The sequence below is a fragment of the Pseudomonas rossensis genome (assembly GCF_039888995.1).
Classification (GTDB): Bacteria; Pseudomonadota; Gammaproteobacteria; order Pseudomonadales; family Pseudomonadaceae; genus Aquipseudomonas; species Aquipseudomonas rossensis.
Window position 1 is genome coordinate 113382 of sequence record NZ_JBBWCB010000002.1, and the last position, 44111, is coordinate 157492.

The window sequence follows — 44111 nt, forward strand, 5'->3', positions numbered from 1 at the left end:
GGCCGTGGTCAACTGTTCGCGGTTGCTGAACGGTCCGACCAATACCCGATACCAGGTTTCATCCTTCACGGTACCGGATTCAACCGCCACAGCCTGTCCCAGCAAAATGATCTGCGCCCGAACCTTGTCCGCATCAGCCTCCTTGCGGAACGAGCCGGCCTGCAGGAAGAACGTGGTCACTGGCGCCGCTTTGGACACCGGTGGCGCTGGCGGCGGGGTAATCCCGGCCAGTGCGGCCTGAGCCCGCGCAGTATCGATCTTCGCCGCTTGCTCTGGCGTGACCGGCGTCGTCGGAATGGCTGGCACTTGCGGCGTCGGCAGGGTTTTCTCCGGCACGGCATCCGGCGGCACGATGACTTCCGATTCCGGCAGCAACGTGTAGAAGTCGTACTTCGGCTTCACCGGTTGCGTCGGGCTCGGCGGGGTCTTGTTGGCCTCGGCGATCTTGGCTTTTTGCTGCTCGATCTTCTCGCGCTTGACGCTCTCGCTGCCCTTGCCCGGTTCCAGTTTCATCAGGAACACAATAAACGCGCCGACCGTCAGGCCGATGGCCATCCACAGCCAGCCCGGGATCGGTTGCTTTGCAGGAGCTTGGTAACGGCTGGCGCCACGCTTGGGTGCAGGTTTTTTCTTGGCAGCCAACTTACATACGCTCCAGAGTTTCCAGACCCAACAGTTCCAGGCCTTGCTTGAGAGTGCGGCCGGTCAGCGCAGCGAGGCGCAGACGGCTTTGCATTTGCGCCGGAGTGTCGGCACTGAGGATCGGGCAGTTCTCGTAGAAGCTGGAGAACAGGCCGGCGACATCGTACAGGTACGTGCAGAGGATGTGCGGCGTGCCCTTGTCGCAAACGCTGTTCAGCACTTCGCCGAACTGCGCGAGCTTCGCCGCCAGTTCGTGTTCGTGCGGCGCTTCGAGGGCGATCTGGCCTTCGACTTCGCTGAAGTCTTTGCCGAGTTTGCGGAACACGCCGGCCACGCGGGTATAGGCGTACAGCAAGTAAGGCGCGGTGTTGCCTTCGAAGTTCAGCATAAGGTCGAAGTTGAAGCTGTAGTCGCTGGTGCGGTGCTTGGACAGGTCGGCGTATTTCACCGCGCCAATGCCCACGACCTTGGCGATGTTGCGCAACTCGTCATCGGCCAGCTCCGGGTTCTTGTCCTTCACCAGGGTGTAGGCACGTTCCTGGGCTTCGGTCAGCAGGTCGATCAGCTTCACGGTGCCGCCATCACGGGTTTTGAATGGGCGGCCATCTTTACCGTTCATGGTGCCGAAGCCCATGTGTTCCATTTCCATCGGGTGCGTCACGAAGCCGGCCAGGCGCGCGACCTGGAATACTTGCTGGAAGTGCAAGGCCTGACGCTGGTCGACGAAGTACAGCGCGCGATCAGCCTTCAACTTGCCGCTACGGTAACGCACGGCCGCCAGGTCGGTGGTGGCGTAGAGGTAACCGCCGTCAGCCTTGACGATGATCACCGGCAGCGGGTCGCCGTCGGCGTTCTTGAACTCGTCGAGGAACACGCACTGGGCGCCGTTGCTCTCGACCAGCAGGCCAGCGGCCTTGAGGTCGTTGACTACGTTGATCAGGTCGTCGTTGTAGGCGCTTTCGCCCATCACGTCGTCCATGGTCAGTTTGACGTTGAGCAGCTCGTAGATTTTCTGGCAGTGGGACAGCGAGATGTCCTTGAACTTGGTCCACAGCGCCAGGCAGTCCGGGTCGCCGGCTTGCAGCTTGACCACCAGGCCACGGGCGCGATCTGCGAACTCTTCGGATTCGTCGAAGCGTTGCTTGGCGGCGCGGTAGAAGTTTTCCAGGTCCGACAGCTCGTCGCTGGTGATCGGGTTTTCTTGCAGATACGCCATCAGCATGCCGAACTGGGTGCCCCAGTCGCCGACGTGGTTCTGCCGGATCACTTCGTCGCCGAGGAACTCCAGCACCCGGGCCACGCCGTCGCCGATGATGGTCGAGCGCAAGTGGCCGACGTGCATCTCTTTGGCCAGGTTAGGTGCCGACAGATCAACCACGGTGCGTTGCACCGGGCCGGCCTTGCGCACGCCGACGTGGGCGTCGGCCAGGGCGGCGTCCAGGCGAGTGGCCAGGGCTTGGGTGTTCTGGAAGAAGTTCAGGAAGCCGGGGCCGGCGATTTCGGTCTTGGTGACGTTTTCGTCAGCCGGCAGCGCGGCGATGATTTTCTCTGCCAGGTCACGTGGCTTCATGCCGGCCGGCTTGGCCAGCATCATCGCAATGTTGCTGGCGAAGTCCCCGTGAGTCTTGTCACGGGAGTTTTCCACCTGGATCGCCGGCGACAGGCCTTCAGGCAACACACCTTCGTTGACGAGTTGGGTGATGGCTTGTTGGATCAGCTGGCGAATGGTGTCTTTCATGGTGTTCTCTTTCGACCGCAAGCGCGGCGGCGCTTGGATGCGCTAGTGGAAAAACTGGGCATTATCCGTTGCGAAGACGGGCTTGCCAACTATAGCGGGCAGGTTATGGATATGTGGTGACAAATCGGGCCCCATCGCGAGCAAGCTCGCTCCCACAGGGGATATGCGTCGATCACAAAACCAATGAACACCACAGACCCAATGTGGGAGCGAGCTTGCTCGCGATGGCGAACTCTAAATCAATACAAATCGACCGGATCCACATCCAAAGACCAGCGCACCGCCCGCCCACTCGGCATCTGCTCCAACACCAGCAGCCAGCTGCTTAAGAGTCGATGCAGCGGCGCCCGGGCCGTCGCTTGCAGCAACAACTGCGCACGATAACGCCCGGCCCGGCGTTCCATCGGCGCCGGCACCGGTCCTAGCAGTTCAATCCCGGTCAGGTTCTGTTCGGCCAGCAAGCGCTCGGCCTCGCTGCACGCCTCATCAAGAAAACCTTCAGCTTGCCCCGGTTTGTGCGCTTCGGCCCGCAGCAGCGCCAAGTGCGCAAACGGCGGTAGACCCGCCGAGCGACGTTCGCTCAAAGCCTGTTCGGCAAAGGCGAAATAGCCCTGTTCAGTCAATTGCACCAGCAGCGGATGGTCGGCCAGGTGCGTCTGGATGATCACTTTGCCCGGCTCTTCCGCCCGGCCCGCGCGCCCGGCAACCTGAACGATCAACTGCGCCATGCGCTCGCTGGCGCGGAAGTCGCCGGAGAACAGCCCGCCGTCGGCATCGAGAATCGACACCAGGGTCACCCGTGGAAAGTGGTGCCCTTTGGCAAGCATTTGCGTGCCGACCAGAATGCATGGCTGGCCCTTCTGAATGGTCGCGAACAGCTGATTCATGGCGTCTTTACGCGAAGTGCTATCGCGGTCGACCCGCAGCACCGGGACGTCCGGAAACAAAATCCCCAATCGTTCTTCGGCGCGCTCGGTGCCGGCGCCGACTGGCCGCAAATCGACCTTGCCGCACTTCGGGCAATGCCGAGGGACGCGCTCGACGTAGCCGCAATGATGGCAGCGCAGTTCGCCGGAGCGCTGGTGCACAGTCATTCGCGCATCGCAGCGCTGGCACTCGGACATCCAGCCGCAGTCGTGACACAGCAAGGTCGGCGCAAAACCGCGGCGATTGAGGAACACCAAAACTTGTTGCCCAGCGGCCAGCGTCTGGCCGATGGCCTGCTGCATCGGCCCGGAAATGCCGCTGTCCAGTGGACGGCTTTTCACGTCCAGGCGCAGGAACCGCGGCTGTTTGGCGCCACCGGCACGCTCGTTCAAGCGTAAGAGTCCGTATCGACCGGTGTAGGCGTTGTGCAGGCTTTCCAGCGAAGGCGTGGCGGAGCCGAGGACAATCGGGATGTTTTCCTGGCGTGCGCGCACCAATGCCAGGTCGCGGGCGTGATAGCGCAGGCCTTCCTGCTGTTTATAGGAACCGTCGTGCTCTTCATCAATGATGATCAGACCGGGGTTCTTCATCGGCGTGAACAGCGCCGAGCGGGTGCCGATAATGATGTCGGCGTCACCGTCCCGGGCGGCGAGCCAGGCTTCGAGGCGCTCGCGGTCGTTGACCGCCGAGTGGATCAGCGCGATGCGTGCATTGAAGCGCTGCTCGAAGCGCGCCAGGGTCTGCGGGCCGAGGTTGATCTCCGGGATCAGCACCAGCGCCTGCTTGCCTGCCTCAAGGGTTTCTCGGATCAGTTGCAAATAGACTTCGGTCTTGCCGCTGCCGGTGACACCTGCCAGCAGGAACGCGTGATAACTGTCGAATCCGGCGCGAATCGCCTCATAGGCTGCACGCTGCTCCGGGTTGAGTGGCAATTCCGGCTGCGCCAACCAGTGTTCGTGGCGGGCGCCGGGGGCGTGCTTGCGGATTTCGACTTGCACCAGATCCTTGGCCAGCAGCAAGTCCAGGCTGTCCTTGCTCAGCATCAGTTTGCTCAACAACTGATGGGCGACGCCGTGGGGATGCTGGGCCAGGGTCGCCAGGGCCTCCCGTTGACGCGGGGCGCGAGCGATGCGCGGGTCATCAAGGCTGGCGCCCGGCGCGGCGGACCAGAAGCGCTCCTGCCGTGCTTCGGCCAGTTCACCCTGACGCAGCAACACCGGCAGGGCCCAGCTCAAGGTGTCGCCAAGGCTGTGCTGGTAATACTGGGAGGTCCACAGGCACAGTTTGAACAGCGCTGGCGGCAGGGGCGGCGTGGCATCGAGCAGGGCCAGGGCCGGCTTGAGCTTTTCTACCGGCACTTCGCTGTGATCGGTCACCTCCACCAGAATCCCGATCATCTCCCGTCGGCCGAACGGCACCCGCAGGCGCATGCCCGGCTGCAACTGGGCACGCAGGATCCCGGCCGGGGCACGGTAATCGAACAGGCGTCGCAGAGGCGAAGGCAGGGCGAGGCGCAAAATGGCGTCGGGCACGCGATGGTTTTCTCGATGATGGGGCGGTGAAGAAGGCCGGGAGCCTAGCAGACGGTCGGTGTAAGGGACAGCTTGCGTGATTGCAAAGGTCTGGTAGAATCCGCGGCCTAATTATGTGCGGTATTCAACAATAGTGTTGAGTGGCGGCACACTAGCCTGAGGAATACACCATGAAAGCCGATATCCATCCAGCGTACGAAACCATCGCAGTAACTTGCAGCTGCGGCAACAAGTTCGAAACTCGTTCGAACCTGTGCAAGCCACTGGGTACTGACGTATGCAACGAGTGCCACCCGTTCTACACCGGTAAGCAGAAGACTCTGGATACTGGCGGCCGTGTACAGCGCTTCGCAGACCGTTTCGGTGCTTTCGGCAAGAAAGCTCCTGCTGCTGCAGAGTAAGGTTGCAAGGCCCCATGGGCTTTACCTTGCTGATGAAAAAGGCGTCCCTCGTGGGCGCCTTTTTTGTGTCTGCGATTTGGCTTCCCGGTGCCCAGGCCTTCTGCCCGGCGCCGAGCGGGCTGACACCCGTTGTGGTGCAACGGGTGGTGGATGGTGACACGCTGCGCCTGAGCGATGGCCGCAGCGTGCGCATGATCGGTTTGAATACGCCGGAGCTGGGCAAGAAAGGTCGCTCCGATGAGCCGTTCGCGGTGACGGCGCGCCAACGTCTGGAGGCTTTGGTGGTCGCCAGCGACGGGCGGGTCGGTTTATTGCCCGGTAAAGAAAGCAAAGACCATTACGGCCGCACCTTGGCCCATGTCTACAGCGCCGATGGCGCCAACCTTGAAGCGCAGATGCTCGCTGAAGGACTCGGTTTCCAGGTAGCGGTCGCGCCGAATGTCGATCTGGTCGAGTGCCAGCAAGCGGCGGAACACAGCGCTCGTCAGGCCGGACTCGGGTTGTGGCGTCAATCCCCTGTACTGAAAGCGGAGGAGATCAACACCTCCGGTTTCGCTGTGCTCAGCGGTCGTGTGAGCAAGGTTCAGCGCAATCGCGGCGGGGTTTGGATCGAGTTGCAGGATTCGGTTGTACTGCGCGTTGCACCCAATTTGCTGGGGCAGTTCGATGTGGCGAATCTCGAGCGGCTGAAGGGCAGGCAGGTCGAGGCCCGTGGCTGGGTGCTGGACCGTTCGCGGCGCGGCGGACTGAAAGAAGGACAGGCACGCTGGCTTCTGCCAATGACCGACCCGGCGATGCTTCAGATGGCGCAGTGATTAAAAACTGTAGACATTTATTATGCTGATTGTGAACAGTCTATCCCTTATGTTCCGCGGCTCTTGGTCCAAAGTCGTAGGGCCGGGCGCTTGACAGGGGTGACTGGTCAGTCTTGTGGGGACTTTGCGACACGCGTATCCTCGGCGGTCCGTCTGTCCAACAGTAAAAGCGGAATGCCCACATGTCTGATTTGAAAACTGCCGCTCTCGAATATCACGCCCATCCTCGTCCAGGGAAGCTGAGTGTCGAGCTCACCAAGGCCACCGCTACGGCCCGCGACTTGTCGCTGGCCTACAGCCCCGGCGTAGCCGAACCAGTACGCGAAATCGCCCGCGATCCTGAACTGGCCTACAAATACACCGGCAAAGGCAACCTGGTTGCAGTCATTTCCGATGGCACCGCAATTCTCGGCCTGGGTAATCTCGGCCCATTGGCTTCCAAGCCAGTAATGGAAGGTAAAGGCGTGCTGTTCAAGCGCTTCGCCGGCATCGACGTTTTCGACATCGAAGTCGACTCCGAAAGCCCGCAAGCCTTCATCGACACCGTCAAGCGCATCTCCATCACCTTTGGTGGCATCAATCTGGAGGACATCAAGGCACCTGAGTGCTTTGAGATCGAACGCGCTCTGATCGAGCAGTGCGACATTCCGGTATTCCACGATGACCAGCACGGCACCGCGATCGTTACGGCGGCCGGCATGATCAACGCCCTGGAAATCGCTGGCAAAACCCTCGCTGACGCCAAGATCGTCTGCCTGGGCGCCGGTGCGGCCGCCATCTCCTGCATGAAATTGCTGGTGAGCATGGGCGCCAACATCGAAAACATCTACATGGTTGACCGTACCGGCGTGATCCACTCCGGCCGTGACGACCTGAACCAGTACAAGGCTGTCTTCGCTCACGCGACCGACAAGCGCACCCTGGCCGATGCCCTGAAAGGCGCTGACGTGTTCGTTGGCCTGTCCGGCCCGAACCTGCTGAGCGCTGAAGGCCTGAAATCCATGGCGGCCAACCCGATCGTGTTCGCGTGCTCCAACCCTGATCCGGAAATTTCCCCGGAACTGGCTCACGCCACCCGTGACGACGTGATCATGGCGACCGGCCGTTCGGACTACCCGAACCAGGTCAACAACGTGCTGGGCTTCCCGTTCATCTTCCGTGGTGCCCTGGACGTTCGCGCTAAGCGCATCAACGAAGAAATGAAAGTGGCTGCCGCCAACGCCCTGCGTGAACTGGCCAAGCTGCCGGTTCCTCAGGAAGTGTGCGACGCCTACGGCGGCATCAAACTGGAATTCGGTCGTGAGTACATCATTCCGAAACCAATGGATGCCCGACTGATCACCGTGATCTCCGATGCCGTGGCCAAGGCTGCGATCGAGACCGGTGTGGCAACCCTGCCGTATCCGAAGAATTACCCGCTGAAAAGCGTGGATGACGTGTTCAACGGCTAAGTAGCCGCTCCATAGAAAACCCGGCTATTGGCCGGGTTTTTTTATGGGGGCAGAAGATCAAAAGATCGCAGCCTTCGGCAGCTCCTACGTTGGATTGCGTTCCCCTGTAGGAGCTGCCGAAGGCTGCGATCTTTTGATCTTGCCCTGCAAATAAAGCCCCGCACTTCTTTCGAAGGGGGGCTTTTTGCAGCTTCAGGCGATCAGAACAAATCGATCGGCGCCGCTTCATCCGCAGGCAGTGGGCTACCCGGTGCAGTGCCGTTGCCCAGCTCGTTAGCCGACGGTGGCGTGTCTTCGGCCTTGAACAGCTCGAAGTAGGCGCCTGGCGTGCCTGGGGTGGCTGCACGGCCGCTGATTGGGTCGACTCGCAGGCTGAGGATGCCTTCCGGCTCTGGCTGCGTATGGGGCGGCAGGCCTTTGAGTGCGGCGCCCATGTAGTTCATCCAGATCGGCAGGGCGACGGTACCGCCGAACTCCTTGCGACCCAGGCTTTCAGGCTGGTCGAAACCGGTCCAGACAGTGGTGACGTAATCGGCGTTGTACCCAGAGAACCAGGCGTCCTTGGACTCGTTGGTGGTACCGGTCTTGCCCGCAATGTCGCTGCGGCCCAAGGCCAGGGCGCGGCGGCCGGTGCCGAGTTTGATGACGTCCTCGAGCATGCTGTTGAGGATGAACGTGGTGCGGCCGTCGACGATGCGCTCGGCCACGGCCGGTGTTTGTGGCGCTGGCTGGGCAGTCAGCGCTTCGCCCGGGGTTGCGTTGACGGTGAAGGCGTTGGCCGCGACAGGGGCGGCGATGCCGTCGGTGGCGACGTTGCCTTTCGGGACGCTCGGCGGGTTGGCGACGAACAGCGTGTCGCCATTGCGGCTTTCGATCTTGTCGATGATGTAGGGGCTGATCTTGTAGCCGCCGTTGGCGAAGGTGCTCCAGCCGGTGGCGATTTCCATAGGTGTCAGCGTCGCGGTGCCCAGGGCCAGGGACAGGTTGCGTGGCAGGTCCTGCTTGTTGAAGCCGAACTTGCTGATGTAGTCGATGGTGCGGTCGACGCCCAGCGCCTGCAGCAAGCGGATCGACACCAAGTTGCGCGACTTGTAGAGCGCCTCACGCATACGGATGGGGCCGAGGAACGTGTTGGTGTCGTTCTTTGGACGCCAGACCTTGTCCAGGTACTCGTCGACGAACACGATCGGTGCGTCGTTCACCAGGCTGGCGGCGGTGTAGCCGTTATCCAGTGCGGCACTGTAGACGAACGGCTTGAAGCTCGAACCCGGCTGGCGCTTGGCCTGCATGGCGCGGTTGTAGTTGCTCTGTTCGAAGGCGAAGCCGCCGACCAGGGAGCGAATGGCACCGTTCTGCGGATCGAGGGAAACCAGCGCGCCCTGAGCCTGCGGGATCTGGCTGAATTTCAGCGAGTTGTCCGGCTGGCGCTGCACTCGAATCAGGTCGCCGACCTGGGCGACGTCCGAAGGCTGCTTCGGATTGGCGCCCATGCTGTTGGTGTTCAGGAATGGGCGCGCCCATTTCATGCTGTCCCAGCCGACGTGTTCGTCACCGGTACGGGTCATCACTTGCAGGCCGGTCTTGTCGACCTGGGTGACGATGGCAGGTTCAAGGCTGCTGATGGTGCGCTGTTTGGTCAGCTCGGTTGCCCAGGCCTCGCGAGTCTTGCCCGGCAGGCGCGACTCCGGGCCGCGATAACCATGACGCTGGTCGTAGGTCATCAACCCTTCGTGGACCGCGGTGTTGGCCATTTCCTGCAGGTTGCTCGGCACCGTGGTGGTGACGCGGAAACCCTCGGTATAGGCGTCGCTGCCATAGCGGCCGACCATTTCGGCGCGGGCCATTTCAGCGATGTACGGCGCATTCACTTCCGGGGTCGGCACGTGATAACTGGCATTCAGCGGCTCGTTGATCGCAGTGGTGTAGTCGGCTTCGGTGATTTTGCCGAGCTTGTACATGCGCCCAAGGATCCAGTCGCGACGTTCCTTGCTGCGGGCCGGGTTGGCCAGCGGGTTAAAACGCGAAGGGGCTTTTGGCAGGCCGGCGATCATCGCCATCTGCGCGAGGCTGACATCACGAATCGATTTGCCGTAATAAACCTGCGCCGCCGCCTCGATGCCATAAGCGCGGTTACCCAGATAGATTTTATTGACGTATAACTCAAGAATCTCGTCTTTGGTCAACTGCCGTTCGATCTGCAGGGCCAGGAGAATTTCGGTGGTTTTTCGCGAGAAGCTGCGTTCGCTGGTCAGGAAGAAGTTCTTCGCCACCTGCATGGTGATGGTGCTGCCGCCGGACTGGATGTGTCCGCTTTTTACCAACTGGGTGGCCGCGCGCATCAGGCTGCCAGGGTCCACGCCGTAGTGGTTGGCGAAGTTGTCGTCTTCAGCACTTAGTAACGCATTAATGAAATTGGGGGGAATGTCGGCGAAACGGATCGGTGTACGGCGCATTTCGCCAAATTCTGCGATCAACTTGTTGTCGCTGCTGTAGACCCGCAAAGGAATCTGCAACTGGATGCTTCTCAGCGCCTCCACGGACGGCAAGCCCGGACTAAGGTAGAGAAACGCGCCGCTGAGACCGAGGAGCAGTCCGCAGAAAACGGCGACGATGGACCAACCGAAAAATTTCAGCAGACGAATCAAGGCTTTTGGACATCCAGGGCAAAGAATGAATTAGGCATCAGGGCTCAGATAAACAGGGAACGACCCGCGCTTGAAGTAAAAACCGGAAAAAAACGCTGGGCATTATAAGCATTTTTCCGTCGAGGGCGTCATTTGCGCTGCTGTCAAGACGGGTGGTTTGAACGCAACGGATATTACAGAGTCCGTAAGACACGGATAGTCATAGGGAATTGGTAGTGCTAGGACTCTTCAATAAAAAGGCCAATACGCTTCTGGGGATCGACATCAGCTCCACGTCGGTCAAGCTTCTGGAGCTAAGCCGCCAAGGCGACCGTTATCGGGTCGAGGCCTATGCGGTGGAACCTTTACCCACCAACGCGGTGGTCGAGAAAAATATCGCCGAGCTAGAAGGCGTAGGGCAGGCACTCGCGCGCGTGCTGCTCAAGGCCAGAACCAACCTCAAGAACGTCGCCGTGGCCGTGGCCGGTTCGGCGGTGATCACCAAGACCATCGAGATGGATGCCGGTCTTTCCGACGACGAGATGGAAAACCAGCTGAAGATCGAGGCCGATCAATACATTCCTTATCCATTGGACGAAGTGGCCATCGACTTTGAGGTCCAGGGCGTTTCTGCGCGCAACCCCGGGCGAGTCAATGTGCTGCTGGCGGCCTGTCGCAAGGAAAACGTCGAGGTGCGGGAAGCGGTCCTGGCTCTGGCCGGTCTGACGGCGCGCGTGGTCGACGTCGAGGCCTATGCGCTGGAGCGTTCTTACGGATTGCTGGCGGGTCAACTGGCGGCTTCTCAGGAGCGTCGAACGGCAGCGGTGGTCGATATCGGCGCCACCATGACCACCCTGAGCGTGCTGCACCAGGGGCGGATCATCTACACCCGCGAGCAATTGTTCGGCGGTCGTCAACTGACGGAGGAAATCCAGCGACGTTATGGCCTGACCATTGAGCAGGCGGGGCTGGCGAAGAAGCAGGGTGGTTTGCCGGACGATTACGTCAGTGAGGTGTTGCAGCCGTTTCGCGATGCGCTGGTGCAGCAGGTCTCGCGTTCGTTGCAGTTTTTCTTCGCCTCCGGTCAGTACAACTCGGTTGATCACATTCTGTTGGCCGGCGGTACCGCATCGGTCCCGGGGCTGGACCGGTTGATCGAGCAACGATTGGGTACGCCGACGCAAGTGGCCAACCCATTCTCCAACATGGCCCTGAGCAGCAAGGTCAACGCCGGTGCCCTGGCCAGCGATGCGCCGGCACTGATGATCGCCTGCGGGCTGGCCCTCAGGAGTTTCGACTGATGGCGCGGATCAATCTTTTACCCTGGCGCGAAGAGCAGCGTGAAGCGCGCCGCAAACGCTTTTTGCTGGCGCTGGTCGGTGTGATGGTGGGGGCCGTGGGCGTGGTGCTGATCGCGAACCAGGCCATCAGTGGTGCTATCGATTGGCAAGTGGCTCGTAACGATTACATCGGCAAACAGATTGCCGTGGTCGACGAGCGGATTAAACAGATCAGCGATTTGAAGGCTCGTCGCCAGCAACTGGTCGAGCGCATGCGCATCATTCAGGACCTGCAAGGCAACCGGCCGATCAGCGGGCGTATTTTCGATCAACTGGCGCGGACGCTGCCTGACGGCGTGTATTTCACTGAGGTGAAAATGGCCGGAAAGTCCTTGTCCATCACTGGAGTGGCGGAGTCCAACAATCGTGTGTCAGACCTGATGCGCAATCTGGATGCGTCCGATTGGTTTGATGCGCCCAGCCTCACGGAAGTCAAAGCGACGACCGCCGGTCAACTGGATCAGGCCAACGTCTTTCAGCTGACCGTTCGTCAGACTCGGCCCGCCGCTGCGGAGGGCGGCAAATGAGGCTGTCTGACTGGTTCGAAGGCCTGCGCAAGATCGACATCAATGACCTGGACACCAATAACATGGGTTCCTGGCCGCCAGCCATCAAGGCACTGGCGGGTATCCTGCTCATGATTCTGGTGCTTTCACTGGGCTACAGTTTTTCCATCAGCGACGTTCAGAGCCATCTCGAACTCAAGCGCGAGGAAGAGTCGACCCTCAAGGAGCAATTCGCCAACAAAGCCCATATGGCGGCGAATCTGGAGCTGTATACGCAGCAGATGAAGGAAATGGAGAACTCCTTTGGCGTGCTGTTGCGGCAATTGCCCAGTGACACCGAAGTGCCCGGTCTGCTGGAGGACATCACTCGCACCGGCCTGGGCAGTGGCCTGGAGTTCGAAGAGATCAAACTGCTGCCGGAGAACACGCAGCAGTTCTACATCGAACTGCCGATCCAGATCACCGTCACCGGTGCCTATCATGACCTGGCCACCTTCGTCAGCGGCGTCGCCGGGCTGCCACGGATTGTCACCCTGCATGACTTCGACCTTGCGCCGGCCAACCCGGAAGGTGGTCCGAAGTTGCGCATGAGCATCCTCGCCAAGACCTACCGCTACAACGACAAGGGGCTGCAAAAATGAGCCCGATTCGTTGTTTTTCGATGGTTGTGTTGGTCGCCGGCCTGGCCGGTTGCGGCAGCGACAATGACTTCAGCGACCTGGATGCATACATGAACGAAATGCGTTTGCGTGCGCCCGGCAAGATTGAACCAACGCCGACATTTCGGTCTTACCCAACATTCACCTACAGCGCCGCCAACCTGCGAAGCCCGTTTTCCCGACAGGTCAGAGTCGATCTGGCCGGCCAGAAACACGGTTCACGCAACGTCAAACCTAACCCGAATCGGGTCAAGCAGTACCTCGAAGGTTTCAACATCGAGCAGTTTGAAATGGTCGGAACGATCGCCAATGCGACCGGCTCCTTTGCGCTGTTGCGCGGGGCGGGCGGGGTGCATCGGTTGAAAGTCGGCGATTACCTGGGGCGTAACGATGGGCGGATCGTCGCCATCAGCGGCTCGCAGGTCGATGTGGTCGAAATCGTTCCCGACGGCGAAGGCGCCTGGCTGGAGCGGCCGCGGACCATCCCTTTGAAAGAGAACTCATAGTGGAACTCGAATAATGAACAGGATTTTCTCAACCTTCGGTATTTCGCTATGGATAGCGTTGCTGTCGCCGATGGTACTAGCGGCCAACCTCAAAGCGCTGGATGTCGCCGCGCTGCCGGGGGACCGCGTCGAGTTGAAGTTGTCGTTCGATGGGCCGCCACCGCCGCCTCACGGTTACACCACGGAATCGCCTGCACGGATTGCGTTGGATCTGCCTGGCGTCGTCAGTCAGCTAAAAAGCAAAAATCGTGACCTGGGCGGCGGAAATGCCCGCAGCGCCACGGTGGTGCAAGCCAAGGACCGTACGCGGCTGATCATCAGTCTGACCCAGTTGACTCCGTACAACGCACGGGTCGAAGGCAATACTCTGTTCGTGGTGGTCGGGCAAGGCGCCAACAAAACGGCCTCCAGCCCGGCGTCCAAAACGCCGCGCGCAGCGACTGCAACGCCAGCCCCGGCGAAAGCCTATGCGCCGGTAGGCAAGGCCATTCGGGGTGTGGATTTCCAGCGCGGCACTCAGGGCGAAGGCAATGTGGTCATCGATCTGTCGGATCCTTCCATCGCCCCGGACATTCAGGAGCGCGACGGCAAGATCATCCTCGGTTTCGCCAGGACTCAATTGCCTGAACCGTTGCGTGTACGTCTGGACGTCAAGGATTTCGCCACGCCGGTGCAGTTCGTCAATGCCAGCGCCACGGGCGATCGGGCCACGATCAGCATTGAGCCCAGCGGCGCCTTCGATTATTCGACTTACCAGACCGACAACAAGCTGACCGTCAGCATCCGGCCGATGACCGTCGATGACTTGCAGAAACGCAACACCGAACGCTTCGCCTACACCGGTGAAAAGCTCTCGCTGAATTTCCAGGACATCGATGTGCGTTCGGTGCTGCAACTGATCGCCGATTTCACCAATCTCAATCTGGTGGCCAGCGACACGGTGCAGGGCGGCATCACGCTGCGTTTGCAGAACGTACCGTGGGATCAGGCGCTGGATCTGGTGTTGAAAACCAAAGGTCTGGATAAACGCAAGATCGGTAACGTTTTGCTGGTGGCACCGGCCGATGAAATCGCCGCTCGCGAGCGCCAGGAGCTTGAGTCGCAGAAGCAGATTGCCGACCTGGCGCCTCTGCGTCGGGAACTGTTGCAGGTCAACTACGCCAAAGCGGCCGATATCGCAAAGCTGTTCCAGTCGGTGACCAGTGCCGAGGCAAAAGCCGACGAGCGGGGCTCGATCACGGTGGATGAGCGGACCAACAACATCATTGCCTACCAGGCCCAGGATCGCCTCGACGAACTGCGCCGTATCGTCGCGCAACTGGATATCCCGGTGCGTCAGGTGATGATCGAGGCGCGAATCGTCGAAGCCAACGTCGACTACGACAAAAGCCTCGGCGTGCGCTGGGGCGGTTCGTTGCAGAACAAGGGCAACTGGAACACCTCAGGTGTCAGCAACGGGGCGAATGCTTCATCGACCATCGGTACGCCTGGCAGCACCAGCACCAACGCGCCGTTCGTCGACCTGGGCACCGCCGCCAACACCTCGGGGCTCGGCATCGCGTTCATCACCGACAATGTGCTGCTGGATCTCGAGCTGACGGCCATGGAGAAAACCGGCAACGGCGAAATCGTCTCGCAGCCCAAGGTGGTCACCTCGGACAAGGAAACCGCGAAAATCCTCAAGGGCACGGAAATTCCCTATCAGGAAGCCAGCTCCAGCGGTGCTACCTCGGTGTCGTTCAAGGAGGCCTCGCTGTCTCTGGAGGTGACGCCGCAGATCACCCCGGACAACCGGATCATCATGGAGGTCAAGGTCACCAAGGACGAACCGGACTACCTGAACAAGGTGCAGGATGTGCCGCCGATCAAGAAAAACGAGGTCAATGCCAAGGTCCTGGTCAACGACGGCGAGACCATCGTGATTGGCGGGGTTTTCTCAAATACTCAGAGCAAGGTTGTAGATAAGGTGCCATTTCTCGGTGATGTGCCGTATCTTGGCCGCCTTTTCCGGCGTGACGTGGTTTCGGAGAAAAAATCCGAGCTGCTGGTATTTCTCACTCCGCGTATCATGAACAACCAGGCGATTGCTGTGAGTCATTGATTCTGTGCGAAATTTGATTCTTGTTGGACCGATGGGGGCTGGAAAAAGCACCATCGGCCGGTTGCTGGCCAAAGAGCTGCGCCTGCCGTTCAAAGATTCCGATAAGGAAATTGAATTGCGCACGGGCGCCAATATCCCGTGGATTTTCGATAAGGAAGGCGAACCGGGCTTTCGTGACCGCGAGCAGGCAATGATTGCCGAGCTGTGCGGGTGCGACGGCGTGGTGCTGGCGACCGGTGGCGGCGCGGTGATGCGCGAGGCCAATCGCCGGGCGCTGCACGCCGGGGGGCGGGTGGTCTATCTGCATGCGTCTGTCGAGCAGCAGGTGGGCCGCACTTCCCGCGATCGCAATCGACCCCTGTTGCGTACTGCCGATCCGGCCAAGACCCTTCGAGATCTGCTGGCGATCCGCGATCCGCTTTATCGGGAAATCGCCGATCTGGTGGTGGAAACCGATGAGCGGCCGCCGCGAATGGTGGTGCTCGATATTCTCGAACGCTTGCAGCAGCTGCCTCCCCGTTAAAGCGCAGCGCGAAATGCGCTATCCTCGGCGTCCTGTCATGGCCGCTCAAGGTTGTGGCGGATGGCTACCGAACGGCGTCACACCAGCAGACGCCGTAGACATTCGTTAACTCAAGGCAGGACGCCTGATTCCATCTTCACTGTGGGGACACATGCAGACACTCAAGGTCGATCTAGGCGAGCGCAGCTACCCGATTCATATTGGCGAAGGTTTGTTGGATCAGCCTGAGCTGCTGGCCCCGCATATCCGCGGACGGCAAGTGGCGATCATCTCCAACGAGACCGTTGCGCCGCTCTATCTCGAGCGTCTGGCCCGCAGCCTTGCACAGTTCTCGGTGGTTTCCGTGGTGCTGCCCGACGGCGAAGCGTTCAAGACCTGGGAAACCCTGCAACTGATTTTCGACGGTCTGCTGACCGCGCGGCACGACCGCCGTACCACGGTCATCGCCCTCGGTGGCGGCGTGATTGGTGACATGGCCGGTTTTGCTGCCGCCTGCTATCAGCGTGGTGTCGATTTCATCCAGATCCCGACCACGCTGCTGTCGCAAGTCGACTCTTCAGTGGGCGGCAAGACCGGGATCAACCATCCGCTGGGCAAGAACATGGTCGGCGCTTTCTATCAGCCGAACGTGGTGCTGATTGATACCGCTACCCTCAATACCCTGCCGGCCCGCGAACTGTCCGCGGGGCTTGCTGAAGTCATCAAATATGGGCTGATCTGCGACGAACCGTTTTTGACCTGGCTTGAAGACAACGTCGATCGCTTGCGCGCCCTGGACCAGGTCGCCCTGACTTACGCCATCGAGCGCTCTTGCGCGGCCAAGGCTGCGGTGGTTGGTGCCGACGAACGGGAGACCGGTGTTCGTGCCACGCTCAACCTGGGTCATACCTTCGGCCACGCCATCGAAACCCACATGGGCTATGGTGTCTGGCTACATGGTGAGGCGGTCGCTGCTGGCACCGTAATGGCCTTGGAAATGTCCGCGCGCCTGGGCTGGATCAGCGAGCAAGAGCGCTATCGCGGCATTCGTCTGTTCCAGCGTGCCGGCCTGCCGGTCATCCCGCCTGAAGAGATGACTGAAGCCGATTTTCTCGAACACATGGCAATTGACAAGAAAGTGATCGACGGTCGTTTGCGCCTGGTGCTGCTGCGCCACATGGGCGAAGCGGTGGTGACCGACGATTATCCGAAAGAGGTTTTACAGGCCACGCTGGGAGCGGATTACCGCGCTCTGGCTCAGCTTAAAGGTTAATAAGATCCCGATGACTAGTTTGCACGCCGACGAGGCTTTCCTCGGCCATTACCAGTTGAGTCATGACCCTTTTTCTCCACGGGTGCCTGGCTTCAAATTCTTCCCGGCCCAGCGCAAACCGGTGCTGGGGCAACTGCATCACCTGGCACGCTACAGTCAGTTGCTGCTGGTAGTCACCGGCCCGCAAGGCAGTGGCAAGACGCTGTTGCGTCAGGCCCTGGTGGCCAGCACCAACAAACAGTCGGTGCAGAGCGTGGTGGTTTCCGCCCGTGGCGCCGGTGATGCGGCCGGCGTGCTGCGTCAGGTGGCTCAGGCGCTGAACGTCGCCCACGCCGAGATCGGTGCGATTCTGGCTCAAGTGGTGCAACTTGCGTTGACGGGGCAGGAAGTCTATTTGCTGGTGGATGACGCCGAGCAGCTCGACGAGTCCGCGCTGGAAGCCTTGCTGGCCCTGGCCGCCGGTGCACCGGAAGGTCGCCCGCATGTGTTCCTGTTCGGCGAGTCGTCGTTGATTGCTCAACTGGACGCGCTGAGTCTCGAAGAAGAGCGTTTCCACGTCATCGAGTTGCAGCCTTACACCGAAGAAGAAACGCGCGAATATCTGGACCAGCGGCTCGAGGGCGCCGGCCGGGGTATCGAACTTTTCACCGCAGATCAGATCTCTGATATTCACGAAAGCTCCGACGGTTGGCCTGGCACCATCAACCAGGTTGCCCGCGATGCAATGATCGAAGCCATGATTGCCAGCCGCTCAGCGGTGAAGCGTCCAAGTATGGGGTTCAACATGCCGAAGAAACACGTATTGGCGATTTCCGCCGTGGTCGTGGTCGCGGTAGCCGCCGCCTGGCTGATGCCGGGTCGCAGCAAAGCACCGACCACTGGCGCACCTGCCAACGAACAGGCGCAACTGCCGCTCGGCCAGGGCGCGCCACAACCTGACAGCGGCGGCGCACCTGCCGTCGAATTCGCCGGTAACTCGCAACCGATGCCATTGCCGCTGGTCGGCAACTCGCAGCCGGTCATGCGTGGTCCGTTGGCCGAAGCCGCCGGTGGCATCACCGAAGACGACGACGGCGTGCCGGTCGAAGGTTCGAGCGCTACGCCGCCGACCGTGACCACCACCGCGCCTCCAGCAGGTCTGTCGGCAGGTCCTGCACCGACGCCAGCCACCAAGCCTGTGCCTGCTCCGACTCAGGTCGCGACTGCCAAGCCAGTTCCGGTAGCGCCTGCCGTGAAGCCAGCTCCAGTGCCAGCCAAACCAGCCGCCGCTGCCGCCAAGCCTGCCGAGAAACCAACCACCGTGGCCAAGGCCGCCGGCGGCACCTGGTATGCAGGGCAAGCGCCGGGTAACTACGTGGTGCAGATCCTCGGCACCAGCTCTGAAGCGGCCGCGCAATCCTTCGTCAAGGAGCAGGGCGGCGAGTACCGTTATTTCAAGAAAGTCCTCAACGGCAAACCGCTTTACGTCATCACCTACGGTAGCTTCGCCAACCGCGATGCAGCCCTTAGCGCCATCAAGGCCTTGCCAGCGAAGGTTCAGGCTGGTAAACCTTGGCCTCGCACTGTCGCCAGCGTCCAACAGGAACTGGCAACAACTCGCTGAAGATTCGGCGGCCTTACCCAGGCCGCCTCTCCCGGCACCTCAAAATTTCTGCAAGCGCATGCCGTCTCTACAGACCGCGTGCCTTGTGGTGTCTGCGTCACAGTAGTCTTTGAGTCGTTGCGGTCAAAATTAAAAAAGTTTTGACTAGCACAGCATATCGCTTTAAACCTTTCACAAATGCGACATAGATTTGCGACATTTCGTCGTCAAATTTGTGAGCCTCTGTGTCGGTGTGTACAATGACCTCCCTTTTGCCCCCGCAAAGCTGGCGTACGTTCGGCGCGGATGGTAAGTGGTTGAATTGAAAAGAAATTTGCCTCGACAAGAGGCAGCCTGGTGAGAAAGTGTCTATGAAAGCAGGTCTGTACCAACCAGATGAATTCAAGGATAACTGCGGTTTCGGCCTGATAGCCCATATGCAGGGCGAGCCCAGTCATACCCTTTTGCAAACGGCCATCGAGGCCCTGACCTGCATGACCCACCGCGGTGGGATCAACGCCGACGGCAAGACCGGTGACGGTTGTGGCTTGCTGATTCAAAAGCCGGATATGTTCCTGCGAGCCATTGCCCAGGAAACCTTCGGCGTCGAACTGCCCAAGCAATATGCGGTGGGCATGGTCTTCTTCAACCAGGACCCGGTCAAAGCCGAAGCCGCTCGCGAGAACATGAACCGCGAGATCCTCGCTGCTGGCCTGACCCTCGTGGGCTGGCGCAAAGTGCCGATCGACACCAGCGTCCTTGGCCGCCTGGCCCTTGAGCGCCTGCCGCAGATCGAGCAAGTGTTCATCGCCGGTGATGGCCTGAGCGATCAGGACATGGCCGTCAAGCTGTTCACCTCCCGTCGTCGCTCGTCCGTGGCCAACGCCGCCGACGCCGATCACTACGTCTGCAGCTTTTCGCACAAGACCATCATTTATAAAGGCCTGATGATGCCGGCGGATTTGACCGCCTTCTATCCAGACCTCAGCGATCAGCGCCTGCAAACCTCGATTTGCGTGTTCCACCAGCGCTTCTCCACCAACACCCTGCCGAAATGGCCGCTGGCTCAGCCGTTCCGCTTCCTCGCCCACAACGGCGAGATCAACACCATCACCGGTAACCGCAACTGGGCCGTGGCCCGTCGCACCAAGTTCACCAATGATCTGATGGACCTGGAAGAACTCGGCCCGCTGGTCAACCGTGTCGGTTCCGACTCCTCCAGCATGGACAACATGCTCGAGTTGATGGTCACCGGTGGTATCGACCTGTTCCGTGGCGTGCGGATGATCATTCCGCCTGCGTGGCAGAACGTCGAAACCATGGACCCGGACCTGCGTGCGTTCTACGAATACAACTCGATGCACATGGAACCGTGGGACGGCCCGGCCGGCGTGGTAATGACCGACGGTCGCTACGCGGTGTGCCTGCTCGACCGTAACGGCCTGCGTCCAGCGCGTTGGGTCACCACCAAAAACGGTTTCATCACCCTGGCCTCCGAAATCGGTGTCTGGAACTACCAGCCTGAAGACGTGATCGCCAAGGGCCGCGTTGGCCCGGGTCAGATCTTTGCCGTGGACACCGAAACCGGTCAGATCCTCGACACCGACGCCATCGACAACCGCTTGAAGTCCCGTCATCCGTACAAGCAATGGCTGCGCAAGAATGCCCTGCGCATCCAGGCCACCATGGAAGACAACGACCACGGTTCGGCGTTCTACGATGTCGATCAACTCAAGCAGTACATGAAGATGTACCAGGTCACTTTCGAAGAACGTGATCAGGTGCTGCGTCCGCTCGGCGAGCAAGGCTACGAAGCCGTTGGCTCGATGGGCGACGATACGCCGATGGCCGTGCTGTCCCAGCGCGTGCGCACGCCGTACGACTATTTCCGCCAGCAATTCGCGCAGGTCACCAACCCGCCGATCGACCCGCTGCGTGAAGCCATCGTCATGTCGCTGGAGATCTGCCTCGGTGCCGAGCGCAACATCTTCCAGGAGTCGCCGGAACACGCCTCGCGCGTGATCCTCAGCTCGCCGGTCATTTCCCCGGCCAAGTGGCGCTCGCTGATGAACCTCGATCGTCCGGGCTTCGAGCGCGCGATCATCGACCTCAACTACGACGAAAGCGTCGGCCTCGAAGCGGCGATCCGCAACGTTGCCGATCAGGCTGAAGAAGCGGTGCGCTCCGGTCGTACCCAGGTCGTGCTGAGTGACCGTCACATTGCCCCGGGCAAGTTGCCGATCCACGCTTCCCTGGCCACCGGCGCGGTGCACCACCGCTTGACCGAAAAAGGCCTGCGTTGCGACTCCAACATCCTCGTGGAAACCGCGACGGCTCGCGATCCGCACCACTTCGCCGTGTTGATCGGTTTCGGCGCCTCGGCGGTCTATCCGTTCCTGGCTTACGAAGTGCTGGGCGACCTGATCCGTACCGGTGAAGTCCTGGGCGACCTCTATGAGGTGTTCAAGAATTACCGCAAAGGCATCACCAAAGGTCTGCTGAAGATCCTGTCGAAGATGGGCATCTCGACCATCACGTCGTACCGCGGTGCGCAGTTGTTCGAAGCCATCGGCCTGTCCGAAGAAGTCTGCGATCTGAGTTTCCGTGGTGTGCCGAGCCGCATCAAAGGTGCGCGTTTCGTCGACATCGAAGCCGAGCAGAAAGCCCTGGCGGCCGAAGCCTGGAGCCCGCGCAAGCCAATCCAGCAGGGCGGTTTGCTGAAATTCGTCCACGGTGGCGAGTATCACGCGTACAACCCGGACGTGGTCAACACCCTGCAAGCCGCTGTGCAGCAGGGCGACTACAGCAAGTTCAAGGAATACACGGCGCTGGTGGACAACCGTCCGGTGTCGATGATCCGTGACATGTTCAAGGTCAAAACCCTGGACACGCCGCTGGACATCAGCGAGATCGAACCGCTGGAGTCGTTGCTCAAGCGCTTTGACTCCGCGGGCATCTCCCTCGGCGCCTTGTCGCCGGAAGCTCACGAAGCCCTGGCCGAAGCCATGAACCGCCTCGGTGCGCGTTCCAACTCCGGCGAAGGCGGCGAAGACCCTGCGCGTTACGGCACCATCAAGAGCTCGAAAATCAAACAGGTTGCGACTGGCCGTTTCGGTGTGACCCCGGAATACCTGGTCAACGCTGAAGTGCTGCAGATCAAAGTCGCTCAGGGCGCCAAGCCCGGCGAAGGTGGTCAGCTGCCAGGCGGCAAGGTCAACGGTCTGATCGCCAAACTGCGTTACGCAGTGCCGGGCGTGACCCTGATCTCACCTCCACCGCACCACGACATCTATTCGATCGAAGATTTGTCGCAGTTGATTTTCGACCTGAAACAAGTCAACCCGAAGGCTTTGGTCTCGGTGAAGCTGGTAGCAGAAGCGGGCGTCGGCACTATCGCTGCCGGTGTGGCCAAGGCCTACGCGGACTTGATCACCATCTCCGGCTACGACGGCGGCACGGGTGCATCGCCGCTGACCTCGATCAAATACGCGGGCGCTCCGTGGGAACTCGGCCTGGCCGAAACCCACCAGACCCTGCGCGGCAACGACCTGCGCGGCAAAGTCCGGGTACAAACCGACGGCGGCCTGAAAACCGGCCTCGACGTGATCAAGGCTGCCATCCTCGGCGCTGAAAGCTTCGGCTTCGGCACCGCGCCAATGATCGCGCTGGGCTGCAAATACCTGCGCATCTGCCACCTGAACAACTGCGCCACTGGCGTCGCGACTCAGAACGAGAAGCTGCGCAAGGATCACTACATCGGGACCGTCGACATGGTGGTGAATTTCTTCACCTACGTCGCCGAAGAAACCCGTGAGTGGCTGGCCAAGCTGGGCGTGCGCTCCCTCGAAGAGCTGATCGGTCGTACCGATCTGCTGGACATCCTCGAAGGCCAGACCGCCAAGCAGCAACACCTGGACCTGACGCCATTGCTGGGCAGCGATCACATCCCGGCAGACAAGCCTCAGTTCTGCCAGGTCGACCGCAACCCACCGTTCGACAAAGGCCTGCTGGCCGAGAAAATGGTCGACATGGCCACCTCGGCCATCAACGACATGAGCGGCGCCGATTTCGCCCTGGATATCTGCAACTGCGACCGTTCGATCGGCGCGCGGATCTCCGGTGAAATCGCTCGCAAACACGGCAACCAGGGCATGGCGAACGCGCCGATCACCTTCCGCTTCAACGGGACGGCCGGTCAGAGCTTCGGTGTGTGGAACGCTGGCGGCCTGCACATGTACCTGGAAGGCGACGCCAACGACTACGTCGGCAAAGGCATGACCGGCGGCAAACTGGTCATCGTTCCGCCAAAGGGCAGCGTCTACAAGACTCAGGACAGTGCCATCATCGGCAACACCTGCCTGTACGGCGCCACTGGCGGCAAGCTGTTCGCCGCCGGTACCGCGGGCGAGCGTTTTGCGGTGCGTAACTCCGGTGCTCACACCGTGGTGGAAGGCACGGGCGATCACTGCTGCGAGTACATGACCGGTGGTTTCGTCTGCGTATTGGGCAAGACCGGTTACAACTTCGGCTCAGGCATGACCGGCGGTTTCGCCTACGTGCTCGACCAGGACAACAGCTTCGTTGACCGGGTCAACCACGAACTGGTGGAAATCCAGCGGATCAGCGGTGAGGCGATGGAAGCCTATCGCAGCCACCTGCAACGCGTGCTGAACGAATACGTCGAGGAAACCGACAGCGAGTGGGGTCGTAACCTCGCTGAAAATCTCGATGACTATCTGCGTCGTTTCTGGCTGGTCAAGCCCAAGGCTGCCAACCTGAAATCGTTGCTTTCCAGCACCCGTGCCAACCCGCAGTGATATGCGCCTGAAGAGTTTGATGAGGTTTTAACAATGGCTGAACGTCTGAATAACGACTTCCAGTTCATCGATGTCGGGCGCAAAGATCCGAAGAAGAAACTGTTGCGTCAACGCAAGAAAGAGTTCGTGGAAATCTACGAACCCTTCAAACCCCAGCATTCGGCCGATCAGGCTCACCGCTGCCTGGGTTGCGGTAACCCGTATTGCGAATGGAAGTGCCCGGTGCACAACTTCATTCCGAACTGGCTGAAGCTGGTGGCCGAGGGCAACATCCTCCAGGCTGCCGAGCTGTCGCACCAGACCAACACCCTGCCGGAAGTCTGTGGCCGGGTATGCCCGCAGGATCGTCTGTGCGAGGGTGCCTGCACCCTCAATGACGGCTTCGGCGCGGTGACCATCGGTTCGGTCGAGAAGTACATCACCGACACCGCGTTCGCCATGGGCTGGCGCCCGGACATGTCCAAGGTCATACCGACCGGCAAGCGTGTTGCCGTGATCGGCGCAGGCCCGGCAGGTTTGGGTTGTGCCGACGTGCTGGTACGCGGTGGAGTGACCCCGGTGGTGTTCGACAAGAACCCGGAAATCGGCGGTCTGCTGACCTTCGGCATCCCCGAGTTCAAGCTGGAAAAGACCGTGCTGAGCAATCGTCGCGAAGTCTTCACCGGCATGGGCATCGAGTTCCGTCTGAACACCGAAGTGGGCAAGGACGTGACCGTCGAGCAACTGCTCGAAGAGTACGATGCCGTGTTCATGGGCATGGGCACCTACACCTACATGAAGGGCGGCTTTGCCGGTGAAGATTTGCCGGGCGTGCATGACGCGCTGGACTTCCTGATCGCCAACGTCAATCGCAACCTGGGTTTTGAAAAGTCGCCGGAAGATTTCGTCGACATGAAAGGCAAAAAGGTGGTGGTGCTGGGTGGCGGCGACACGGCGATGGACTGCAACCGTACCTCGATTCGCCAGGGCGCCAAATCGGTGACCTGTGCGTATCGTCGTGACGAAGCGAACATGCCGGGCTCGCGCAAAGAGGTGAAGAACGCCAAGGAAGAAGGCGTGAAATTCCTCTACAACCGCCAGCCAATCGCGATCGTCGGTGAAGACCGCGTCGAAGGCGTGAAGGTGGTCGAGACCCGTCTCGGCGAACCGGACGCCCGTGGCCGTCGCAGCCCCGAGCCGATTCCGGGTTCCGAAGAGATCATCCCGGCTGATGCCGTGGTCATCGCGTTCGGTTTCCGTCCGAGCCCGGCGGCGTGGTTCGAACAGCACAGCATCCAGACCGATAGCCAGGGCCGCGTTGTGGCCCCGGAACAAGGTCAGTACAAGCACCAGACCAGCAACCCGAAAATCTTCGCCGGTGGCGACATGGTTCGCGGTTCTGACCTGGTGGTGACGGCGATCTTCGAAGGCCGCAATGCCGCCGAAGGGATCCTGGGTTACCTGGGCGTCTGATCACCTTCCAATAGATTGGAATGCAATACCTGTGGGAGCTGGCTTGCCTGCGATAGCATCACCTCGGTCTATCTGACACACCGAGGTGCCCGCATCGCAGGCAATCGAGCGTCGACCGGCGCTCCCACATTGGTTTTGTGGTGTTGCGAAGACTGTGTTCCCCCGCGACAAATTGACCCGATAGACAAAAGGCACGGCTCTTGCCGTGCCTTTTGCGTCGCGCTCTGAGAAAATGCCCGCACTTTTTTTCCGGATGCCGACATGACTGCCCTGAAGAACGACCGTTTCCTTCGCGCCCTGCTCAAGCAACCCGTAGACGTCACGCCTGTCTGGATGATGCGTCAGGCCGGTCGCTATCTGCCGGAATACCGCGCCAGCCGTGCCAAGGCCGGCGACTTCATGAGCCTGTGCATGAACCCGGAGTTCGCTTGCGAAGTCACGATGCAGCCGCTCGACCGCTACCCACAACTGGACGCGGCGATCCTGTTCTCCGACATCCTGACCATCCCCGATGCCATGGGCCAGGGCCTGTACTTCGAAACCGGTGAAGGTCCGCGCTTCAAGAAAGTCATCAGCACCCTGGCTGACATCGAAGCGCTGCCGATTCCTGATCCGCACAAAGACCTCGGCTACGTCATGGACGCGGTCAGCACCATCCGCCGCGAACTGAACGGCCGCGTGCCGCTGATCGGCTTCGCCGGCAGCCCATGGACCCTGGCCACCTACATGGTCGAAGGCGGCTCGTCGAAAGACTACCGCAAGACCAAAACCATGCTCTACGACAACCCGCAAGCCTTGCACCTGCTGCTGGACAAGCTCGCGCAGACGGTCACCAGCTACCTCAACGGCCAGATCATGGCCGGGGCGCAAGCGGTGCAGATCTTCGATAGTTGGGGCGGCAGCCTTTCGGCGGCGGCATATCAGGAATTCTCCCTGGCCTACATGCGCAAAATCGTCAGCGGCCTGATCCGTGAACACGAAGGCCGCAAGGTGCCGGTCATTCTGTTCACCAAGAATGGCGGCCTGTGGCTCGAAAGCATCGCCGACGCTGGCGCCGATGCATTGGGCCTGGACTGGACCTGCGACATCGGCAACGCCCGTGATCGCGTCGGCGACAAAGTCGCGCTGCAAGGCAACATGGACCCGACTGTGCTGTACGCGAAACCAGAAGCCATTCGCACCGAAGTCGGCCGCATCCTCGCCAGCTATGGCAAAGGCAGCGGCCACGTGTTCAACCTCGGCCATGGCATCACGCCTGAAGTCGACCCGGAACACGCCGGCGCCTTCTTGCGCGCGGTGCATGAACTGTCGGCGCAGTATCACGAGTGATCGTTGCCCGATAAAAAACGCCCGGCTTTTCTGTGGGAGCGAGCTTGCTCGCGATAGCGGTGTATCAGTCAACAGAGATGTTGAATGTGAAGCCCTCATCGCGAGCAAGCTCGCTCCCACAGTTGTTTGTGGTGACCGAACCTAAGCTTTCACATTCTCCAATGGCGGTAACTTCGCCAGTTTCAACGCCACCAGCAACGCAATCACCAGCAACCCGCCAATGAACAGCCCGATCCCGTTCCACCCGCCCATGTGCCAGAACACGCCCCCGGCAGTACCCGCAATGCTCGACCCGGCGTAATAGCTGAACAGGTACAGCGACGACGCTTGCCCCTTGGCCTTGATCGCCCGACGCCCAATCCAGCTACTCGCCACCGAATGAGCGCCGAAGAAACCGAAGGTGAAGATCAGCATCCCGATGATCACCACCGGCAGTGGCGTCAACATGGTCAGTGCAAGGCCTGCGAGCATCAGGACGATCGTCGCCCAAAGCACTTTGCGCCGGCCTAGTTTGTCGGCCAACGAGCCGATTTTCGCTGAGCTGTAGATACCCGACAGATACACCACCGAGAGCAGCCCGACGAAGGCCTGATCCATGTGGTACGGCTCGGCCAGCAGGCGATAACCGATGTAGTTGAAGAGAGTGACGAACGCGCCCATCAGCACAAAAGCTTCGAGGAACAATAGCGGCAGGCCGGCATCGCGAAAGTGCATGGTGAAGCCGTCAATCAAGCTGCGCGGGTGCAATGAGCGGGCGCGGAAGTTGCGCGACTCGGGGAGGATTTTCCAGAACACCGCCGCCGCGACCAGTGCCAGACCTCCGATCACCAGCATCGCCGTGTGCCAGCTGACGAAGTCGATCAACACGCCGGTAATCAAGCGTCCGCACATCCCGCCAATCGCGTTGCCGCCGATGTACAAACCCATGGCCAGACCGATGTGCTGTGGATGGATCTCTTCGCTCAAGTAAGTCATGGCGACTGCTGCCAGACCGCTCAACGACAACCCTATCAGCGCCCGCATCACCAACACGCCGTGCCAGCTCGGCATCATTGAGCTGGCGATTGTGCAGAGCGCGGCGGCGAACAGCGCGGCGACCATCACCGGTTTACGTCCGACACGGTCGGAGATCGGGCCGGTGATCAGCAGACCAATGGCGAGCATGCCGGTGGCGACCGACAGGATCAGGCTGCTCTGGGCGGCGTTGATGGAGTACTCATGGGACAGCAGCGGCATCATCGGCTGCACGCAATAGAGCAGAGCGAAGGTCGCGAAGCCGCCGGAGAACAGCGCCAACACCGTGCGCATGAACATCGGCGTGCCTTTTTCGATGTAGATCTCCTTTAGTTCGGCGACAACATCGTCCACCGCTGCGGGCGAAACTTCATGGGCAAGTGGAGCGACAGCAGTTTTCACTTCGGACCTCAAAGGACGCAGCCGGTCAGGCAATGAAAAAAGCATATAGCTGCCTAATGATTCAATCCAATATATTGTTCGACCTGTTTGATAGGTTTAACGACCTAATGGAGTTTTCATGGAATTGCGTCACCTGCGCTACTTCATTGCTGTTGCCGAAGAACTGCACTTCGGCCGCGCCGCCCAGGTGCTGGGCATCTCACAACCGCCGCTGAGTCAGCAGATTCAGGCGCTGGAGCAGGAGGTGGGCGCGCGGTTGTTCGAGCGCACCAATCGTCGGGTCGAGCTCAGTGAAGCCGGCCGGCTGTTTCTGGAAGAGGCGCGGCTGGTGCTGGCGCAGGTCGACAAGGCGGCGGATGTTGCACGGCGGGCGCAGCTGGGTGAGTTGGGCGAACTGAAGATTGGCTTCACCTCATCGGCGCCATTTAACTCGACCATCCCTCAGGCGATTTTTTCGTTTCGCCAGCGATTTCCGGCAGTGCACCTGAACCTGCGGGAGATGAGCAGCACTCAGGTAGCGGATGCGCTGGTGGATGAGTCGATTGAAGTCGGGATCATGCGGCCGCTTGGGTTACCGGACTCGCTCAGCGTGGTGGAGCTGATGCGCGAACCACTGGTGGCGGTGCTCAGCTCCAAGCATCCGTTGGTGAACGACAGCGAAGAGGGCTTGTTTCTGTCAGCCCTGGCCCTCGAACCCTTCGTATTTTTCCCACGCAGCTATGGCAGTGGTCTGTACGCACAATTGCTCAGCCTGGCCCGGGATGCCGGTTTCAGTCCGCACTTCGCTCAGGAGGCGGGCGAGGCGATGACGATCATCGGGTTGGTGGCGGCGGGGCTGGGTGTCTCCGTGCTGCCGGCGTCCTATCAGCGGATGCGCATCGAAGGGGTGGTCTATCGGCCGTTGCTTGATCCAGAGGCGGTGTCGGCAGTGTGGCTGGTGCAGCGCAAGGATCAGAAGTCGCCGATGGCCAAGGCGTTTGTGGAGTTGTTGACGCGTAAGGTTGAGCCGTTGAAGGCGTGACTGCTTCGCAGTCAATCGCGGGCAAGCCCGCTCCCACAGGGTTCAGCGGTGTGAACACCCGTTTTGACACACTGCCGGACTTTGTGGGAGCGGGCTTGCCCGCGAAAGCGTCCGCAAATCCACCAAAAAAGGTGCAGTTGCCTACGCCAAAACGGACGCTTCGCTGATGAGCGTGGGACATTTCCGAAATACCTTAGCAAGGCTACAGCGCCTTGCGGCATTGCCTACAACTAATCCAGAATCCGCCGGCTTGTGCGCTTTGGGGGCCATCGGTAACTTGATTCGCGTCACTGATTGTCAGTGATCGGGTTTAGTAGCCCGTGTTTACACGATTCGCATTTGCATGCCGGACAGTCAGGTAATTTCATGCCTGCACTTTGATGGTAGCTGTGCGTAGGGCGCTCTCGGGCGCGCCGGTTCGTGTTTCCCGGTCTACTAACCTGCGTACGGCTGCCACCCTTTTGATTAGTAGCGACTCGGTGGCTCCACTTTGTAGGTAGCCGAAACATGACGAATACAACAACAAACCTACCGGACACCGATCCGGATGCTCCACGCCAACCAAGCAAAATCTTCCTAATCGCCCCCAATATCGACAACCACACCCTGCTGGAATACGCCTGTGAATCCCTGGCATCAGCCAACGTCATGGCGAGCGATTTCGCGAGGTATCTGGAAGGATCGCAAAGCAACACACTGCTGGGGATTCAGCAGTCGATCATGTTGGGGGAACTGGCAGTAAACCGTGTGTTGGATAACCTCGATTCACCCTAGTGGATACCTTGAACATCAAAAGATCGTCCGAACGCGGCCCGAACCTTCGGCAGCTCCTACAGATGTACACGCTCTCCTGTAGGAGCTGCCGAAGGTTCGGGCCGCGTTCGGACGATCTTTTGATTTTGCTTACGACCAGCGCTTAAAAATCAGCGAAGTATTAACCCCACCAAACGCAAAGTTGTTGTTCATCACGTACTGGTTGCTCATCTGCCGGAACTCGCCGCGCAGGTAATCGAGTTTGCCGCAGTGCGGGTCGACGTCGTCGAGGTTGAGGGTGTGGACGTACAGGTCGCGGTTCATCATTTCGATGCTGAACCAGGATTCCAGCGCGCCGCAGGCTCCGAGGGTGTGACCGAGGAAACTCTTCTGCGAGCTGATCGGCATGTGCTCGCCGAACAACGCGCTCGTTGCCAGTGTTTCGGCAATGTCGCCCTGTTCAGTCGCGGTGCCGTGACCATTCACGTAGCCGATGTCAGAAGGCTGTAACCCGGCGTCTTCCAGCGCCAGTTCCATGGCCCGGCGCATGGTGACCTGCTCTGGGCGGGTGGCGTGCTGGCCGTCGGCGTTGCTGCCGAAACCGACGAGTTCGGCGTGGATGTGCGCACCGCGAGCCAATGCGTGTTCGAGTTCTTCGAGCACCAGCATGCCGCTGCCTTCACCGATCACCAGGCCATCGCGGCCGCTGTCGTATGGGCGTGGGGAAGTTTGCGGCGCATCGTTTTTCAGGCTGGTGGCGTAGAGCGCATCGAATACCATCGCTTCGGTGGGGCACAGTTCTTCGGCACCGCCGGCGAGCATCAATGGCAGGCGACCGAACTTGACCGATTCGTAGGCATAACCGATGCCCTGACTGCCGCTGGTGCAAGCGCTGGAGGTCGGGATCAGCCGGCCGGTGAGGCCGAAGAAGATACTGATATTCGCGGCCGTGGTGTGCGGCATCATGCGCACATAGGAGTTGGCGTTCAGGCCCTCGGCCACCGAGTTGAGCAGCATGTTGCCGAACGCCTTGATCTCGTCGGTGCTGCCGGTGGATGAGCCGCAGGAAACGCCCATGCGCCCGTCCTTGATCGACGGGTCACCCAACAGACCGGCATCGGCCAATGCCTGTTCTGCCGCGCCGACCGCCAGGCGCGAGACCCGGCCCATGCTGCGCAATTGTTTGCGGGTCCAGTGGCTCGGCACTTTGAAGTCATCGATCGGCCCAGCGAGGCGCGTGTTGAGTTCGGTGAAGCGATCCCACTCGTCCATCCGGCGGATACCGCTGCGGTTGGCTGCGAAGTTGCCGGCGATGGTGTCCCAATCGCTGCCCAGTGAGGTGATGCCGGCCATGCCGGTGACGACGACGCGCTTCATCAGCACAGGCCTCCGTTGACGGCCAGAACCTGCCGGGTGATGTACGACGCTTCCGCCGACATCAGGAAATTCACTGCGCTGGCCACCTCTTCCGGGGTGCCCATGCGTTGTGCGGGGATCATTTTCATCAGGTCTTCCACCGGCACGTTTTCATCGAGCATTGCAGTGTCGATCAAGCCGGGTGCGACACAGTTAACGGTAATTTTGCGCTTGCCCAACTCGATCGCCAACGCCTTCGCCGCGCCGATCAAACCGGCCTTGGAAGCGCTGTAGTTGACTTGGCCACGGTTGCCGATCAACCCGGAAACCGAGGTGATGCAAACAATCCGCCCGGCCGCGCGACGACGAATCATCGGCATCATCACCGGGTGCAGCACGTTGTAGAAACCGTCGAGGTTGGTGCGCATCACCACATCCCAATCATCCTCGCTCAAGGCCGGAAAAGCACCGTCGCGCGTCAGGCCGGCGTTCAGCACCACGCCGTAATAGGCGCCGTGGGTTTCCACGTCGGCTTCGAGAATGGCTTTGCAGTTGGCGCGATCGGACACATCGAATTGCAGAATGCGCACGTTGCGCCCCAAGGCTTCGATTTCAGCCTTCACGGCTTCAGCGTCCGCCAGGCCACTGCGGCAATGCAGCACGATGTCATGCCCGGCCTGAGCCAGACGCAAAGCGATAGCACGGCCGATGCCACGGCTGGAACCGGTGATCAGTACGGATTCAGTCATGGCTGGGTTCCTTGGGTTTCATGAAGGTATTGAGCAGCCTGAGGCGGACGGAACACGTTCAGACGAGCGGTGGCGTGAATGCCGGGCGCGGTGATGTGGCATTCGAACACGCCCATGCCGTTGTCGTCTTCCAGCGAGCGGATTCCGTGGATGGTCAGCTCCGTGCCGGCGGGGAAGTGCTCGACGTTGCATTCGAATTTGCGGGTGCCAAGCAGAAACCCCAGCTCCACCGCATCGCCACGCTGACGGGCATGGCAACCGGCGTAGGCGGCGACGCTCTGGGCCATCAGTTCAATGCCGACCCAGGCCGGCAGGCTGCCATCCGGGCGGTTGAACAGGCCGTCGGGTTTGACCGTGAGGCGGGTGTAAATCTGCTCGTCATCGAACGACAGGATCTGCTCGATGAAGATCATGTCGCCAGCGTGCGGCAGCAGCTCGGCGATCGGCCAGTCAATCATGGGGCGTCTCCGATAATCAGGCTGACGTTGTTACCACCGAAGGCAAAGGAATTGCTCATCAGATAGCGAGGTGCAATGGACGTCAGGCGATCGGCCGGGGTCACCCAATTCAGGGCTGGCAATTGGGGGTCCGGTTGGCCGTCCCAGACGTGGGGCGGCAGGGCGTGGTCGCGGTTGCCTGCACTCAGGCTCAACCAGCAGAACGCCGCTTCCAGAGCGCCGGCCGCCCCGAGGGTGTGGCCGGTCATGGGTTTGGTCGACGAACACGGCACACCCGCCGGGAACAACGTCGCCACCGCCAGGCTTTCCATGGCGTCGTTGTGTTGGGTGGCGGTGCCGTGCAAGTTCAGGTAATCGATCTGTTGCGGTTGCAGTTGTGCTCGGCTCAAGGCTTTGCGCATCGCTTGCAGGGCGCCACGGCCGGTCGGTTCCGGTGCGGAAATGTGATGTGCATCGGAGCTGGCGCCACTGCCGAGCAGGGCAATCGGCTGACTGTCGCCGACACTTTTGCTCATCAAAAACAGCACCGCCGCTTCGCCTATGTTGATGCCGTTACGGTTCACCGAAAACGGGTTGCAGCGTTGCCCGGACACCGCTTCCAGCGCCGAGAACCCATTGAGGGTCAACTTGCACAAGCTGTCGACACCGCCACACAGCACCGCGTCGCACACGCCCAGGTCCAGCAGTCGCTGAGCACTCATCAGCGCCCGGGCGCTGGAAGTGCAGGCCGTGGAGATCACATAGGCCGGGCCGCTCAGTTGCAGCCAGTCGGCGAGGAAGTTCGCCGGAGCGCCGAGCTCCTGTTGCTGGTAGTCGTAATCGGCCGGGAACTGATGCTCGCGGATGTAATGGGCCAGGCCACTGCTGGCTTCGTCGATGCCCGAGGTGCTGGTGCCCAGAACGATACCAATGCGGTCGCGGCCGTAGGTCTGGATCGCCTGGTCGATGTCTTCGCGAATTTGCAGCGCGACTTCCAGCAGCAATTGATTATTACGGCTGCCTTGCGGCGCAAGCTCCGCCGGGATCGCCGCCAGTTCGCCGCGAACTGCGGCCACGGGCAACGACCGTTCTGCCACCCAACCAGCCTCATTGCGCATGCCCGAACAGTCACCGGCAAACAGGTTGCTGGCGACTTCGTGCTTGTCACGGCCCAGGGCGCAGATCACCCCAAGGGCATTCAGGTAAGCCGTCATGGCGTGTCCCCGCTGAGCGGCGTGACTTGATATTTCGGGCCTTTGGGCAGGTTCAATTCAAAGCTCATGGGTTGTGAGTAGCGGACTTCCCAGTGCGCTGGCAAGGACCGTTGCGAGCCATGCTGCCACGCGGCGGGATAGTTGCCCGACAGTTCATCTTTGGGGGTCAGCGCAAACAGCAGCGCGGCGAACAGCTCTCGCGCTTCCGGATTGGGCGGCAGCAGACCGTCAGCCTGCCACTCGCCATCGACCAGTTTCTGGCGTGCCTGTGGAATGCCCAGCAAGTCCATCATCGACCAGCGAATGCCAGGGCCTTCACGCTGGATCACCAGCACCCAGTCCTGCCGTTGGTCGGCCACCAGACGCTGGATGTGCAATTGCAGCGGCAACGACAGGTTCGGGGTTAGCTCGGGCAGCGGCGCCCGGCTGGCACAGGCGCTCAGCAACAGGACGCAACCCAACAGCAGAAAACGGATCATCAGGCACACCTATCAAGGGGTTTGCGCGCGACCACATTGACCAGGGTTTCTTCCCGTTGGCCGAAGGGCTTTGGCCGGCGCAGACCCAAGCGTTCAAACAGGCCGAAATCCTTTGCACGGCTCCACCACAAGTACGGATAAGACACGTTTTTCGGGCCGAATTCGAAACCCTGCTGGCGAATCATGTCCAGATACCCGGCGGCGCTCTTCTGCACGTGCATCGGATGGCGGAACAACCAGCGGATCACCCAGGTATCAATGTAAGCCTCGGTGGATTCGGCGAACAGCAGATAGCCACCGGGCTTGAGCACGCGGTAGAACTCGGCCAGTGCCTGTTCCTGCTGCACCAGATGATGGAAGGTCTGGTGACAGAACAGCAGGTCGACGCTGGCGTCCGGGACGTTGATGCTCGCGCAGTCGCTGCCGGTCAACTCCACCGCCATGCCCTGACGGACGGCCTCTTCGCCGGCCAGCTTCAGGCTGTAAGGGTCGGCGTCCAGACCGATCAGGCGCTGGGGGGCAAAGGTCTGGCGCAAGTACTGAAACGACTTGCCCTGACCGCAACCGGCATCCAGCAATACCGGGTTGCTCGGCGGTGTTTCGCTGAACAGGCTGCGCAAATCGGTGATTGCCACTCGCAGTACATGGTGCTGCCAGGTGTGGCTGCGCAGAAACCAGAAACCGAAGCGGGTCTCTTCGACGTAGGTGTCGCTCAAGTAGCTCATGTGGCATCCCTTGCACAGAGCTCCGAGAGCATCCGCAGCCGGCGCTTGGGTTCGGCGACGAACGGATTACGCTCATCCCAGGCATAACCGGCGAGGATCGAGCTGATCATGCGGCGAATATCGGGCGAGCCGCCCTCATGGTAAATCACATCCTGGAACGTCCCGGCGTACCAGCCTTCGACGTAGCAACGGAACGTGTCGACGCCGCGCTTGAGCGGGATGGCGAACTCAGTCTGCCAATCGATATTTTCGCCTTGCAGTTGGCGATGCAGAACCCCGACGGCCATGCTCGCCGAGCGCATGGCGATGGTCACGCCAGAGGAAAACACCGGGTCGAGAAATTCCGCCGCGTTGCCGAGCAGGGCAAAGCCTGGCCCGTGGAGGGTTTTGACGTTGGCCGAGTAGCCGCCGATGGTTCGAGCAGGCGTATCCCACACGGCGTTGTTCAGCACACCGGCCAGGCTTGGGGTTTCAGCGATAAACCCACGCAGGCACTCGTCCAGATTTTCCATGCGACCGTCGAAGTGTTCGGCTGCCGCGACCACGCCCACCGAGCAACGGCCGTTGCTGAACGGGATGGTCCAGAACCAGATATCCCGGTGGATCGGATGGGTGGTGATGAGGATTTTTTCCCGCTCGAAGGTCGGGTTGTCGATGTGGTCTTCGACGTGGGTGAACACGGCCTGGCGCACCGGGAAATTCGACGGTGCTTCAAGGTCGAGCAAGCGCGGCAACACACGGCCGTAGCCGCTGGCATCCAGCACGAAATCGGCTTCGACGCGGTACTGGCTGCCGTCTTCGCGAAGCACGTCGAGCTGCGGTTTCGGCAGGGTGAAATCGACGCTGACAATGGCTTCGCCGTAGCGAACCTCCACGCCTTGCAGCGCGGCTTGATCAGCCAGCAGCTTGTCGAAATCGGCACGCTGGACCTGGAAGGTGGTCGGCTTGCCGTTGCTGAAAGTCTCGCCGAAATCAAAGGCGCTGTATTGCTCGCCCCAAGCGAATGCCGCACCGTTTTTCAACTGGAATCCGGCGGCGTTCACCGCTTCGAGCATGCCGGCTTCTTCGACAAAATCCAGGCAGTGGGACAACAGGCTTTCACCGATGGAAAACCTTGGGAAATGCTGGCGTTCGATCATCAATACGTCATGACCCTTGCGCTTGAGCAGCGCGGCGGCGATGGCGCCCGATGGACCTGCACCGATAACCACGACCTGGCGATGTTCCATTTCAACTGTTGGCACGGGGGCTCCTTGCCGGGACGGCGATGTTCAGAGGGGGTCGGTGCATGCCGGCGAGTGCCGGCAGCAATGTCGCAATCAGGCCCATCACCATCAGCGCGAAGTACAGCGCCGGGCTGATGAGTTGTTGTTGCAGCAGCAGGTTGAGAAAGACGATCTCGCTCAAGCCGCGAATATTCAGCAAGACGCTTTCCCGCCAGCGACTGGCGCCTTCGAACGAGGCGCCGGCCCAACCGAGGCCCAGCCAGTTGCCCAGCAGTTTACTGGCAATCGGGAACAGCAGCAGTGCCGTCAGTTGCACCCAGTCGAGGCTGGCCATGGCCGCGTGGACGTTGATTTGCACGATGCCGAACGTGAGGATCAGCGGGATCGCGATATACGTCTGCAAGTGACTCATCCAGATCACCGGCAACGGCAGCACCAGCGGCACTTTGAGCGCGGCCATCCACAGCAGGTAACCGATGCCGAAAATCAGCGCATTGAGCTTGAAGTGTTCCGCCACCACCAGCAGTGCGAAGAAGCAACCGCTGTGCAGCAACGGTTGGCGCAATCGGAGCAGACGCAGCAGCAACGGCAGGCAGGCGCCGGCCAGCGGCAGCAGGAGGCTGCTCAGGTGCAGGCTGCCTTGGGCGATGGCGAACAGGGTCCAGCAAGTGAGGTCGATGAGGATCGCGGTCTGCACCAGTCGCCGGGTAGCGGCAGGCGGGTATTTGATGTGCCGCAGGTACAAATACAACACCGGAATCGCCGTGATGGCGAACAGCAGGCCGACCGCCAGTGAACTGATCCAGGGTTGCGGCGGTAACAGCCAGACCGCTGTCGCGAGGCCGCAGGCAAACGGAATGGAGAAACTCGGCAGGGCGATTTTCAGGCTCTGACGGTCGAGTCGCAGGTCAATCACGTCACTGAGAATGTGCCCCAGCAACAACGCAAAGCTCAGGCTGTAGACGTTTTTCAGCCAGGCCGGCGCGACCAGCGCGGCGCCACTCAATTGCCACTGGGGTTCGATCCAGAAGTACATCAGCAGCGGCAGGCCGAAGGTGGCCAGCAGCAACTGGCTGACGATCGGGATCACGCCGAAGTGACGACCGACACGGGTGGCCACGGCGAACAGCGCCAGGGCCATGACCCAGAACACGGCGATCATCATGTGGCTGACTCCGTGACCGGGGCGGCGTGAACCTGGCGTCCGGCCCACGGCGCAAGAATGAAGCTGAACGCCAGGCCCAGGCTCACCGACAGACCGAAATTGCTCACCGCCGGCGTGCTGGACACCGCCAGCAAACCGAACGACAGCCAGGTGGTCAGCGCCGCCAGCAAGGTGCCCAGCAGGCTCACGGCAGCGCCGCCGACCTGTTCACGCATGAGGATTGCGTAATCGACGCTGATGGCCGTCACCAGCAGCAGGCCGAACAGACTGAACAGCGTCAGCGGTTGTCCCAGCCAGCCGAGACTGGCCAGGCTGCACAGCGCGGCCAGCAGCGGCAGGGCGACGATTCGCAGGGCGCCGCCGAAGCCGAACGGCAGGATTAGCACCAGCACGATCAGCACGCAGGACGCGAGTTTCAACTCTGCGGCACTGATCTGGGTGTCGGCGAACACCTTGTTCAACTCACCGAGACGATCCACCAGTTCCACGCCCGGTAAATCCAGCGCCTGGACGCGCAACAAGGAAGGGTTGTTCAAGCCTTGCAGACTGACCATCGCCGCTACGCCGTCATCGGTCGCGCCCAGCCACAGCGCGCGATAGGGCTCGGCCAACGGACCGACCAGCGCCGCGTCGATGTCTTCGGTGGGCAGTGCCTGCAATTTCGTGAGCTCTGCTTGCAGCGCCTCCACCGGCACGCCGACATCGAGTAGCGGTTGCCAGAACTGCGGCAACTTGTTCAGCGCTTCACGCACTTGCCGCTGTTCGGTGGGTTGGCTGACCAATTGATTGAGCGACAGATAACCCTGGAGTTTTTCCAGGTTGACCAACTGATCCAGCCGCTCGCTCAGCGCGGTTTGGCGTTCCAGCAGTTGCTGCTGATTGGCCGCGCGCACCAGGAAGAACTGGCTGGTGGGTTGATAGCCTGTGATGCGTGCAATGGTTTGTGCTTCGTCAGTCAGTTGCTGCGGTGCACCGACCCACTGGCGAATGTCGTTTTTGGTGTCGAGCTGCAACAGACCGCCCACACAAAAGGCAATCAGCAGCGCCAGCAGCACCGGCGTGCTCGCGAGCTTGAGCAGCGCTTCACGGCGCCCCAGCAAATACTCGGACACCCGCAGCGGCCACTGCGCTGGACGCAAATCTGTGCCCTTGAGCAGTGCCGGCAGCAGGCACACCGCGGACAAATAAGCGCCGAGCAGACCGGCGGCAGAGAACACGGCGATCTGGGTCAGCGCCGGGAACGGTGTCCAGGCCAGGGCTAGGTAACCGATGCAACTGGTGATCAGGCTCAGCGTCAGGCCCGGCAACGTCAGGCGCAGGGCCGGCCAACTGTGCCAGGGTTTCAGGCTCCAGCTCTTGGACAGATAGTGCAGCGGGTAATCGACCGCCACGCCGATCAGGCTCGAGCCGAGCACCAGCGTCATCACATGCATATGGCCGAACAGCGCCACACAGGCCACCGCGCCGAAGAGCATGCCGACCAGCACCGGGACGAAGGCCAGCAAGACCCTCCAGCGCCGGAAGGCCAGCAGCAACAGCAATAGAATGCCCGCCGTGGCGCCGCCACCGACCCAGGTCATTTCCCGGGTGGCTTGCTTTTGCCCACTGGCCGCATAGAGCAAGCCGCTGGCGGCAAGCAATTGAACGTTTGCCTGGGTGGCTTGTTCACGGCTGTGCTGGAGCAGGTCGGCCACTTGCAACGGCAAGTTCATGTCGAAGGCGTTGCCCGTGGTGCGCGAGCGCAGCAGCACCCAACTCTTGCCGTCGGCATCGGCGACCAGCGCACCGCTGCCGATGTCCAGTTGCACCGAACCGTGCTGCGGCTGGCTGTTCTGGATGCGTCCGGTCAGGCCCAGCCAGTCATCCTGGCTCGGCACCAGACTGAAACCGGTGAAGGGGTCGAACAGTGCTTGTACTCGCTGCTGGATAAAGGCGTCGGGATGCTCGATCAGTTGCTGTCGGTCAGCCGCTGAGAGCATTGCCAGTCGGCCGTTGAGCAATTGCGTGCGCAGCGCCGGCAAGTCGGCTTGCAGGTTCCACTGGACCTTTTCGAACAAACCGCTGGCCTGCCACTGTTCACCCAGTTTCTGCGCCATCGCGACGGCTTGCTGGCGATCGGTGTGGCCGACCAGCACCAGCATTTCGCGGTTCAGCGGTTCTTGCATGCGTTGTTCGGCGCGCAGTTCCAGAGCGTCCGGCGCCGTGCCTGGCACCAGTTCCATCAGGTTGGCCGACAGTGGTGCGCCGTCACGCCATTGCCAACCGGCGAGCGCGAGCACCGCCAGCAGCAGGATCAGAAACAGCCGTGGAAGACTCCGTTCACTCGGCAAAGTCATGTTGCTCCGCATCGCTCAACGGTTGGGCGCTGGTGCTGTCCTGCATGCGCAAGAGGGTGCTGTCACCCTGGGTTTCGAGCAGCTCGATGCTGTGCACCAGTTCGCCGCCGGTAATGTTGATCTGAGTGAACACTTGCTTGAGCAGCAGGGAGCGCGGACTCAGCGTCAGCTTCCAGTTCTGTGCATCGCCGCTCAGTGAAAGCTCGAAATCCCGTTGCAGTCCGCTGCTGTCGCCTTGCAGTACCGCAAGGAACAAACGGTTCTGCTCGGCGCCGGCACTCTTGCTCGGCAGCATTTGCCAACCGTTGGCGTCACGCCGGGCAATGCCTTTGGCGCTGATGCGGTAATCCTGTTGCAGCGGGGTTTTCAGCAGCCAGAGCAAACCGTGGTTTTTAGCGAGGACGAAAGTGCCCTTGCTGGTCAGCGGCTGAGGCAGGGCACGTAGGTGTTTTTCCTGGATGAAATTGCCGTGGATCACGTCTGGCTTGGCCAATTGATCGCTCAACTGCTGCAAATCAAAAGCCTGCGCCAGCGAAGAGAACCCCTGCATCAATACCAGCCCCGCCACGAACCCGTAGCAGCTGCCGAGCCCGCGAGGCTGCGTTCGGCGGCGAAGCCGTCGTAAAACCTGAACATGCGGTGCATCAGGAGAAATGCAGGGCGACTGCTGCGCCCGAGCGCGGACCGGCCGACGCAGGCTTCGCCAGCTGCTACAGAGGGTTTTCAGCAGAGTCATGCGAGCATCCTTTCAACAGCGTCGGTGAAGACCTTGGGTGAGGCCAACTGCATTTCGCGGCTGCTCATGTCGATGGCGACCTGCACGGAACTGGCGCGGGTCAAGCGTTCGCCGGTTTCCAGATCGCTGATCAGGTAACTGATCTTCAGACGGTTCTCCCATTCCACCAGATTGGCGCGCACGTTGAGCTTTTGGCCGAACACCGCGCCGCGCACATAGCGCAATTGCAGATCGATCACCGGCCACGCGTAACCCGACTCGACCATGGCCGTGTAGTTGTGGCCGATCTTGTCCAGCAGCGCGCAGCGGGCGACTTCCAGGTATTTGATGTAATGGCCGTGCCAGACGACGTTCATGGTGTCGACATCAAAGAACGGCACGAGGATTTCCGTATCGGTGTGAAGCACTCCCTTGCTACGCATGCAGCCTCCAGTGTTGCTCGGCAATACGCTTCAGGCACAGGCGCAGTTCGCCTTCCAGCGCGCGGTCTTCGATGACCGGCGGGAAGTCCTTGGCCAACGCTTCGTGCATGGCGGCCAGGGCTGGCGGCAATGGACGTGCATCCTCGGCTTTACTGCGCAGCCAGACGCCTTGGTTGGCGGCCAGCAGGGTGGCGGCGGCGACCTGTTCGGTCAGCTCCAGCACACGGATCGCATCGCGGGCGGCGATGGTGCCCATGCTCACTTTGTCCTGGTTGTGGCATTCGGTGGAGCGCGAGAAGACGCTGGCCGGCATGGTGTTTTTCAGCGCTTCGGCGGTCCAGGCACTGGTGCCGATCTGCACGGCTTTGAAGCCGTGATTGAGCATCGCCCGGTCAGCGGTGGCGCCGGACAGGTTGCTCGGCAAGCCGTGGTTGTAACGCTCGTCCACCAGCAAGGCGAGTTGACGATCGAGCAGGTCGGCGACGTTGGCCACCAGGTTTTTCAGGCTGTCCATGGCGAACGCAATGTGGCCGCCGTAGAAGTGCCCGCCGTGCAACACGCGCTCGGCTTCGGCGTCGATAATCGGGTTGTCGTTGGCGCTGTTGAGCTCGATCTCGATGAACGAGCGCAGCCAGTTCAGGCTGTCGGCCAATACGCCGAGGACGTGGGGTGCACAACGCAGGGAATAACGGTCTTGCAGGCGATGCAGCGGCGCGGTCGGCGCGTCGATCGCCAGATCCTTGCGCAACCACGCGGCGACTTGCATTTGCCCAGGATGCGGTTTGGTGGCGAACAGGCGCTCGTCGAAGTGCTCGGGGTTGCCTTGCAGGGCGACCACGTTCAGCGCGGTGATGCGCGTGGCCAGTTGCAGCAGGTAATCGGCGCGGGCATAGGCCAGGCACGCGAGACCGGTCATGACGGCGGTGCCGTTCATCAGCGCCAACGCTTCTTTCGGACGCAGTACCAGCGGCTCCCAACCCAGTTCGCGGTGCACGTCGGCCGCTTGTCGGCGTTCGCCACGGAACATCACTTCGCGTTCACCGGACAACGTCGCGGCGACATAGGACAACGGCGTCAGATCACCGCTGGCGCCCACCGAGCCCTCTTCCGGAATCAGCGGCAGAATGTCGTGTTCGAGGAAGGCTTGCAGGCGTTCCAGCAGCTCCACGCGCACCCCGGACACGCCGTGGCACAGCGACTGCAAACGCGCCGCCAGTACCGCGCGAGTGGCCTGTGCATCAAGCAGTTTGCCCAACCCGCAGCCGTGGAAGGTGTACAGATGACGGGGCAACGCCTCGACGTGATGCAGCGGCACCGCGACCACGCAAGAATCGCCGTAACCGGTGGTCACGCCGTAGATCACGCCTTCCTTGTCCAGCAGGGAGTCCAGGAATCGCGCACCCTTGGCGATACGCTCGCGGTACGCAGGGTCGCCTTGCAACTGCGTCGGCACCTGACGGTTGGCCAGGGCCAGCACGTCTTCGATGCGCAAAGGGAGTTCGCCGAAGGTTACCGGCTCAAGCGTTGGCGTCGTCATCGGTCTTCCAGAAAGGGTAAAAGTTGAACCATTGTTGGGGCGCTTCAAGGCAATAGTGACCCAAGCGTTCGGCATAGCGGGAGGCCCACTGATGAATGACCTGCTCGCGGTCGCTGCGTTTCCACACCACGGCCTCGGCGAACGGTTCGAGGGTCAGTCGATAGTCACCCGTCGGCTTCTTCAGGCACAGCATCAGGTTGATCGGGCATTTCAGCAGACCGGCCAGCAACCATGGGCCCTGAGGGAATGCGGCCTGATGACCGAGGAAGTCCACCGTCACGCTGCGTCCGCCATGCAGCGGCACGCGGTCGCCGGCAATCGCCAGCCATTCGCCGCGCTCAAGGCGTTCATGGAGTTGCAGCATGATCAGCGGGTCGAGCTCGCTGACCTGAATCAGCCGCAGATTGGTCGCGCCGGCTTCGCCGAGCAAACGGTTGAATTGCTCGGCATGCTTGGTGTGCACCAGCACGTTCATCGTGACTTTTTCGCCGATCTCGGCCAGCGCACGGCAGACCTCGAGATTGCCCAAATGCGCGCCCACCAGCATCTGCCCTCGGCTGCCGCGCAATTGATTGCGCAGCAATGCCGGGTCGATGATTTCAATCTGCTCGATGCTCAACTTGCCGTTCCATACGTCGAGCTTGTCGAGCATGGAATCGGCGAAGGCCATGAACTGGCCGAACACCCGCCAATGGGTCGGGCGCAATTCGTTGCGACCACTCCAGTCGGCGAGCCTCTGCTGGTATTGCCAGGCGCTGCGACGGGCGCTGCGCCCGAACAGGAAAAAGTACAGAACGATGCCGTACAGCAGCGGGCTCAACAGCCGACGGCCGAGTACCTTGGCGCCGAACGCAGTGAGCTTCATCAGCCAGAAACTGCCGCGCTCCTGACGGTCAGCCCAGTGTTCCTTGTCTGCACTCATGCTCGCCACCGTCGCCAGAGGATCACTGGCGCCCGTAGCAACATGCCGAAGAACAGTCGGGTGTGCATGCTCGTAATCAGCACGTTGTCGTGGAACAGGCGGAAATGCGAGACGCCATCCAGCGGGTAATGGACTTTGGTTTGCAGCCATTGCATGGGGAGATTGCGCCAGGCCAGTCGTACGAGAATGTCCGAGTCGAAGTCCATGCGCTTGCCGATCTTCGCCGAATCGATCAGCGCCAGGGTCGGTGGTAACGGATAGACACGGAAGCCGCACATGGAATCGCGAATCTGCAACGACAGGGTGTTGATCCAGACCATGACGTGAGTCAGGTAGCGGGCGTACAAGCGACCTTTCGGCACGCTGGCGTCGTATTGCGGATAGCCGCAGATCACCGCCTCGGGATGGGCGCGTGACAGTTCGATGAAGGTCTGGACGTCTTGCAGATCGTGCTGACCGTCGGCGTCCACCTGCAAGGCATGGCTGAAGCCCAGGCGCGAGGCTTCGCGCATGCCAGTCATGACCGCGCCACCCTTGCCCTGGTTGGCGCCGAGTCGGATCAGGAACACTTTGTCGCGCTGGGCCAGTTGATCGAGGATCTTTGCACAGGCCGGGCTACTGGCGTCGTCCACGAGAATGCATGGCAGGCTGCTGGCGAGTACCGCATCAACCACCGTGGTGATGGCGGTTTCGTGGTTGTAGACCGGGATGATTGCGCAGGGGTTATGCATGTTGGTGTTCACCTGAAGGACCGAGGTGCCTGCATCGCGAGCAAGCTCGCTCCCACATTGGATCTCTGTTAACCACGAATCCCCTGTGGGAGCGAGCTTGCTCGCGATTGAGTGCGCAGCACTCACCAAAGTTATGCATCGCTTGAGGCCTCCAGCAAGATCCGCCCACTGGAGCAGGTCGCGGTCTCGTTGCGATAGGTGAAATACAACTTGCTGCGCGTCGTATCGAAGCGCAGGTGCAGTTGGATTTCATCGCCGGGGCGTACCAGTTGCTGGAATTTCAGCACTTCCATGCCAGCGAATTTTGCCGGCAGGTCCATCAGTTGCTGGCCCAGCATTAACGCCCACTCCACTTGCACCACGCCGGGCAATACCGGCGCCTGAGGGAAGTGGCCGCTGAAGTAGGCGAGGTCGGGTGGTACCGCCAGTTGCAGGCTCCACTCGCCATCGACTTCGACCTGCTCCAGCACTTCCGGTGCCTTTGGGCGCGGCGCCAGCAGCAGGGCTTCAACGGTGGCCTGGGGCAGTTTGCCCTGGGCGTTCAGCGGCAGTTGCCGCAGCAGGCGCCAGCGTCGTGGCAGGGCCAGGGCTTCGCAATGCTGGCTCAGATGCTGACGCAGTTCTTGCGTGAGGGTGCGTCGACCCTGATTGCGCAAGGCATGCAGGCCTGACTCGGTCAGCACCAGCAG

At 60.9% G+C, this 44111-nt stretch carries 36 protein-coding genes (1 of these 36 only partly in view); 16 read left to right on the plus strand and 20 right to left on the minus strand.

The window, feature by feature from the left end; all coding sequences use genetic code 11:
• From WLY71_RS01355 to WLY71_RS01365, 3 genes are all read right to left on the minus strand, one after another.
• Positions 1–642, minus strand: partial view of an SPOR domain-containing protein gene (locus tag WLY71_RS01355; protein WP_347802200.1) — the 5' portion only. 63 nt of this gene lie to the left of the window's left edge; only the first 642 of its 705 coding nucleotides appear in the window; its start codon is at positions 640–642; its stop codon lies off the left edge, out of view.
• A gap of 1 nt (position 643) precedes the next feature.
• A complete protein-coding gene (gene argS, locus WLY71_RS01360) occupies positions 644–2380 on the minus strand; it encodes an arginine--tRNA ligase (protein ID WP_347802201.1) in 1737 nt (578 codons plus the stop codon).
• Between the two features lie 239 nt (positions 2381–2619).
• Entirely contained in the window at positions 2620–4839 is a 2220-nt protein-coding gene (locus WLY71_RS01365; RefSeq protein ID WP_283182618.1) for a primosomal protein N', read from the minus strand.
• Between the two features lie 170 nt (positions 4840–5009).
• Here WLY71_RS01365 and rpmE point away from each other — a divergent pair, with 170 nt between their 5' ends.
• The 3 genes from rpmE (at position 5010) to WLY71_RS01380 (ending at position 7506) form a co-directional block, all read left to right on the plus strand.
• Positions 5010–5240 carry a 50S ribosomal protein L31 gene (gene rpmE / locus WLY71_RS01370; protein ID WP_048723245.1) on the plus strand — a complete coding sequence of 77 codons (231 nt, stop codon included), beginning with the start codon at positions 5010–5012 and terminating at the stop codon, positions 5238–5240.
• Between the two features lie 14 nt (positions 5241–5254).
• Complete coding sequence (locus WLY71_RS01375) at positions 5255–6055, plus strand: thermonuclease family protein (protein WP_347802202.1); 801 nt, start codon at positions 5255–5257, stop codon at positions 6053–6055.
• 182 nt (positions 6056–6237) lie between these two features.
• Positions 6238–7506 (plus strand): malic enzyme-like NAD(P)-binding protein, encoded by a 1269-nt coding sequence (locus WLY71_RS01380; protein ID WP_347802203.1) that lies wholly within the window; start codon positions 6238–6240, stop codon positions 7504–7506.
• 200 nt (positions 7507–7706) lie between these two features.
• Here the strand turns inward: WLY71_RS01380 and WLY71_RS01385 are convergent, their stop codons facing one another.
• Positions 7707–10148: a penicillin-binding protein 1A gene (locus WLY71_RS01385; RefSeq protein ID WP_425589904.1), complete on the minus strand. Its 2442-nt coding sequence runs from the start codon at positions 10146–10148 to the stop codon at positions 7707–7709.
• 218 nt (positions 10149–10366) lie between these two features.
• Between WLY71_RS01385 and WLY71_RS01390 the strand changes: the two genes are divergently transcribed.
• The 11 genes from WLY71_RS01390 (at position 10367) to hemE (ending at position 26197) form a co-directional block, all read left to right on the plus strand.
• Positions 10367–11431: a pilus assembly protein PilM gene (locus WLY71_RS01390; RefSeq protein ID WP_347802205.1), complete on the plus strand. Its 1065-nt coding sequence runs from the start codon at positions 10367–10369 to the stop codon at positions 11429–11431.
• Positions 11431–11997: a PilN domain-containing protein gene (locus tag WLY71_RS01395; RefSeq protein ID WP_347802206.1), complete on the plus strand. Its 567-nt coding sequence runs from the start codon at positions 11431–11433 to the stop codon at positions 11995–11997. The genes WLY71_RS01390 and WLY71_RS01395 overlap by 1 nt, the downstream gene beginning before the upstream one ends.
• Positions 11994–12617 (plus strand): type 4a pilus biogenesis protein PilO, encoded by a 624-nt coding sequence (gene pilO, locus WLY71_RS01400; RefSeq protein ID WP_347802207.1) that lies wholly within the window; start codon positions 11994–11996, stop codon positions 12615–12617. The genes WLY71_RS01395 and pilO overlap by 4 nt, the downstream gene beginning before the upstream one ends.
• A complete protein-coding gene (locus WLY71_RS01405) occupies positions 12614–13141 on the plus strand; it encodes a pilus assembly protein PilP (RefSeq protein ID WP_347802208.1) in 528 nt (175 codons plus the stop codon). The genes pilO and WLY71_RS01405 overlap by 4 nt, the downstream gene beginning before the upstream one ends.
• A 13-nt stretch (positions 13142–13154) precedes the next feature.
• Positions 13155–15242: a type IV pilus secretin PilQ gene (locus WLY71_RS01410; protein ID WP_347802209.1), complete on the plus strand. Its 2088-nt coding sequence runs from the start codon at positions 13155–13157 to the stop codon at positions 15240–15242.
• Positions 15243–15246: 4 nt separating this feature from the next.
• Positions 15247–15765, plus strand: a complete 519-nt coding sequence (gene aroK, locus WLY71_RS01415) for a shikimate kinase AroK (protein WP_010464421.1) — start codon at positions 15247–15249, stop codon at positions 15763–15765.
• 151 nt (positions 15766–15916) lie between these two features.
• A complete protein-coding gene (aroB, locus tag WLY71_RS01420; RefSeq protein WP_347802210.1) occupies positions 15917–17017 on the plus strand; it encodes a 3-dehydroquinate synthase in 1101 nt (366 codons plus the stop codon).
• A gap of 10 nt (positions 17018–17027) precedes the next feature.
• Positions 17028–18620, plus strand: coding sequence for an SPOR domain-containing protein (locus WLY71_RS01425; protein ID WP_347802211.1), 1593 nt, complete (start codon positions 17028–17030; stop codon positions 18618–18620).
• Positions 18621–18970: 350 nt separating this feature from the next.
• Positions 18971–23416 carry a glutamate synthase large subunit gene (gene gltB, locus WLY71_RS01430; RefSeq protein WP_347802212.1) on the plus strand — a complete coding sequence of 1482 codons (4446 nt, stop codon included), beginning with the start codon at positions 18971–18973 and terminating at the stop codon, positions 23414–23416.
• A 33-nt stretch (positions 23417–23449) separates the two neighbouring features.
• A complete protein-coding gene (locus tag WLY71_RS01435) occupies positions 23450–24868 on the plus strand; it encodes an FAD-dependent oxidoreductase (protein WP_347802213.1) in 1419 nt (472 codons plus the stop codon).
• 261 nt (positions 24869–25129) lie between these two features.
• Positions 25130–26197, plus strand: coding sequence for a uroporphyrinogen decarboxylase (hemE, locus tag WLY71_RS01440; protein ID WP_347802214.1), 1068 nt, complete (start codon positions 25130–25132; stop codon positions 26195–26197).
• 141 nt (positions 26198–26338) lie between these two features.
• On the opposite strand, the gene WLY71_RS01445 is transcribed toward hemE, so the two are convergent.
• A complete protein-coding gene (locus WLY71_RS01445; protein ID WP_425589905.1) occupies positions 26339–27565 on the minus strand; it encodes an MFS transporter in 1227 nt (408 codons plus the stop codon).
• 166 nt (positions 27566–27731) lie between these two features.
• Here WLY71_RS01445 and WLY71_RS01450 point away from each other — a divergent pair, with 166 nt between their 5' ends.
• Together WLY71_RS01450 and WLY71_RS01455 are read left to right on the plus strand one after the other, a co-directional pair.
• Positions 27732–28634: a LysR family transcriptional regulator gene (locus WLY71_RS01450; RefSeq protein ID WP_347802216.1), complete on the plus strand. Its 903-nt coding sequence runs from the start codon at positions 27732–27734 to the stop codon at positions 28632–28634.
• Positions 28635–29141: 507 nt separating this feature from the next.
• Positions 29142–29408, plus strand: coding sequence for a DUF6124 family protein (locus tag WLY71_RS01455; RefSeq protein ID WP_134419682.1), 267 nt, complete (start codon positions 29142–29144; stop codon positions 29406–29408).
• A gap of 129 nt (positions 29409–29537) precedes the next feature.
• Here the strand turns inward: WLY71_RS01455 and WLY71_RS01460 are convergent, their stop codons facing one another.
• From WLY71_RS01460 to WLY71_RS01530, 15 genes are all read right to left on the minus strand, one after another.
• Positions 29538–30764: a beta-ketoacyl-ACP synthase gene (locus tag WLY71_RS01460; protein WP_283182633.1), complete on the minus strand. Its 1227-nt coding sequence runs from the start codon at positions 30762–30764 to the stop codon at positions 29538–29540.
• Positions 30764–31492, minus strand: a complete 729-nt coding sequence (gene fabG, locus WLY71_RS01465) for a 3-oxoacyl-ACP reductase FabG (RefSeq protein ID WP_347802217.1) — start codon at positions 31490–31492, stop codon at positions 30764–30766. The genes WLY71_RS01460 and fabG overlap by 1 nt, the downstream gene beginning before the upstream one ends.
• Positions 31489–31950, minus strand: coding sequence for a hotdog family protein (locus WLY71_RS01470; protein ID WP_008149597.1), 462 nt, complete (start codon positions 31948–31950; stop codon positions 31489–31491). The genes fabG and WLY71_RS01470 overlap by 4 nt, the downstream gene beginning before the upstream one ends.
• On the minus strand, positions 31947–33143 hold the full coding sequence (locus tag WLY71_RS01475) for a beta-ketoacyl-[acyl-carrier-protein] synthase family protein (RefSeq protein ID WP_347802218.1): 1197 nt from the start codon (positions 33141–33143) through the stop codon (positions 31947–31949). The genes WLY71_RS01470 and WLY71_RS01475 overlap by 4 nt, the downstream gene beginning before the upstream one ends.
• On the minus strand, positions 33140–33622 hold the full coding sequence (locus WLY71_RS01480) for a hypothetical protein (RefSeq protein ID WP_347802219.1): 483 nt from the start codon (positions 33620–33622) through the stop codon (positions 33140–33142). Before WLY71_RS01480 ends, WLY71_RS01475 begins: the two co-directional genes overlap by 4 nt.
• Positions 33622–34347 (minus strand): class I SAM-dependent methyltransferase, encoded by a 726-nt coding sequence (locus tag WLY71_RS01485; RefSeq protein ID WP_347802220.1) that lies wholly within the window; start codon positions 34345–34347, stop codon positions 33622–33624. Before WLY71_RS01485 ends, WLY71_RS01480 begins: the two co-directional genes overlap by 1 nt.
• A complete protein-coding gene (locus WLY71_RS01490; RefSeq protein ID WP_347802221.1) occupies positions 34344–35591 on the minus strand; it encodes an NAD(P)/FAD-dependent oxidoreductase in 1248 nt (415 codons plus the stop codon). Before WLY71_RS01490 ends, WLY71_RS01485 begins: the two co-directional genes overlap by 4 nt.
• Positions 35578–36738: a cation:proton antiporter gene (locus WLY71_RS01495; protein WP_347802222.1), complete on the minus strand. Its 1161-nt coding sequence runs from the start codon at positions 36736–36738 to the stop codon at positions 35578–35580. Before WLY71_RS01495 ends, WLY71_RS01490 begins: the two co-directional genes overlap by 14 nt.
• The gene (locus tag WLY71_RS01500) at positions 36735–39074 is read right to left on the minus strand and encodes an MMPL family transporter (protein ID WP_347802223.1); all 2340 of its coding nucleotides are present in this window, start codon (positions 39072–39074) and stop codon (positions 36735–36737) included. Before WLY71_RS01500 ends, WLY71_RS01495 begins: the two co-directional genes overlap by 4 nt.
• A complete protein-coding gene (locus tag WLY71_RS01505; RefSeq protein WP_347802232.1) occupies positions 39058–39624 on the minus strand; it encodes an outer membrane lipoprotein carrier protein LolA in 567 nt (188 codons plus the stop codon). The genes WLY71_RS01500 and WLY71_RS01505 overlap by 17 nt, the downstream gene beginning before the upstream one ends.
• Positions 39625–39806: 182 nt before the next feature.
• Positions 39807–40232: an acyl-CoA thioesterase gene (locus WLY71_RS01510; protein ID WP_347802224.1), complete on the minus strand. Its 426-nt coding sequence runs from the start codon at positions 40230–40232 to the stop codon at positions 39807–39809.
• Positions 40225–41769 carry an HAL/PAL/TAL family ammonia-lyase gene (locus WLY71_RS01515; RefSeq protein ID WP_347802225.1) on the minus strand — a complete coding sequence of 515 codons (1545 nt, stop codon included), beginning with the start codon at positions 41767–41769 and terminating at the stop codon, positions 40225–40227. Before WLY71_RS01515 ends, WLY71_RS01510 begins: the two co-directional genes overlap by 8 nt.
• On the minus strand, positions 41750–42691 hold the full coding sequence (locus WLY71_RS01520; protein ID WP_347802226.1) for a lysophospholipid acyltransferase family protein: 942 nt from the start codon (positions 42689–42691) through the stop codon (positions 41750–41752). Before WLY71_RS01520 ends, WLY71_RS01515 begins: the two co-directional genes overlap by 20 nt.
• Positions 42688–43422, minus strand: coding sequence for a glycosyltransferase family 2 protein (locus WLY71_RS01525; RefSeq protein ID WP_347802227.1), 735 nt, complete (start codon positions 43420–43422; stop codon positions 42688–42690). Before WLY71_RS01525 ends, WLY71_RS01520 begins: the two co-directional genes overlap by 4 nt.
• A 131-nt stretch (positions 43423–43553) precedes the next feature.
• Positions 43554–44111 (minus strand): 3-hydroxyacyl-ACP dehydratase FabZ family protein (locus tag WLY71_RS01530; protein ID WP_347802228.1); only part of this gene is annotated, 558 nt, incomplete at its 5' end.

Coding starts and splice junctions, on each gene's coding strand:
- argS (WP_347802201.1), bottom strand. CDS start 2,380: ATGAAAGACACCATTCGCCAGCTGATCCAACAAGCCATCACCCAACTC.
- rpmE (WP_048723245.1), top strand. CDS start 5,010: ATGAAAGCCGATATCCATCCAGCGTACGAAACCATCGCAGTAACTTGC.
- WLY71_RS01375 (WP_347802202.1), top strand. CDS start 5,255: ATGGGCTTTACCTTGCTGATGAAAAAGGCGTCCCTCGTGGGCGCCTTT.
- WLY71_RS01380 (WP_347802203.1), top strand. CDS start 6,238: ATGTCTGATTTGAAAACTGCCGCTCTCGAATATCACGCCCATCCTCGT.
- WLY71_RS01395 (WP_347802206.1), top strand. CDS start 11,431: ATGGCGCGGATCAATCTTTTACCCTGGCGCGAAGAGCAGCGTGAAGCG.
- pilO (WP_347802207.1), top strand. CDS start 11,994: ATGAGGCTGTCTGACTGGTTCGAAGGCCTGCGCAAGATCGACATCAAT.
- WLY71_RS01405 (WP_347802208.1), top strand. CDS start 12,614: ATGAGCCCGATTCGTTGTTTTTCGATGGTTGTGTTGGTCGCCGGCCTG.
- WLY71_RS01410 (WP_347802209.1), top strand. CDS start 13,155: ATGAACAGGATTTTCTCAACCTTCGGTATTTCGCTATGGATAGCGTTG.
- aroB (WP_347802210.1), top strand. CDS start 15,917: ATGCAGACACTCAAGGTCGATCTAGGCGAGCGCAGCTACCCGATTCAT.
- WLY71_RS01425 (WP_347802211.1), top strand. CDS start 17,028: ATGACTAGTTTGCACGCCGACGAGGCTTTCCTCGGCCATTACCAGTTG.
- gltB (WP_347802212.1), top strand. CDS start 18,971: ATGAAAGCAGGTCTGTACCAACCAGATGAATTCAAGGATAACTGCGGT.
- WLY71_RS01435 (WP_347802213.1), top strand. CDS start 23,450: ATGGCTGAACGTCTGAATAACGACTTCCAGTTCATCGATGTCGGGCGC.
- hemE (WP_347802214.1), top strand. CDS start 25,130: ATGACTGCCCTGAAGAACGACCGTTTCCTTCGCGCCCTGCTCAAGCAA.
- WLY71_RS01450 (WP_347802216.1), top strand. CDS start 27,732: ATGGAATTGCGTCACCTGCGCTACTTCATTGCTGTTGCCGAAGAACTG.
- WLY71_RS01455 (WP_134419682.1), top strand. CDS start 29,142: ATGACGAATACAACAACAAACCTACCGGACACCGATCCGGATGCTCCA.
- WLY71_RS01460 (WP_283182633.1), bottom strand. CDS start 30,764: ATGAAGCGCGTCGTCGTCACCGGCATGGCCGGCATCACCTCACTGGGC.
- fabG (WP_347802217.1), bottom strand. CDS start 31,492: ATGACTGAATCCGTACTGATCACCGGTTCCAGCCGTGGCATCGGCCGT.
- WLY71_RS01470 (WP_008149597.1), bottom strand. CDS start 31,950: ATGATTGACTGGCCGATCGCCGAGCTGCTGCCGCACGCTGGCGACATG.
- WLY71_RS01475 (WP_347802218.1), bottom strand. CDS start 33,143: ATGACGGCTTACCTGAATGCCCTTGGGGTGATCTGCGCCCTGGGCCGT.
- WLY71_RS01480 (WP_347802219.1), bottom strand. CDS start 33,622: ATGATCCGTTTTCTGCTGTTGGGTTGCGTCCTGTTGCTGAGCGCCTGT.
- WLY71_RS01485 (WP_347802220.1), bottom strand. CDS start 34,347: ATGAGCTACTTGAGCGACACCTACGTCGAAGAGACCCGCTTCGGTTTC.
- WLY71_RS01495 (WP_347802222.1), bottom strand. CDS start 36,738: ATGATGATCGCCGTGTTCTGGGTCATGGCCCTGGCGCTGTTCGCCGTG.
- WLY71_RS01500 (WP_347802223.1), bottom strand. CDS start 39,074: ATGACTTTGCCGAGTGAACGGAGTCTTCCACGGCTGTTTCTGATCCTG.
- WLY71_RS01505 (WP_347802232.1), bottom strand. CDS start 39,624: ATGCAGGGGTTCTCTTCGCTGGCGCAGGCTTTTGATTTGCAGCAGTTG.
- WLY71_RS01510 (WP_347802224.1), bottom strand. CDS start 40,232: ATGCGTAGCAAGGGAGTGCTTCACACCGATACGGAAATCCTCGTGCCG.
- WLY71_RS01515 (WP_347802225.1), bottom strand. CDS start 41,769: ATGACGACGCCAACGCTTGAGCCGGTAACCTTCGGCGAACTCCCTTTG.
- WLY71_RS01520 (WP_347802226.1), bottom strand. CDS start 42,691: ATGAGTGCAGACAAGGAACACTGGGCTGACCGTCAGGAGCGCGGCAGT.
- WLY71_RS01525 (WP_347802227.1), bottom strand. CDS start 43,422: ATGCATAACCCCTGCGCAATCATCCCGGTCTACAACCACGAAACCGCC.